This is a genomic window from Stenotrophomonas sp. C-A (assembly GCF_054030835.1).
This window is the reverse complement of the sequence record NZ_CM132916.1, coordinates 1-55796: the sequence shown is the minus strand read 5'-3', so window position 1 is coordinate 55796 and position 55796 is coordinate 1. Positions and strand designations below refer to the sequence as shown.

52 protein-coding genes (1 of these 52 running past the window's edge) are annotated in these 55796 nt (G+C 66.0%); 16 read left to right on the top strand and 36 right to left on the bottom strand.

What is annotated here, in order from left to right:
• On the top strand, window positions 1-293 hold the end of the coding sequence (locus ACW5IY_RS00260) for a YceH family protein (RefSeq protein WP_010487332.1). 361 nt of this gene lie to the left of the window's left edge; the window shows 293 of its 654 coding nt (coding positions 362-654); the start codon falls outside the window, past its left edge; its stop codon occupies window positions 291-293.
• Window positions 294-410: 117 nt separating this feature from the next.
• On the opposite strand, the gene ACW5IY_RS00255 is transcribed toward ACW5IY_RS00260, so the two are convergent.
• From ACW5IY_RS00255 to ACW5IY_RS00240, 4 genes are all read right to left on the bottom strand, one after another.
• Window positions 411-935, bottom strand: coding sequence for a GNAT family N-acetyltransferase (locus ACW5IY_RS00255; protein ID WP_049436172.1), 525 nt, complete (start codon window positions 933-935; stop codon window positions 411-413).
• A gap of 91 nt (window positions 936-1026) precedes the next feature.
• Window positions 1027-1512, bottom strand: a complete 486-nt coding sequence (locus ACW5IY_RS00250) for a DUF3592 domain-containing protein (protein WP_100049978.1) — start codon at window positions 1510-1512, stop codon at window positions 1027-1029.
• A 21-nt stretch (window positions 1513-1533) separates the two neighbouring features.
• Window positions 1534-2274: a DUF3592 domain-containing protein gene (locus tag ACW5IY_RS00245; protein WP_160314120.1), complete on the bottom strand. Its 741-nt coding sequence runs from the start codon at window positions 2272-2274 to the stop codon at window positions 1534-1536.
• A gap of 107 nt (window positions 2275-2381) precedes the next feature.
• Window positions 2382-4358, bottom strand: a complete 1977-nt coding sequence (locus ACW5IY_RS00240; RefSeq protein ID WP_019338128.1) for a UvrD-helicase domain-containing protein — start codon at window positions 4356-4358, stop codon at window positions 2382-2384.
• A gap of 101 nt (window positions 4359-4459) precedes the next feature.
• On the opposite strand from ACW5IY_RS00240, the gene ACW5IY_RS00235 reads away from it, so the two are divergent.
• Together ACW5IY_RS00235 and ACW5IY_RS00230 are read left to right on the top strand one after the other, a co-directional pair.
• Entirely contained in the window at window positions 4460-5080 is a 621-nt protein-coding gene (locus tag ACW5IY_RS00235; protein WP_010487338.1) for a thymidine kinase, read from the top strand.
• A gap of 95 nt (window positions 5081-5175) precedes the next feature.
• On the top strand, window positions 5176-5883 hold the full coding sequence (locus ACW5IY_RS00230; protein WP_049436165.1) for an SEL1-like repeat protein: 708 nt from the start codon (window positions 5176-5178) through the stop codon (window positions 5881-5883).
• Between the two features lie 42 nt (window positions 5884-5925).
• On the opposite strand, the gene ACW5IY_RS00225 is transcribed toward ACW5IY_RS00230, so the two are convergent.
• From ACW5IY_RS00225 to ACW5IY_RS00210, 4 genes are all read right to left on the bottom strand, one after another.
• Window positions 5926-7530, bottom strand: a complete 1605-nt coding sequence (locus tag ACW5IY_RS00225) for an OpgD/OpgG family glucan biosynthesis protein (RefSeq protein WP_012509627.1) — start codon at window positions 7528-7530, stop codon at window positions 5926-5928.
• 105 nt (window positions 7531-7635) lie between these two features.
• On the bottom strand, window positions 7636-8448 hold the full coding sequence (gene mutM, locus ACW5IY_RS00220; RefSeq protein ID WP_049436163.1) for a bifunctional DNA-formamidopyrimidine glycosylase/DNA-(apurinic or apyrimidinic site) lyase: 813 nt from the start codon (window positions 8446-8448) through the stop codon (window positions 7636-7638).
• Between the two features lie 19 nt (window positions 8449-8467).
• Window positions 8468-8800 (bottom strand): EF-hand domain-containing protein, encoded by a 333-nt coding sequence (locus ACW5IY_RS00215; protein ID WP_049436161.1) that lies wholly within the window; start codon window positions 8798-8800, stop codon window positions 8468-8470.
• Window positions 8797-9999 carry a DesA family fatty acid desaturase gene (locus tag ACW5IY_RS00210; RefSeq protein ID WP_049436160.1) on the bottom strand — a complete coding sequence of 401 codons (1203 nt, stop codon included), beginning with the start codon at window positions 9997-9999 and terminating at the stop codon, window positions 8797-8799. Before ACW5IY_RS00210 ends, ACW5IY_RS00215 begins: the two co-directional genes overlap by 4 nt.
• 151 nt (window positions 10000-10150) lie before the next feature.
• On the opposite strand from ACW5IY_RS00210, the gene ACW5IY_RS00205 reads away from it, so the two are divergent.
• Window positions 10151-10972: an ABC transporter ATP-binding protein gene (locus tag ACW5IY_RS00205; RefSeq protein WP_019338123.1), complete on the top strand. Its 822-nt coding sequence runs from the start codon at window positions 10151-10153 to the stop codon at window positions 10970-10972.
• Window positions 10973-11100: 128 nt separating this feature from the next.
• On the opposite strand, the gene ACW5IY_RS00200 is transcribed toward ACW5IY_RS00205, so the two are convergent.
• Both ACW5IY_RS00200 and ACW5IY_RS00195 read right to left on the bottom strand, forming a co-directional pair.
• Window positions 11101-12303, bottom strand: coding sequence for a DUF4785 domain-containing protein (locus tag ACW5IY_RS00200; RefSeq protein WP_049436159.1), 1203 nt, complete (start codon window positions 12301-12303; stop codon window positions 11101-11103).
• 11 nt (window positions 12304-12314) lie between these two features.
• The gene (locus ACW5IY_RS00195; protein ID WP_019338121.1) at window positions 12315-13193 is read right to left on the bottom strand and encodes a lipase family protein; all 879 of its coding nucleotides are present in this window, start codon (window positions 13191-13193) and stop codon (window positions 12315-12317) included.
• Window positions 13194-13455: 262 nt separating this feature from the next.
• Between ACW5IY_RS00195 and ACW5IY_RS00190 the strand changes: the two genes are divergently transcribed.
• Window positions 13456-14295 (top strand): acid phosphatase, encoded by an 840-nt coding sequence (locus tag ACW5IY_RS00190; protein WP_049436157.1) that lies wholly within the window; start codon window positions 13456-13458, stop codon window positions 14293-14295.
• 110 nt (window positions 14296-14405) lie between these two features.
• Here the strand turns inward: ACW5IY_RS00190 and ACW5IY_RS00185 are convergent, their stop codons facing one another.
• Window positions 14406-16676 carry a TonB-dependent receptor gene (locus ACW5IY_RS00185; protein ID WP_049436156.1) on the bottom strand — a complete coding sequence of 757 codons (2271 nt, stop codon included), beginning with the start codon at window positions 16674-16676 and terminating at the stop codon, window positions 14406-14408.
• A 159-nt stretch (window positions 16677-16835) separates the two neighbouring features.
• Here ACW5IY_RS00185 and ACW5IY_RS00180 point away from each other — a divergent pair, with 159 nt between their 5' ends.
• A complete protein-coding gene (locus ACW5IY_RS00180) occupies window positions 16836-17852 on the top strand; it encodes a TIGR00266 family protein (RefSeq protein WP_054170637.1) in 1017 nt (338 codons plus the stop codon).
• Window positions 17853-18029: 177 nt separating this feature from the next.
• The gene (locus ACW5IY_RS00175; protein WP_019337382.1) at window positions 18030-19022 is read left to right on the top strand and encodes a patatin-like phospholipase family protein; all 993 of its coding nucleotides are present in this window, start codon (window positions 18030-18032) and stop codon (window positions 19020-19022) included.
• A 39-nt stretch (window positions 19023-19061) separates the two neighbouring features.
• Here ACW5IY_RS00175 and ACW5IY_RS00170 read toward each other — a convergent pair whose 3' ends face one another.
• Together ACW5IY_RS00170 and ACW5IY_RS00165 are read right to left on the bottom strand one after the other, a co-directional pair.
• On the bottom strand, window positions 19062-21062 hold the full coding sequence (locus tag ACW5IY_RS00170) for a hypothetical protein (protein WP_049436153.1): 2001 nt from the start codon (window positions 21060-21062) through the stop codon (window positions 19062-19064).
• A gap of 87 nt (window positions 21063-21149) precedes the next feature.
• Complete coding sequence (locus tag ACW5IY_RS00165; RefSeq protein ID WP_004153377.1) at window positions 21150-21632, bottom strand: Lrp/AsnC family transcriptional regulator; 483 nt, start codon at window positions 21630-21632, stop codon at window positions 21150-21152.
• Between the two features lie 125 nt (window positions 21633-21757).
• Here ACW5IY_RS00165 and phhA point away from each other — a divergent pair, with 125 nt between their 5' ends.
• Window positions 21758-22651, top strand: coding sequence for a phenylalanine 4-monooxygenase (gene phhA / locus ACW5IY_RS00160; RefSeq protein WP_049436152.1), 894 nt, complete (start codon window positions 21758-21760; stop codon window positions 22649-22651).
• Window positions 22652-22755: 104 nt separating this feature from the next.
• Here the strand turns inward: phhA and ACW5IY_RS00155 are convergent, their stop codons facing one another.
• Entirely contained in the window at window positions 22756-23811 is a 1056-nt protein-coding gene (locus tag ACW5IY_RS00155) for a LacI family DNA-binding transcriptional regulator (protein ID WP_049436150.1), read from the bottom strand.
• A gap of 239 nt (window positions 23812-24050) precedes the next feature.
• Here ACW5IY_RS00155 and ACW5IY_RS00150 point away from each other — a divergent pair, with 239 nt between their 5' ends.
• The 4 genes from ACW5IY_RS00150 (at window position 24051) to ACW5IY_RS00135 (ending at window position 27042) form a co-directional block, all read left to right on the top strand.
• Window positions 24051-24641, top strand: coding sequence for a cysteine dioxygenase family protein (locus ACW5IY_RS00150; RefSeq protein WP_049436148.1), 591 nt, complete (start codon window positions 24051-24053; stop codon window positions 24639-24641).
• A gap of 116 nt (window positions 24642-24757) precedes the next feature.
• Window positions 24758-25396: a bifunctional 4-hydroxy-2-oxoglutarate aldolase/2-dehydro-3-deoxy-phosphogluconate aldolase gene (gene eda, locus ACW5IY_RS00145; RefSeq protein WP_049436146.1), complete on the top strand. Its 639-nt coding sequence runs from the start codon at window positions 24758-24760 to the stop codon at window positions 25394-25396.
• 96 nt (window positions 25397-25492) lie between these two features.
• Window positions 25493-26521, top strand: a complete 1029-nt coding sequence (gene adhP, locus ACW5IY_RS00140) for an alcohol dehydrogenase AdhP (RefSeq protein ID WP_049436145.1) — start codon at window positions 25493-25495, stop codon at window positions 26519-26521.
• A gap of 128 nt (window positions 26522-26649) precedes the next feature.
• Window positions 26650-27042, top strand: a complete 393-nt coding sequence (locus tag ACW5IY_RS00135) for a hypothetical protein (RefSeq protein ID WP_049436144.1) — start codon at window positions 26650-26652, stop codon at window positions 27040-27042.
• Window positions 27043-27117: 75 nt separating this feature from the next.
• Here ACW5IY_RS00135 and ligD read toward each other — a convergent pair whose 3' ends face one another.
• The 3 genes from ligD to ACW5IY_RS00120 all read right to left on the bottom strand — a co-directional run bounded on the left by ligD (window position 27118) and on the right by ACW5IY_RS00120 (window position 31051).
• The gene (ligD, locus tag ACW5IY_RS00130) at window positions 27118-29604 is read right to left on the bottom strand and encodes a DNA ligase D (RefSeq protein ID WP_049436143.1); all 2487 of its coding nucleotides are present in this window, start codon (window positions 29602-29604) and stop codon (window positions 27118-27120) included.
• 3 nt (window positions 29605-29607) lie between these two features.
• A complete protein-coding gene (gene ku, locus ACW5IY_RS00125; RefSeq protein ID WP_049436140.1) occupies window positions 29608-30513 on the bottom strand; it encodes a non-homologous end joining protein Ku in 906 nt (301 codons plus the stop codon).
• A gap of 139 nt (window positions 30514-30652) precedes the next feature.
• Window positions 30653-31051 (bottom strand): hypothetical protein, encoded by a 399-nt coding sequence (locus ACW5IY_RS00120; protein ID WP_049436138.1) that lies wholly within the window; start codon window positions 31049-31051, stop codon window positions 30653-30655.
• Window positions 31052-31197: 146 nt separating this feature from the next.
• Between ACW5IY_RS00120 and ACW5IY_RS00115 the strand changes: the two genes are divergently transcribed.
• Window positions 31198-31542, top strand: coding sequence for a hypothetical protein (locus tag ACW5IY_RS00115; RefSeq protein ID WP_019338572.1), 345 nt, complete (start codon window positions 31198-31200; stop codon window positions 31540-31542).
• Between the two features lie 21 nt (window positions 31543-31563).
• Here the strand turns inward: ACW5IY_RS00115 and ACW5IY_RS00110 are convergent, their stop codons facing one another.
• Window positions 31564-33654, bottom strand: a complete 2091-nt coding sequence (locus tag ACW5IY_RS00110) for a TonB-dependent receptor family protein (protein WP_049436136.1) — start codon at window positions 33652-33654, stop codon at window positions 31564-31566.
• Between the two features lie 171 nt (window positions 33655-33825).
• Here ACW5IY_RS00110 and ACW5IY_RS00105 point away from each other — a divergent pair, with 171 nt between their 5' ends.
• The 3 genes from ACW5IY_RS00105 (at window position 33826) to ACW5IY_RS00095 (ending at window position 37201) form a co-directional block, all read left to right on the top strand.
• Window positions 33826-35028 carry an amino acid aminotransferase gene (locus ACW5IY_RS00105; RefSeq protein ID WP_049436135.1) on the top strand — a complete coding sequence of 401 codons (1203 nt, stop codon included), beginning with the start codon at window positions 33826-33828 and terminating at the stop codon, window positions 35026-35028.
• Window positions 35029-35368: 340 nt separating this feature from the next.
• Entirely contained in the window at window positions 35369-36385 is a 1017-nt protein-coding gene (locus tag ACW5IY_RS00100) for a class 1 fructose-bisphosphatase (RefSeq protein ID WP_049436134.1), read from the top strand.
• Between the two features lie 108 nt (window positions 36386-36493).
• Window positions 36494-37201 (top strand): 2OG-Fe(II) oxygenase, encoded by a 708-nt coding sequence (locus ACW5IY_RS00095; RefSeq protein WP_049436132.1) that lies wholly within the window; start codon window positions 36494-36496, stop codon window positions 37199-37201.
• A gap of 85 nt (window positions 37202-37286) precedes the next feature.
• Here ACW5IY_RS00095 and ACW5IY_RS00090 read toward each other — a convergent pair whose 3' ends face one another.
• From ACW5IY_RS00090 to dnaA, 18 genes are all read right to left on the bottom strand, one after another.
• The gene (locus tag ACW5IY_RS00090; protein ID WP_049436221.1) at window positions 37287-37469 is read right to left on the bottom strand and encodes a hypothetical protein; all 183 of its coding nucleotides are present in this window, start codon (window positions 37467-37469) and stop codon (window positions 37287-37289) included.
• Window positions 37470-37534: 65 nt separating this feature from the next.
• Window positions 37535-38128, bottom strand: a complete 594-nt coding sequence (locus ACW5IY_RS00085) for a hypothetical protein (protein WP_049436220.1) — start codon at window positions 38126-38128, stop codon at window positions 37535-37537.
• A 24-nt stretch (window positions 38129-38152) separates the two neighbouring features.
• Window positions 38153-38761, bottom strand: a complete 609-nt coding sequence (locus ACW5IY_RS00080; protein ID WP_152906257.1) for a hypothetical protein — start codon at window positions 38759-38761, stop codon at window positions 38153-38155.
• A 139-nt stretch (window positions 38762-38900) separates the two neighbouring features.
• Window positions 38901-39992 carry a PA0069 family radical SAM protein gene (locus ACW5IY_RS00075; protein WP_049436131.1) on the bottom strand — a complete coding sequence of 364 codons (1092 nt, stop codon included), beginning with the start codon at window positions 39990-39992 and terminating at the stop codon, window positions 38901-38903.
• 145 nt (window positions 39993-40137) lie between these two features.
• On the bottom strand, window positions 40138-40881 hold the full coding sequence (locus ACW5IY_RS00070) for a pyridoxine 5'-phosphate synthase (protein WP_049436130.1): 744 nt from the start codon (window positions 40879-40881) through the stop codon (window positions 40138-40140).
• Between the two features lie 9 nt (window positions 40882-40890).
• Window positions 40891-41160, bottom strand: coding sequence for a hypothetical protein (locus ACW5IY_RS00065; RefSeq protein ID WP_049436128.1), 270 nt, complete (start codon window positions 41158-41160; stop codon window positions 40891-40893).
• A 40-nt stretch (window positions 41161-41200) separates the two neighbouring features.
• Entirely contained in the window at window positions 41201-42661 is a 1461-nt protein-coding gene (gene cls / locus ACW5IY_RS00060; protein ID WP_049436219.1) for a cardiolipin synthase, read from the bottom strand.
• Window positions 42662-42762: 101 nt separating this feature from the next.
• Entirely contained in the window at window positions 42763-43176 is a 414-nt protein-coding gene (locus tag ACW5IY_RS00055) for an ExbD/TolR family protein (protein WP_032129281.1), read from the bottom strand.
• 3 nt (window positions 43177-43179) lie between these two features.
• Entirely contained in the window at window positions 43180-43605 is a 426-nt protein-coding gene (locus ACW5IY_RS00050; protein WP_012509603.1) for an ExbD/TolR family protein, read from the bottom strand.
• Window positions 43606-43662: 57 nt separating this feature from the next.
• Window positions 43663-44424, bottom strand: a complete 762-nt coding sequence (gene exbB / locus ACW5IY_RS00045) for a TonB-system energizer ExbB (RefSeq protein WP_004132614.1) — start codon at window positions 44422-44424, stop codon at window positions 43663-43665.
• Window positions 44425-44518: 94 nt separating this feature from the next.
• Entirely contained in the window at window positions 44519-45187 is a 669-nt protein-coding gene (locus tag ACW5IY_RS00040; RefSeq protein WP_049399022.1) for an energy transducer TonB, read from the bottom strand.
• Window positions 45188-45330: 143 nt separating this feature from the next.
• A complete protein-coding gene (locus tag ACW5IY_RS00035) occupies window positions 45331-46518 on the bottom strand; it encodes a tetratricopeptide repeat protein (RefSeq protein ID WP_032128511.1) in 1188 nt (395 codons plus the stop codon).
• 132 nt (window positions 46519-46650) lie between these two features.
• Window positions 46651-47457 carry a M48 family metallopeptidase gene (locus tag ACW5IY_RS00030; protein ID WP_049436126.1) on the bottom strand — a complete coding sequence of 269 codons (807 nt, stop codon included), beginning with the start codon at window positions 47455-47457 and terminating at the stop codon, window positions 46651-46653.
• A gap of 71 nt (window positions 47458-47528) precedes the next feature.
• Window positions 47529-48374, bottom strand: a complete 846-nt coding sequence (locus ACW5IY_RS00025; RefSeq protein ID WP_049436123.1) for a CPBP family intramembrane glutamic endopeptidase — start codon at window positions 48372-48374, stop codon at window positions 47529-47531.
• Between the two features lie 67 nt (window positions 48375-48441).
• A complete protein-coding gene (gene gyrB, locus ACW5IY_RS00020) occupies window positions 48442-50901 on the bottom strand; it encodes a DNA topoisomerase (ATP-hydrolyzing) subunit B (RefSeq protein ID WP_049436120.1) in 2460 nt (819 codons plus the stop codon).
• 112 nt (window positions 50902-51013) lie between these two features.
• Window positions 51014-52108, bottom strand: coding sequence for a DNA replication/repair protein RecF (gene recF / locus ACW5IY_RS00015; protein ID WP_049436119.1), 1095 nt, complete (start codon window positions 52106-52108; stop codon window positions 51014-51016).
• Window positions 52109-53088: 980 nt separating this feature from the next.
• Window positions 53089-54189: a DNA polymerase III subunit beta gene (dnaN, locus tag ACW5IY_RS00010; RefSeq protein WP_005411731.1), complete on the bottom strand. Its 1101-nt coding sequence runs from the start codon at window positions 54187-54189 to the stop codon at window positions 53089-53091.
• A gap of 275 nt (window positions 54190-54464) precedes the next feature.
• Window positions 54465-55796, bottom strand: coding sequence for a chromosomal replication initiator protein DnaA (gene dnaA / locus ACW5IY_RS00005; RefSeq protein WP_005411730.1), 1332 nt, complete (start codon window positions 55794-55796; stop codon window positions 54465-54467).

Below are 55796 nucleotides of genomic sequence, written 5' to 3'. Positions count from 1 at the left end.
CGCGCAGCGAACGCCTGCACCGCTTCGCCGACACCGACGAGGCCCGCCACGCCATCGATCGCCTGCAGCAGCGCGCGCTGCTGGTGGTGCTGCCGCGCGCCAGCGGCCAGCGCGAAGACCGCTACATGCACCTGCTGTGCGGCGAAGTGGACGGCGCAGCGCTGGCGGCGAAGTACGCCAGCAGCGGCGGTGGCAGCAGCGATGCGGCCGACCCGGGCCTGGCCGAGCGCGTGGCCCAGCTGGAAGCGGCGGTGGCCGAACTGCAGGCACAGTTGGCCGAACTGCGCGGTTGAGGGGGTGGGTGCCGACCGTTGGTCGGCACTGCATCTGAATAGTGCCGACCAACGGTCAGCACCTACCATCAGCCGCTACTGTGCCGGCCAGCGGCCGGCACCTACCAACATGAGGGGTCAGACCTGCGCCGCACCGGGCGTTGCATACAACCGGCTCGGGCTGTCCACGCCCGGCAACTGGATCACCCCACGCACCTGCATGCCCAGCCCCAGCAGGATCTTCCCGGACACGACGTTGTCCAGATCGGTGATGCCATACAGATCGTGCAGGCCCAGCGCTCCGCGCGCATGCGCGAACACCGCCCGCGCCGCCTCACCGGCATAGCCCTGCCCGGCGAATTCCGACAGCACCGCATAGCCGATGTCCGGCCCCGGCAGGCCATCCCGCCGCACCAGCCCGGCGTTGCCCAGCCAGGCACCATCAGACAACCGCTCGATGGCATACATGCCGAAGCCATTCAACGCATAGCTGTGCAGCACCCGCAGCGCGATGTACTCGCGTGCCTGTTCTTCGTCGCGCACGTTGCGGTCACCGATGAAGCGCACGAAGCCTGGATCATTGAGCAATGCCAGCATCGGCGCAGCATCCCGGTCTGGTTCCAGGCGGCGCAGCCGCAGGCGTTCGCTTTCGATGGGATGCATGGGTGGGCTCCGGAAGGAATACCTCGATTTTGCAACGCCAGCGCCCGCCGTGCAGCACGCTCAGGCCAAGTGGGCCACTACGATGCCCAGCCTAGCCACATGCCCCGTCACGCTGGCCGAACAGGATCGGCCAGTAGCGCACGCACAGGCGATGGACGCATGCGGCGATCAGGCAGAACCCCATGCCCATCAGCGCCAACAGCAGCGGTGCGCCCCAGCGCAATCCCGGGTGCTGGATACGAGCCTTGGAAGGCATGCCGCCGGGATATAGCACCTGTACCTGTTCACCGACCACGTACAGTGGTGCCCCGGTAGCAAAGGACGCGGTGAACTGAATCATCTGCCCCTGTGCGGTCTGGAACCTCACCACCGGGCGATGCAGGGTGATGTCACGTGCGGGCATCCCCTCCATTTCCGACCGGGCATCCTCTGCCTGGACGGCCACCACCGTTCCGGTTACGGAAACGGCCTTGCTCGCGAAACGCTGGACGTCCACGAACAGCCAGGCGGCGGCCAGAAGGATCAGCAGGCCCACGGCAAAGAAAAACAGCAAAAAACATCTTAGGAGGGTGGGCATGGTGCTGGCCGGGTTGATCGATCAGCGTGCAGGTGCTGGCGCTGATCGAATGAAGGAGATATCGACATGGTAGTAGCGCGGATTGCCCGGCATGACATGGACATCCAGTTCACGCCCACTCACCTGTGCACGGGGATCGGCCCAGAGATACGCACTGTGGAAGACATGCCATCGAGTGGTTTCAGGATCGCGCCAGGCGCAGACGATGACGAACGGATGCCTTCCCCCCGAAAATACTCCGCGATCGCGCTTGATCGCCCGGACCTTGGCTTGCACCCGTGTCCCGTGGCGAAGGAGCTGCCTGCGCCGCCATGCCCTCGCCGCCTGCGGCAGGCGCAGAAGTCCCGCCGCCAGCAGGAATGGGCCGCTGTTCAATCCCAGTATGACGCTCAGGCTCCAGGGTGATGAGAGCGAACGCACCAGGGCCTTGTCCGGGCGGTCCGGCAGGTACAGCACATCTACATGATCGCCCGTCATGTAGGCACGATGGCGGGTACGACCTGCGATGAACCGCATCACTTGCCCGCTGCTGGTAGTGAAGTCCACCGAGTACACGAACTTCACCACTGAAGTGCGCGAACCACGGCGATCAACACGGATGGCACCCACATGGGTGATCCTGCCATCGGCAATGACCGCCCCATCGAGGAAGCGCCTGGCACCAACGTAGGCCAGAAGCGCTGAAACAAGCAGGACCAGGCCCAGCCCGAGGAAGGTATGAGTGAGAACAGCAGGGATGTCGTTGGACACGATGAAGGACACGGCGCGCACTTCGGGTGCGCTCACACTAGGCCTTAACCCGATGCAGGCTCAAGGCCAGAAGCGTCAATCGGACGGATTGGAATACCACTTTAGTAGCTTTTCGATCCTCAATCGAACAGCGCCTCAATCGCCGCCAACCCCGCGCTCGCCCGTTCCTTCTTGCGCGCCGCATCGGCCACCGGATCGGCACCATCGCGCTGGATCTCCTCGGCCGGAATCTCCTCGAAGAACCGGCTTGGCTTCAACCGCACATGCTCGCCGAACTTGCGGGTGAGCTTGCTGTAACTCATCCACAGCTGGATCTTCGCTCGGGTGATGCCCACGTACAGCAGGCGCCGCTCTTCCTGCAGGTTGCCCTCGTCCAGGCTGACCTGGTGCGGCAGCACGCCGTCCTCGCAGCCGACGATGAAGACATAGGGGAATTCCAGGCCCTTGGACGCATGCAGGGTCATCATGCGTACCTGGTTGCCGCCCTCGTCCTTGTCGCTGCGCGAGAGCAGCGCCAGCTGGCCGGCCAGGTCGGCGGCGGTGGCACCGCGCGGGCCGCCCTCGAACCACTGCGCCAGTTCCTCGATGTTGTTCGCCCGGCGCTGGTAGCTGGCCTCTTCCTTGGCCTGCTGGCGCAGCTCGCTCAGCAACCCCGATTCCTTGGCCACCTTGCGGATCATGTCGCCGGACGTCACCTGGCGCATCTGCGCCCGCAGGTCGCGCAGGATGTCGGTGAAGCGCGCCAGGCTGTTGGCCGCGCGCGGCGGCAACTGCTGCAGGGCGCCGATGGTCTCGGCCACATGCGCCATCGGCATGTCCTTTTCCTGCGCCAGCTCGGCCAGCCTGGCCAGCGTACCGGCACCCACATCGCGCTTGGGCGACTGCACCGCCCGCATGAACGCGGTGTCGTCGTCCGGGTTCACCAGCAGGCGCAGCCAGGCCAGCGTGTCCTTCACTTCCTGGCGTTCCAGGAACATGGTGCCGCCGGTCAGGTGGTAGGGAATGCGCAGCAGCTGCATCGCCTTTTCCAGCGGGCGCGACTGGAAGTTGCCACGGAACAGGATGCAGAAATCACTCCACGGCACGTTGCGCGACTGCGCCACGAAGGCGATTTCGGCGGCGACCTTTTCCGCTTCGTGTTCGCTGTTGCGGCATTCCCACACGCGGATGCGTTCGCCGTCGGCCTGGTCGCTCCACAGCTTCTTCAGGTGCTCATGCGGATTGTTGGCGATCAGCGCGTTGGCGGCGCGCAGCACGCGGTTGGAGCAGCGGTAGTTCTGCTCCAGCTTGATGATTTCCAGCGCGGGGTAGTCACGCCCCATCTGCTGCAGGTTTTCCGGGTTGGCACCACGCCAGGCGTAGATCGACTGATCGTCATCGCCCACGCAGGTGAAGTTGCCCTTCTCACCGGCCAGCTGCTTGAGCAGGCGGTACTGCGCGTCGTTGGTGTCCTGGCATTCGTCCACCAGCAGGTAGCCGATGCGCTCACGCCAGGCCAGCGCGATCTCCGGATTTTCCTCCAGGATCTGCACCGGCAAACGGATCAGGTCATCGAAGTCGACCGCGTTGAACGCCGTCAGGCGCAGCTGGTAACGCTCGTAGACACTGGCCGCTTCTTTCTCGCGGTTGCTGCGCGCGGCGGCCATCGCCTGTTCGGGCGACAGGCCGGCGTTCTTGGCGCGCGACACCAGGTTCTTCATGTCCTCGATGTCGTCGGGCTTGGCCCCATACATCAGGTCCTTGATCTGCGCAGCGGCATCGTCGGCATCGAAGATCGAGAATCCACGCTTCAGGCCCACGGCGGCGTGCTCGATCTGCAGGAACTTCAGGCCCAGGGCGTGGAAGGTGCAGATGGTCACCTCGTCGGCATCCTGCTCGCGCAGGCGCTTGGCGACGCGCTCGCGCATTTCCTTGGCCGACTTGTTGGTGAAGGTGATCGCCGCAATGCGGCGCGCGGGATAGCGCCCGCAGCCGATAAGGTGAGCGATCTTCTCGACGATCACGCGCGTCTTGCCACTGCCTGCACCGGCGAGCACCAGCAACGGGCCTTCGATGTGCAGGACGGCGGCGGCTTGGGGGGGATTGAGACCGTGCATGGGATGGGGATTGTAGCGGGGCCGGGTGACGACCACAGCGGGCCGCCGGTGGGGTTGCTGAACGGCTTCGGCGAAGCGGGGCTGCGGCGTACAATCCGTCGATGGCCAAGCTCTACTTCTACTATTCGGCGATGAACGCCGGCAAGACCACCACCCTGCTGCAGAGCGCTCACAACTACCGCGAGCGCGGCATGCGGGTGGCGATCCTGACCCCGCGCCTGGACGATCGTGCCGGCGCCGGCGTGGTCGCCTCGCGGATCGGCCTGCGCGCCGAGGGCATGGCCTTCGACCGTGACACCGACCTGCAACGCTGGGTCGAGCAGGACCTGGCCACGAACGGGCCGATGGGCTGCGTGCTGGTGGACGAGGCGCAGTTCCTGACCCGCGCCCAGGTCTGGCAGCTCAGCGAGGTGGTCGACCAGCTGCGCATTCCGGTGCTGTGCTACGGCTTGCGCACCGACTTCCGCGGCGAGCTGTTCGAAGGCAGCCAGTACCTGCTGGCCTGGGCCGACGAGATGCAGGAGATCAAGACCATCTGCCACAGCGGCAAGAAGGCAACGATGACGGTGCGCGTGGACGAGCATGGCCATGCGGTGCAGGACGGCCCGCAGGTGGAGATCGGCGGCAACGACCGCTACGTGTCGGTCAGCCGCGCCGAGTTCAAGAAGATCACCCGCGGTGAAGGGCGTATCGATCCTGCGCAGGCCCCGCTGCCGTTGTAGCAGGCGCGCCGGTGCGCCATGACCTCCAGCGGTTTACAAGCAAGCGCTGCCGCGCCTAGGCTGCGGCACTCCTGCTGCCGAACTGGAAGTCCGACATGCGTTCCGCCCTGCTGCTGCTGCCGCTGCTGCTCTTGCTGCCCCCGCTGGCCATCGCAGCCGAACGCCCGTCCGGTGAAGACGATGCGGCGGTGATCGGCGCCGGTTTCATGGACAGCCACCCGGACATGATGTACCGGCAATGGGGCATCAACGCGCTGCGTCGCAACGATGTCAACGGCGCGATGGACAACTTCCGGCTGGCCGCGCGGTACGCGGACAAGCCTGCCCAGGGCTACCTCGGCGAGATGTACTGGTACGGGGTAGAGCAGCCGCGCAATCCGGTCATGGCCTATGCCTGGATGGAGGTGGCCGCCGAACGTGGCTATCCGTTGTTCGTCGAGCTGCGCAACGAGTACTGGGCCACGCTGCCGCTGGAGCAGCATGATGCAGCGCGTGCACAGGCAAGCGCGCTGCGCGCCGAGTATGGCGACGAGGTCGCGCGCCCACGCATGGCCGAAGTGCTCAGAAAGGGGCGCCGCGAGATGACTGGCAGCCGCGTCGGCTCGATGTCCAACAACGTCGACATCGTGTACATGGACGGTGGAATCTCCCGCACCATCAAGGCCGACCGTCTGTACGACCCCAAGTACTGGGATCCGAAGCAGTACGAGCGCTGGCAGGACGAAACCTGGATGAAGATCCGCCGGGGCACGGTGGAAGTGGGTGTGCCGACCCAGTCGCACGCCACCGACAGCAAGCCTTGAAGCAACGGTACCGGCGTGTGGCCGGCACCGAGCCGCATCCATTCAGTACAGCGTGCGCTCCGGCGCACCGGCCGGCGGCGGGGTGTACTGGTACAGCCAGGTCTCGGTGAGGGTCTTGCCGCCACTGCGCAGGAACAGGCGGATGTCGATCTGCTCGGTGCTGCCTTCCGGCGGCACCAGGTCGAACATCGCGCGGTAGCCGTTGATCTCGCGCAGCGGGCGCGCCGACACGATCTCGACCCGGCCACGGCTGGCTTCCACCACCGCCTCGACCTCGCCCTTGTCGATCAGCCTGGCCAGTTCGCCGCCTTCGAAGTCCACCGCAAAGCGCCAGCTGAAGTACTCGCGCTTCTTGCCGACCACGCCGCCCAGGCCGGTGCGGCTGGCCACGCAGTGCGCCAGCGGCGGCCGTGCCGGCGGTTCGGCACCCCAGTACAGGCGATAGCCGACCAGCAGCTCCTGGCCCGGCTGCGGCTTTTCCTTCGGGTTCCAGAAAGCCACGATGTTGTCGAAGGTCTCGTCCACGGTGGGAATCTCCACCAACTGCACCGAGCCTTCGCCCCACTCGCCCTTCGGCTCCACCCACAGGCACGGGCGCTTCTCGTAGAACACGCCGTCGTCCTGGTAGTGGTCGAAGTTGCGGTCGCGCTGCAGCAGGCCGAAACCGCGCGGGTTGCGGTCCACGAACATGTTGAAACGCAGGTTGCGCGGGTTCAGCAGCGGCCGCCAGATCCACTCGCCGGCACCTGTCCACAGCGACAGGCCGTCGGTATCGTGGATCTCCGGGCGCCAGTCCCATGCCATGCGACGGTCGTTCTCACCCACCTGGTACATGCTGGTGCACGGGGCGATGCCCAACCGCTCGATCGCCTTGCGCGGGTACAGCGCACTGTCGATGTCCATCAGCAGCACGTCGCCATTGGTGATCGCGAAGCGGTAGGCGCCGGCCACGCTGGGCGAATCCAGCAGGCCGTAGACCACGATCGTCTCCGAATCGGCCGACGGCTGCTCCAGGTAGTAGGCGATGAAGTCCGGGAATTCCTCCGGCTTGCCCATGCCGGTGTCGATCGCCAGGCCACGCGCGGACTGGCCGTACTGGCCTTCCTTGCCGACGGCGCGGAAGTAGCTGGCGCCAAGGAACGCGGCGAAGTCGCGGTCGGTGTCCTTGCGGGTGTTGAGGCGAAACCCGGCGAAGCCCAGATCGGCCGGCAGCTCGCCGTCCTTGATGCCGCTCTTGCCGTAGTTGAACGCCGCGCCGTCATAGGCCAGCTCCTGCGCCTTGCCGTCGACCACGTCGAACATGCGCACCGGCGAGTGGAAGTACAGGCCCAGATGGAAGAACTTGGCCTGGAACTTGCCCGGCTGGTCGGCCCACAGCGCATGGTCCTGGCGGTAACCGATCGACTGGTACTGGTCCCAGTCCAGGCCTTCCAGGCGGCCCGGCAGCACCCGCTTGTGGCTCTTGTAGGGCGCCTGTGCCAGCGCGCGCGCCTGGCCCTTGAGGGTGGCGAAGTCGAACGGCTGCGGCTGGCCGAGGCGGCGCAGGCCCATCTGGCCGCTCTTGCTGGCCGCGCACGCGGGCAGGGACGGCAGGCCGAATGCAGCCAGGGCGAGGGAGGCATTGCGGATGAAGTCGCGTCGTTGCATGCAGGCGCGTCAGGCACAGAGGGAAGGTCGGCCATCATAGGCAGACAAACGTTAACGGGCAGCGGAGACGCCCCCTGCCCGTTCAGCTGCCGCTGGCCGCCCGGCTCAGCGCTGGCAGTGGCTGCACCAGACGCTGGCGCGCTGGCCGATGGTGGCGTGCTTCAGCGCGCGGCCACAGTTCGGGCAGGGCAGCCCGTCACGGCCATACACCAGCAGTTCCTGCTCGAAGTAGCCCGGCGCACCGTCCGGGCTTATGAAGTCACGCAGGGTGGTGCCACCACGGGTGATGGCATAGCCCAGGATCTCCTTCACCGCGTCGGCCAGCCTCTGGTAGCGCTCGCGCGAGATCTTCCCGGCCTCGCGCAGCGGGCTGATGCCGGCCTTGAACAGGCTTTCGGCGGCGTAGATGTTGCCCACGCCCACCACCACCGCCTGGTCCATCAGGAAGGTCTTCACCGGCGCACTGCGGCCCCGGCTGCGGGCAAACAGGTAGTCGCCGTCGAAGGCATCATCCAGTGGCTCCGGGCCCAGCCCCTGCAGCAGCGGGTGGACTTCGCCGGCCGGCTGCCAGAGCAGGCTGCCGAAGCGGCGCGGGTCGTTGAAGCGCAGCAGGCGGCCGTTGTCCAGGCTGATGTCGACGTGGTCGTGGGCACGCAGCGGGGTATCGCCAGGCAGCACGCGGAGGCTGCCGGACATGCCCAGGTGCAGCACCGCGCTGCCGATGGCGGTATCCAGCAGCAGGTACTTGGCGCGGCGACGGATCTCCTCGATGCGCTGCCCCGGCAGCAGCTCGGCCACTTCCGGCGGAATCGGCCAGCGCAGATCGGCGCGGCGCAGGATCACGCCGTGTACGCGGCGACCCTGCAGGTGCGGCGCCAGGCCGCGGCGGGTGGTTTCTACTTCGGGCAGTTCAGGCATGAACCGATTCTACGCCCGCTCAGCGTGGCGGCGCCGCCAGTTCACGGGCATCCAGGACGCCATCACCGTTGGCATCCTGCGTGTGGAAGCGCTGCACGATCACCTGCCGCTGCCGCTCGCGGCTGATCGCCCTGCCCTTGCCACCGGGCAGCTCCTCGGCCGTCAGCACGCCATCACCATTGCGGTCCATGCGGTCGAAGGCATACAGCATCCACTGCACGTACTCGGATTCACTCACCCGGCCGTCGCCATCGCTGTCCATCCGCTGCAGATAGCTGGCGGTATCGGTGACCTGGGCCAGCGCCGTGCCCGGCAACAGCACCGCCAGCAGAAGCCCGTACCCTGCCCTCACGCGCCCACCAGGCTGTAGCCCTTCAACCGGGAGACGTAGGCCTGCAACGCCGCGATACCGCTTTCCTCGGCCTCGCGGCACCATGCCTGCAACTGATGCAGGCGCTCGGCAGCGTCGTGGCCACGGGCTTCCAGCAACGCAGCCAATCGCCCGCGGTACTCGACCAGCGTGCGGATGCGCGGCCGTTGTTCCACCCATGCGCTGAGCTGGGCGCGGCTGTCCGGCTTCAACCAGCGGCCATCATTGACCAGGCCACGGCGCAGACGACGCGGCAACAGACGGCGCAGCTTGGCACCGGCGTGAGCGGCTTCCTCGCGCAGGGCCGGCATGAACACGTTGCGCTGGTAATCGGTCATCGCCTGGAAGCGGTGCGACAGCAGCGCCTTCAGGGTTTCGGCATCGGGCACGGCGATGTTCGGGCGCACGTCCATGGCCGGCGCCACCCGCAGCACCTTGGCCAGGCGCAGCGCCTGCAGCAGGCGGATCGCGCTCCAGCCGATGTCGAACTCCCAGCGCCGCATCGCGAAGCGCGCCGAGCTGGGGAAGGCATGGTGATTGTTGTGCAGCTCCTCGCCACCGATCCAGAACCCCCACGGCGTCAGGTTCGTGGAGGTATCGGCCGATTCGTAGTTGCGGTACCCCCACCAGTGGCCCAGGCCATTGACCACGCCGGCCGCCCAGAACGGGATCCACGCCATCTGGATCGCCCACAGAGCCACGCCGGGCAGGCCAAACAACACGGTATTGATCGCGAACAACAGCACCGGCCCCAGCGTGGCATGCGGGGTATACAGGCGGCGCTCGATCACATCATCCGGGGTGCCGCGCCCGTACTGTTCGATGTCCGCGCGCATGCCGCGCGCTTCGCGGTACAGCTCCACGCCATGCCAGAACACCTTGCCGATGCCGCGGGTGACCGGGCTGTGCGGGTCGTCCTCGGTCTCCACCTTGGCGTGGTGCTTGCGGTGGATGGCCACCCACTCGCGGGTGATCATCGAGGTGGTCAGCCACAGCCAGAAGCGGAACACATGGGCCAGCGCCGGGTGGAAGTCGACCCCGCGATGGGCCTGGCTGCGATGCAGGTACAGGGTCACCGAGAAGATGGTGATCTGGGTGAAGACCAGCAGCACCGCCAGCATGGCCCACCAGCCCAGGCCCAGCACACCACCGGTCAACAGGGACATCAGGGCATCGGGCATGGCGGCTCTCCGTATCGACGCGGGGATGGCAGACATCATGGGCGCTTGCGTTGCAAACTGCATCCCTGCGGCGGTGCTTCGCATCGCCATCCGTGGCACCGTTCACAGTTGGGGACCTGAGTTGTCGAGCCTTGATCCACGCGCCTGCACCATGACTGCGGCCCCGCCCATCGCGGAGCTGCCCCCCTTGATCGAACTGGACCGCGCCACCGTGGTGCGCGGCCAGGTGAAGGTGCTGCACGGGCTCAGCCTGCGCATTGCACAGGGCCAGCACACCGCCCTGCTCGGCCCCAACGGCTGCGGCAAGTCGACCTTCATCAAACTGATCACCCGCGAGCTGTACCCGCTGGCGCAGGGCGACGGCTCGGTGGCAGTGAAGGTACTGGGCCAGAACCGCTGGCAGGTGGACCGGCTGCGCTCGCAGCTGGGCATCGTCACCGGCGACCTCAGCAGCAACCTGGCCGACATGCCGGGGCTGACCGTGGAGCAGGCCGTGCTGTCCGGCTTCTTTGCCAGCTACGTGGTGCCCGCCTTCCGCGAGGTGACCGCCGACATGCGTGCACGCGTCGGCGAGACACTGGCGATGACCGGCGCGCTGTCCCTGCGCGAGCGTGCCTACGCCGAGCTGTCGGCCGGCGAGACCCGCCGCGTGCTGATCGCCCGCGCGCTGGTCAACCGGCCGCAGGCGCTGCTGCTGGACGAACCCTCCACCGGGCTGGACCTGGTCGCCCGCGAACAGCTGGTGGCGACCATGCGGGTGCTGGCCCAGCAGGGCATCACCCTGGTGCTGGTGACCCACCACATCGAAGAGATCATTCCCGAGATCGAGCGGGTGGTGCTGCTGCGCGATGGCCGTGTGCTGGCCGATGGCACCCGCGCCGAGCTGCTGCGCAACGAACCGCTGTCGGCGGTGTTCGGCGGCGCGATCACCGTATGCGAGCAGGAAGGCCGGCTGACCGCGTACGCGGGGTAATCGACGTGCCTCTGTAGAGCCGAGCCTATGCTCGGCTGCTCCTGGCCGCGGGGAACGGCAGCCGAGCATAGGCTCGGCTCTACAGAAACCGGTGCAGCGGGCCGGAACCCGGCCCGCTGCACGCAACCTCAGAACTTCAACGCCAGCGCGCGCGACTCGATCGGTGCCATCCGGCTCTGGTCCTGCAGCTGCAGGTCGCGCAGCTCGTACGGCGCACCAAAACCAGCGGGCAATGCGGCCTGGTCGAACGGCAGCACCAGCTGGCCTGCGCCCGGGCCATCGAACCACGCCGCCGCGTGCGCCTGTGCAACCGGCTTCAGCTGGCCATCGCGGGCAGTGGCATACAGCGTGCCACGCGCCTCGTAGCGGCCAGCGGCAGCCACCTGCAGCGGCAGCGCCACCTGGCGGCTGGCCGGGTCCGATACCGCCTGGCCATTGAAGCGCGCGGTCGGCCGTGCCACCGCGAAGGCCACCTTGCCATCGCGCAGCACGCCATCGGCCTGGGCGAACACCTGCAGTTCCCACAGCCCCTGCACGGTGCCGACGTCTGCGGGGATCCGCACCTGCGCGCGCAGCGCGCCGTCGGTGGTACGCAGCAGTCGCTGCGGCCAGCTGCGGCCATCGGGTGCGACCAGCAGGGCTTCACCGCCCAGGCTGCCGCGGCGCGAGGCCATCTGCGCGGTGGTGGCACCGTCTTCCAGCAAGCGTGCCTGCAGCTGCACGTTGCCACCGGCCAGCACCTGCGCCTGGTTGGCCTGCACTTCCAGCCGCAGCGGGCTGTTCGGCTCCAGCACCTGCACCACGTAGCGGCCCTGCGCCTGCGCGCTCTGCAGGGTGTAAGCACCGGCCGCACTGGTCGCGCCGGTGCGCAGCATGCTGCTGCCATCACCCACCGGCATGCCGGCATCCTGCAGCGCGCGCGCATCGACACTGCGCGCCACGCTGCTGCGGCCGGCCGGGTCGCGCAGCTGCAGGGTGTTGGCCGGCACTGCACGCGCGCCTTCGGCCGGGCTCAGTTGGATCACCGCGTCGGCAGCCGTCAGCGGTAGATCGACGCCACGTTGCAGCTGCGCGCCATCGACCTGCTGCCAGTAGCTGCGGCTGACCGAGGCATACGGCGTGGCCGCCTGCAGCCGTTGTGCCGGGTCCAACGCCCAGGCAAAGGACAGCGGCGCGTGTTCGCTTTCATCGGCGGGCAGCGGCGCGGCCACCAGGGCGGCAGGCACCTGGTCGCCTGCACGGGCGGCCTGCAGCGGCTGCGCGGCCTGCGCTGCGGAAAGGGACAGCACTGCCAGGACGGCGCCGGCCAGCAGGGTGGATTGAATCGTCATGGTCGTCTCCCTCACTGGGTCAGGTCGTTGCGCAGCAGGGTGCCGAGGCCGAAGCACTCGCGGCGGCTCTGGTTGTGGCTGAGCGGTTCCGCGCCCTGGGTACGCGCCTTGTCGGTGAACCAGGTGGTGCCGGCGGCCTTCTGGCTGCTGCACTCCAGGAAGCCGTCGGAGCAGGACGACAGCCAGTTCTGGGTGAACTCCAGGCCGACATTGGCGGCGTAGCCGCCGCAATAGCTGTTGCTGTCCCACACCGCCGATTCCACATCACTGCCGACCACCGCGCGGAACGGCTTGGGCAGGGCGGGACGGCCTGCGGTGCCGTACAGGTTCTGCGCGTTGTAGGTAGCCATGCTCGCCACCTGCTGCTGGCGCACCGCGTCGTTCTTGTAGCCCAGCAGCCAGCCCAGCGAGGTTTCGAAGGTGTTGCCGTTGAGCACCGCATCGGCCAGCGGCGTGCCCGCCGAGGACGGTGCCAGCGCGGTGACCTTGCGCACCGTGCGGATGATCTTCGGGTAGCGGCTGTCGTAGGTTGGGTTGGACAGGATCCAGCGCACCACGTTGCCGCCGTTGGAATGGGTAATCACCACCAGCTGGGTGATGCCGCGGCTGTCGATGAAGCTGGTCAGCTGGTTGGCCAGGCAGCCGGCGGCCTCCGGCTTCCACATGTACTGGGTGAAGTCGCAGTTGATGACCACATAGTTGCTGCTGTTCGGCAGGCCCTGGCGCACGGTGTCGATGATGGCCGGCTGCCAGTAGTCCTGGGTGGCGTTGGTCTGCGCGCCGGTGCCATGCACGAAGGCCACGCCGACCACGTCGGCGGCCTGCGCCGGCGTTGCTGCAAGCCCGAGGAGCAGGGCCAGGACGGTACTTCCTGTTGCGGTGCTGCGCATCGCTTCTCTCCCTCTGTCTGCGGATCCCCCCGACCCGGCTGGAACTGGACGGCCCTGGCGCTTGCCGTTTTGCCGATGCTCACGGTGCAGCGGCGTGAAAGTCCGTGCGCTGCGCCCGGATTCAGGAGACTGACGTCACTCCATGACGCTTTTCGTATTCTTCCGATGACCATGCCGGGTCTGGCCGTATGACCGATGGCCACTGCGGTGTCGTATTCGGGCTGCGATCATGGCGCGTTGTTTTCTCTTCCGGAGCCTGTCCATGTCGCTGATTTCCCACCCTGCCCGCCCGCTGCTCGGCCTTGCCGTCATCGCGGCCCTGGCCGGTTGTGCCGCCACCGCCGCCAAGCCGACCGCCGTCGAAGCCAACATCACCACCAAGGCGGTGGGCTATCTGGACAAGAGCGCGGTACCGGCCAGCCTCGACCTGGTGCCGGCACCGCCGGTGGCCGGTTCGGCCGCCCTCGCCCTGGACGAACAGGTCAGCCGTGAAGCCCGCGCGCTGCGTGGCAGCCCGCGCTTCGCCCAGGCCGGTGTCGATGCGGAACTCGGCTTCCCTGAAGGCGCCAACCACTTCTCCTGCGCCGCCGACATCGACGTCGATGCGGTGAAGACTCCGGCGCTGTACCGACTGCTGGAGCGCAGCCGGATCGACGCCAGCGCGGCGACCAAGGCCGCCAAGAATCACTACCAGCGCCCGCGCCCGTTCATGGTCAATGGTGAGCCGACCTGCTCGCCGAAGGACGAGGACGGCCTGCGCAAGAACGGCTCCTACCCCTCCGGCCACACCTCGATCGGCTGGGCCTGGGCCCTGATCCTGTCGGAGATCGCACCGGATCGCGCCGATGCCATCCAGGCGCGCGGCCGCAACTACGGCGAGAGCCGCCTGGTGTGCAACGTGCACTGGCAGAGCGACATCCTCGAAGGCCGCTTCATGGGCGCCGCCGCCGTGGCCCGCCTGCACGACAACGCCGCGTTCAACAAGGACCTGCTGGCCGCACGCAAGGAGATCGAAGCGGCGCGCAAGGCCGGCCTGCACTCCAGCCGCGACTGCGCCACCGAGAACGCGGTGCTGAAGGTGCGCCCGCAGAGCGCGCTGTAAGTGATGCTCCGGGGTCGAATCCCTTTCCGCAGGAAAGGGCTCTGACCCCATACAGCAGAAGGGCCGGCATTGCGCCGGCCCTTCTTCATTGCATTACCGCAGTCACCGCATCAGAACTTCGCGGTGAACTCCACGCCCCAGGTACGCGGCTCGTTGAGGAAGCCAGTCAGGTTGTTGAAGTCGATCGCACCGACCACGCGGGTCTGGTTGGTCAGGTTGCGGCCGAACACAGCCACGTCGTACTGGCCGTAATCCCAGTTGTAGCCCAGGCGCAGGCCGCCTTCCAGCGAACTACGGCCGCGGAACTCCGGCGACTCGTAGATGAAGAAGTTCACAGCGCTGCGGTAGGCCCAGTCGGTGTAGGCATACAGCTCGCTGCCATCGCTGAGCGGGAAGCCCACGCGCAGGGTCGCGTTGTGGATCCACTTCGGCGCCTGCGGCAGCGGGTTGCCGTTGACCAGCGCGTAGGTGCCACCGTTGATGACGGTGGTCGGGTCATTGATGGTGCAGCCACCGCCGCAGATCGCCACCGCCAGATCCTTGTCCTTGATCTCGGTGTCGTTGTAGCTGCTGCCGAAGGTCAGCAGGACGTTGTCGGCCAGGTAGGCCTCCAGGTCCAGCTCGACGCCCTGGCCGATGGTCTTGTCGGCGTTGAGCAGGGTGGCGGTGTTGTTGGTGCCGCCCACGGCGATCAGCTGCTGGCCGTCAACGTTGTAGCGGAACACGCTCAGGCCCAGGCGCGCGCGCCGCTCGAACAGGTCGGCCTTGATACCGGCTTCATACGAGATCACCTTCTCCGAATCGGCCTGCGACAGGCCGGGCGCGAAGGCCAGGCGGCCCTGGATCGACGGCGCGCGGAAGCCCTTGGCCACGCGGGCGTAGGCATTCACGTTGTCGGTCAGCTTGTAGACGCCGCTGACATCCCAGCTGACGTCGTTGACGTCGGTGTTGGCCACATACGGGCCACTGACCGGGGTACCGAACGGCACGGCCTGCAGCACGCTGGCGTTGAAGTCCTTCTTGTCCTGGGTGTAGCGCACACCGGCACGCAGCTTGAAGCGGTCGGTGACATCGAAGTCACCCGAGGCAAACACCGCCCATGCCTTGTTGCGCTGGTTCTGCACCACATGGCCGGTCTGCGGGTTGCCCGGCTTCAGCGAGTTGTAGTTGAAGTTGTTGATGGTCACGTCTTCGTCGAAATAGAAGACGCCGGCCTGCCAGTCGAAGCGGCCCCATTCGTTGGATTCGACGCGGAATTCCTGCGTCCACTGGCGGTGGTGCGGCAGGCCGTCGGCCGACTCGGACGAGAACGGGATGAAGCCCGGCCCATAGTTGCCAGCGCCCAGCGATGCCTCGCCGTAGCCACCGTCGATGTCACCGCGGTTGAGCGATTCAGCGGTTTCATATCCGGTGATCGAGTGCAGGGTCACCGAGCCGAGGTTCCACTGCAGGCGCGCGCTGCCGCCCCAGGTTTCCAGATCGGAGAAGTTGACGCCGTCGTTGGCCACCTTGTCGCGGTCGAAGTTCTCGACCAGGCCGTTGCCACCCTTCTGGATGATGTTGGCGCGGAACAGGCGGGCGGTACCGTTGAGCTTGCGCTTGTGCAGGTTGAACAGCGCCTCGAAGTCATCGCCTTCGTACAGGAACTGCACGCGGCCGGCGGCTTCGTCATAGCCTTCGAAACCGCTGTTGGGCGCACCGGCGCGGGTGTTGTCGACCCAGTCATCGCGGCGCTGGTAGATGGCCGAGACGCGTGCCGACCAGCGATCGGTCAGCGGCCCACCGTAGGCACCCTGCACGTTCCAGCTGTTGTAGCTGCCATAGCCCACGCGCACGTAACCGTCGGCATCCTGCGACGGGCGCGCCGAGTCGAACTTGACCACGCCGGCCGGGGTATTGCGGCCGAACAGCGTGCCCTGCGGACCGCGCAGCACTTCCACGTTGGCCAGGTCGAACAGCGGGAAGCCCTTCAGCAGCGGGCTTTCCTGCACCACGTCGTCGTACACCAGCGACACCGGCTGCGACGCATTGAGGTCGAAATCGGTATTGCCCAGGCCGCGGATGTAGAAGCGCGGGAAGGCACGGCCGTAGGACGACTCGATGTTGAGGCTGGGCACGCGCGCGGCCAGGAAGCGGATGTCATCGCCCGCCGAACCCAGCACATCGAGCTTCTCGCCCTGGATCGCGCTGATCGCGACCGGCACGTCCTTGGCGTTCTCAACGCGCCGCTGCGCGGTCACCTGCAGGGCATCGAGGGCAACCGGATCCTTGGCAGCGGGAGTTTCCTGGGCGGCTGCTACCAGCGGCAACAGGGCGGAAAGAGCGGCAACGAGGGGGCGCGCGACCGGAAGGCGGCCACGGGAAGTGCGGGTCGGGGACATGGCGGTAGGCTGTGTTTGGAGGGGTGGTAAAACGGCGCTACCAGATAATTGTTGCAATACAGCACCTGCCCCGCAAATGCCTGCCGTTCATGGCCCCGTCGCCCCGGCCCCCGCGTGCTCGCTAGACTCGGGGTTTTCCAGCCCTGCGGAGCCGCCGCGATGACCCAGTGGTACTTCCATGCCTCCGCCCAGGCCGAGCGTATCGGCCCGCTTGATGACGAGGCCGCGCGCCGTTATGCGCAGGCCAATCCGCGCGCCCTGGCCTGGTGCCAGGGCATGAGCGGGTGGACCTCGATCGCCGAGGTGCCCGAACTGCAGTCCGCGGCCCCAGGCATGCCGAACACCCCGCCGCCGGTCCCCGCCGCTGCCAGCAGCCGCGCCGACGACATCGAGTTCCGCATCGTCGGCCATGAAATGCAGTTCGTGGAAATCGAGCTCGACCCCGGTGAGAGCGCCATTGCCGAGGCTGGCGCATTGATGTTCAAGGACGCCACCGTGCAGATGGATACGGTGTTCGGCGCCGCCAACGGCGACCAGGGCGGCGGCTTCATGGGCAAGGTGATGGCCGCCGGCAAGCGCGTGCTGACCGGCGAGAGCCTGTTTGCCACCGTCTACACCCAGAGCGGCCACGGCAAGGGCAAGGTCGCCTTCGCCGCGCCCTACCCCGGCACCGTACTGGCAATGAAGCTGGACCAGCATGGCGGCCGCCTGATCTGCCAGAAGGACAGCTTCCTGGCCGGCGCGCGCGGCGTGCAGATCGGCGTGCAGTTCCAGCGCAAGATCATGACCGGCCTGTTCGGCGGCGAAGGTTTCATCATGCAGAAGCTGGAGGGCGACGGCTGGGTGTTCATCCACGCCGGCGGCTGCGTGGTGGAACGCGAACTGGCCGCGGGTGAGCGGCTGGATGTGGATACCGGCTGCGTGGTGGCCTACCACCCCACCGTGGACATGGACGTGCGCCGGGTGGCCGGCGTCAAGAGCATGCTGTTCGGCGGCGAAGGCGTGTTCCTGGCCACGCTGACCGGTCCGGGCAAGGTCTGGCTGCAGTCGCTGCCGTTCTCGCGCCTGGCCGGCCGCATGTGGATGGCCGCGCCGCAGGGCGGTGGCCAGAACCGCGGCGAAGGCTCGGTACTGGGCGGCCTGGGCCGGATGCTGGACGGCGACAACCGGTTCTGACCCACTCGTTTGGTAGCTGCCGACCTTGGTCGGCACTGGAGTCTGCGTGTGCCGACCAAGGTCGGCACCTACCGCGCCCGTTTTCCTGAATAGGGAACTTCCCCACCCTGCCCGCCCCGCCACGGCTTCGGTATGCTGGCGCCCTTTCCTGAATCCGGCGCCGCGAGCGCACTGCCGATGAGCCTGTTCCGCCCCCGCATGCTGCTGTCCGTCGCCCTGATCGGCCTGCTGGCCGGCTGCGGTGGCGACCCGGTCCGCCCCACGCCGCCGCCTGCACCGACCGTGGTGCCGCAGGCCAAGCCGGTGAAGATCGGTATCGCCCTCGGCGGTGGTGCAGCCAAGGGCTTCGCCCACATCGGCGTGATCAAGATGCTGGAGGCCAATGGCTTCGAACCGGCCGTGGTGTCCGGCACCAGTGCCGGCAGCGTGGTCGGCGCGCTGTATGCCAGCGGCATGGATGCGTTCCAGATGCAGAGCAAGGCGGTCGCGCTGGACGAAGCCAGCATCCGCGACGTGCGCCTGTTCTCCGGTGGCCTGGTGCAGGGCCAGAAGCTGCAGGACTACGTCAACGAACAAGTGGCCAACCGCCCCGCCGAACGCCTGAAGAAGCCGTTCGCCGCCGTGGCCACCCAGCTGGAAACCGGTGAGCGCGCGATCTTCGTGCGCGGCAACGTCGGCCAGGCGGTGCGCGCGTCGAGCAGCATTCCCGGCGTGTTCGAGCCGGTGAAGATCGGTGGCCGCAACTACATCGATGGCGGCGTGGTCAGCCCGGTGCCGGTCGATGCCGCGCGCCAGCTCGGCGCCGACTTCGTGATCGCCGTGGACATCTCCAGCAAGGCCAGCGGCAAGGCGCCGACCGACATGCTGGGCATCGTCAACCAGTCCATCTCGATCATGGGCCAGCGCCTGGGCGAGCAGGAACTGGCACGCGCCGACATCGTCATCCGCCCGAAGGTGCTGGACATCGGCGCCGCCGATTTCAGCCAGCGTGGCACCGCGATCCTGGAGGGCGAAAAGGCCGCAATGGCCGCGATGCCGCAGATCCGCGCGAAGATCCAGCAGCTGCAGCGCGCACGCGCCGCGGCCGCCGCACCGGCACCCGTGGCCGCGCCGAAGTGCGAGGAAGCCTCGCGCCTGGGCAAGCTGATGGGCCGCAAGGACAAGTGCTGACCTGAGCCAGCGTGTCGCTGCCAGACAGCGACGCGCGTTCTAGCGCGCAGGCCGGTAACCGCTGGCCTGCTGCCGCTCGCGCCTGCGCGCCTGACGGGCCTGCTCCTGCAGTGTCGCCGTGTGCTGCAGCTGTTCCATGCCATCGGCCGGCACATGCAGCTGGCGTCGCGCACGGGTGAGTGCCAGATAGACCGCGCGCACCGGGTTGTGCCAGATGCGTCCGCCCTGCCCCGCACGGAAGCAACCGGGTGACAGCGAGACCACGTCGAACTGCAGGTTCTTCGCGTGTTCGGCCAGGCACAGCGCCACCCGCCCTTCAGCAGGCGTGTCCTGGTCGTCGAGCGCCTGCAGCAGTGACTGCACCCGATCGGCAGACGCAAACAGTTCGACCAGCGCGCCCTGCCCTTCGTCGGCCTGCGTGGCGAGGACGTGCTCCCATGCCGGGTCCGAGGCGCTGTCGTGGCGCCGGCGCCACGCATCCAGCGGCCGCTGCAGCACGCTGCGCAGCGCGCGCAGCGATGCCGGATGCAGGTAGGGCCGCAGCCCGAGCGCGTGCAGCTGTGCCGCATCCAGGGCCAGATCGGCGACGCTGCCATGGATGCGCAGGCCCTCGCTCGGCACCTGCGCCCAGTGGCGGTAATGCAGCACAGCGGTGGCACGGTCGGCGGCACCGACGAACGGCCCACTTTCCTGGCCCAGTCCATCCAGCGCCAGGGTCTGGTTGACGAGATCCTCGACCTGGTTGCCCTGGCGCACCGACTGGTGCATTTCCAGCACCTTCGACGCGGCCCAGCGCGGCACCGTGCCGGACAGGCACTGGTGCGGATCCCCCAGGCTGACCACGCCAGGCGCATGGCCGGCCAGCAACTGCTTCCACGACGGGCTCAGGTCATGCGCCTCGTCCACCAGCAGCATGCCCATGTCCAGCGGCGGGGTGACGCCGCGCAGCGCCAGCCACTTGCCGATGTGCGCCGGGCTGAGGCTGAGCAGCGTGCCCCGCTGCAGTTCGGCGTCGAACATGCAGCGCCAGACGTGCTCGGCGGCCGCCATGTACGGCGACACGTCGAGCATCGCGGCGGGCACCGAACGGTCGAAATGCTGGAACGCCAAGCCCGGTGCCGACGACGCGCACCAACGGTTGATGGCCTCGAACGCAGTCAGCAGCACCTGCTCCGGGCTGCGCCCACCGATGCCCTGGAGGCCGATGCGGCCGGCAATCTCGCGCGGCGTGCGGGTGCTGCGCCGGTAGCTGGCAACGAAGCCCCCGGTGTGGCCGCTGCGCGCGGCATGCTGCGCCACGCGGTTGGCGAACTCGATCTGGGTCAGCAGGCGCACCGCGGTGCTGGCCGGCACGCGGCTGCGGAAGGCTTCCACCTGCCCACGCGAGGGCGCCACGTAGGTGTAGCGGCCCGGCCGCGCATCCATCAGCGCCAGCACCAGGTGGCCCTTGCCGGTGCCGGCATAGCCATCGAGGTCGATCAGTTCATCGGGGTTGGCGGCGATGGCGCGCAGCACGCGGGCCTGCTCGGAGGTGTACAGGCCATGGTGTTCGATCGCACGCGCATCGCTGGCAACGGCTTCGTCCTGGACGTCGTCCTCATCGTCGCTGGCGAACGCGGCCGGGAAGCGGATCTCGTGTTCGGCAAGGGTTTCCTGGCAGGCCTGCTGCAGGTCGAGGCCGGGGTACTCGCTGGGCGACTGGACGATGAAGTCCTGCAGGATCTCCGCCGGCGCCAGCAGCACGCCGTGGGCGGCCAATGCGATCAACCAGGCATCCAGCTCCGGCTGGCCACCGCCACCGGGGCCAGCCAGCTGAGCGGCCGCGCCTTCGTTGCCGGCAAACAGTGCGCAGGCATCATGCAGCAGGCGCTCGATCTCGGCGGCTGGATGCAGGCGCGTCCGGCACAGCTGCGCAGCCATCAGCCCAGCCTGCTCCACTGCGGTCTGCGGTGGCGTGCCATGGGCGATGTAGCGCGCCAGCGACTTGCGCTGCAGCGGCAGGAAGGTGGTGGTGGGCACCGGGTGCTGGAGTTCGGACATGCGTGGAACCGGAAAGGAACGCTGCGGCGAGCGCAGGGCGGTGATGCTCAGCTACCCGCCCGGCTGCGTCAAATCGCGGCGGCGCGCTTATTCCAGCTGTGAAAGCGGCAATGCCTGGAATCCCTTCACCGTGCGCAGCACGAAGCTGGAATTGGCATCGGCCACGCCACCGGCGTTGAGCAGCCGGTCCAGCAGGAAGTGCGAGAAGTGCTCCAGGTCGCGCACGTAGACGTGCAGCAGATAGTCCATGTCGCCGGTCAGTGCATGGCAGGCCACCACTTCATCCCAGCCCTGCACGCTGTCCACGAAGTGGCCGATGGCGGCCTGGTCGTGCTTTTCCAGCTGCACGCGCACGAAGGCCTGCAGGCCCAGCCGCAGCTGCCGTGGCTCCAGCCGCGCGCCATAGCCGACGATCACGCCCTCGCTTTCCAGCCGCTGCAGGCGGCGCAGGCAGGCCGAGGGCGAGAGGTTCACCCGTGTTGCGAGCTCGGCGTTGGTGGCGCGCCCATCCCGCTGGATTTCAGCCAGCAGACGTATATCCGTGCGATCGAACTGGACTTCTCCGGCCATTGTTGCCCCGCAACATGGTGAGTACGCAAGGATATTGCGCCAACAAGGCCAATCGGCGCAACTTTTGCAACCCTGTTGCGCGCACCCTGCCCTAGCATCGTGGGTATCCCATCCAGGAGTGCCCCATGGACCTCGCCCAGCCCCGCCGCGTCGAACACCAGCAGACCGACAAGGGCTACGTGCCGGTGTATACCACCGCGCTCGTCGAGCAGCCGTGGGACACCTACAGCGCCGACGACCACGCCACCTGGAGCACGCTGTACCAGCGCCAGCGCGAACTGCTGGTTGGCCGCGCCTGCCAGGAATTCCTGGATGCACAGGACGAGATGGGCATGAACGCGCACATGATTCCGCGCTTCGACCAACTCAACGAAGTACTGGGCGCGGCCACCGGCTGGACCCTGGTCGGCGTCGAAGGCCTGCTGCCGGAACTGGATTTCTTCGACCACCTGGCCAACCGCCGTTTCCCGGTGACCTGGTGGATCCGTCGCCCGGACCAGATCGACTACATCGCCGAACCGGACCTGTTCCACGATCTGTTCGGCCACGTGCCGCTGCTGATGAACCCAGTGTTCGCCGACTACATGGAGGCGTACGGCCGTGGCGGCGTCAAAGCCCACGCGATCGGCCCGGACGCGCTGCAGAACCTGACCCGCCTGTACTGGTACACGGTGGAGTTCGGCCTGATCGACACGCCCGAGGGCCTGCGCATCTACGGTGCCGGCATCGTGTCGTCGAAGGGCGAGTCGCTGTACTCGCTGGAATCGGCCGCGCCCAACCGCATCGGTTTCGACCTGCAGCGGATCATGCGCACGAAGTACCGCATCGACACCTTCCAGAAGACCTACTTCGTCATCGACAGCTTCGAGCAGCTGATGCAGGCGACGTCGCCGGACTTCACCCCCATCTACGCGGCGCTGGCCAACCAAGCGCATCTGCCGGCGGGCGATGTGCAGGGCGATGACCGCGTGTTCCAGGCCGGCACGGGCGAAGGCTGGGCCGACGGCGGCGACGTGTAAGCACACAACGCGCACGGCTTTGCACTGAAACGGCGCACATGGGTGCGCCGTTTTCGTTGTTGCCTGCCTGCGCCATTGCAGCGGCGCAGGCGAGGGCAGGGCAGTCAGGCGTCCACGGCCCGGCAGGAACCGCGCACCATCAATTGCGGATGCACGCTGGTTGCGGTCGGCGCATCCGGCACGTCGGCCTGCACCAGCATCGCCGCAGCCACGCGGCCGATATCGGACACATGGCGACGCACCGAGGTCAGCGGCGGCCACAGCCGCGACGCCAGCGGGCTGTCGTCGTAGCTGACGATCGACAACTGCTGCGGCACCGCGATGCCCGCACGCAATGCCACCTGGTACACGCCGGCAGCCATTTCATCGTTGCCGGCAAAGATCGCACTGGGGCGTTGTCCGCCCATCAGCAGTCGCTCTGCGGCATGCACGCCGGACTCGAAGGTGTCGCCCGCTTCCAGCACCCGCTCACCCGGCAGGGTCAGGCCCACCTGGGCCAACCGGTCGAGGAAGCCATGGGTGCGCTCGCGTGCGGTACGGCGGTCGCCCGGACCGGCAATCACCGCGATGTCGCGGTGGCCGAGCGAGAGCAGGTAGCCCGCTGCCGCGGCTGCACCGTCGCGATCGTGGGTGACCACGGCCTGTGCCTCGTCATCCGACACATGCGCGTTGATGCGGACGTAGCGGCATTCGATGCCGTCGAGCATCTCCGTCAACGCTGTCGACTCGGAGGCACGCGGGCCCAGGATCACGCCATGCAGCTTCTGCTGCTGCACGAAGCGGCGCACGCCGTGCGCGCAGTCCGGAGACTGGCTGTCGCAGGGATGCACGACCAGCTCATAACCGGTGCCGCGCAGCGCTTCCAGCGCGCCGTGCTGCAGGTCGACGATGCATTGGGCGCCCGGGTCGTCATACACCAGGCCGATCAGGAAGGAGCGGCGGAACGCGAGACCGCGTGCCAGGGGGTCGGGCACGTAACCGACCTCGCGCATCAACGCCTCGACCTTGTCGCGGGTGTCTTTGCGCACCAGCGGCGAGTTGTTGATGATTCTTGAAACCGTTTTCTTGGAAACTCCCGACAGTCGTGCGATGTCGTTGATCGTGGCAGCCTTGCCCTTCGATGCCAGCAACGCGGCATCGCTAATAATTCGCACTGACATGTATAGAACCAGGTAAGTCGGAGAATTCTAGCCTTGCGCCCGTGGGGCGCGAAGTTGCGGAATGTCGCAGAGGATCTGAATCGTGTCGTGTTCGACACGTTCTGCTGCGCGAGGTTCCATTGTGATCGCTCTACTGCCTATGCATCTGAACCGTTCTTCCGCGCGTGTTCACCTTGAATGCGGGCGCGACGCGCGCGAACGCCAACATTCCCTTAACCAGGCTCCGCTACAGTCGGGGCATGGACCTGCAGACCTCTCCGTTTCCGGCGTTCCGTGGCCGCGATCGGTTGATCGCCGCAGTCGACGCGGCGATGACCTCCGGTGATGCCGAGCGCATCACCGCCGACCTGCAGCTTGCGCTGCAGGAAGCCATCGCGGACAGCCGCATCGAGTTGCCCGAGTGCGTGCACCGTCCGGTCAGTGATCATTACGCGCGACGCCCGCTGTACCACAGCCGCGAACACGGCTACAGCGTGATTGCCATGAGCTGGGGCCCAGGGCAGGGCACGCCGCTGCACGACCACGATGCCATGTGGTGTGTGGAGGGAGTGTGGTCAGGCGAGCTGGAGATCACCCGGTATGAACTGCTGGAGTGTGCCGGCGAGCGCTGGCGCTTCCGTCGCCATGCCGTGCTGCGCGGGGGCTGCGGCAGTGCCGGCAGCCTGATTCCGCCGCACGAGTACCACACCCTGCGCAACGCCAGCGATGACGCACTGGCGATCTCGGTACACGTGTACGAGGCGCAGATGGAGCGCTCGGCGGTGTTCGATCCGCTCGGTGGTGACTGGTACCAGCGCCGCATCCAGGCATTGCAGGCCGACCCGGCCTGAACCGGGGGCAGGGCGGTGCGCCGCCAGCACCTTCGTGAGCCACGTGGCATCATGCGCCGCTGCGCTGCCGGACCCGGCGGCGATCCGCGATGCCCCGTCGGGCAAGGAGCAAGGCCATGTCCAGCGCTGATCCGCGCCTGCGCGCGCTGTTGAAGCTTGCACCGGTGATTCCGGTGTACACCCCCGAAGATGTGAATGAAGCGGTCGAAGTGGCCCAGGCGCTGTTCCGCGGCGGCCTGCCGGTGATCGAAGTGACGCTGCGCACGCCGCAGGCACTGGATGCGATCAAGGCCATGGTCGAGGCCGTGCCCGATGCGGTGATCGGCGCCGGCACCGTGCTCAACGCCGCACAGATGCAGGCGGCGAAGCAGGCCGGTGCGCGCTTTGCCGTTTCCCCGGGCGCCACGCCGGCGCTGTATGCGGCCGCGCGCGATGCCGACCTGCCATACCTGCCCGGTGCCGCCACCGCCTCGGACCTGATCCTGGGCCTGGAGCACGGCCACGACACCTTCAAGTTCTTCCCGGCGGTGCAGGCCGGTGGCGCCGCACTGCTGGCGGCCTGGTACGGCCCGTTCGCCGATGTGCGCTTCTGCCCGACCGGCGGCATCAGCGCGCAGACTGCGCCGCAGTTCCTGCACCTGCCCAACGTGCTGTGCGTGGGCGGCTCGTGGCTGACCACGCCGGCACTGCTGCAGACCCGTGACTGGGACGCCATCGAGCGCCTCGCCCGCGAGGCGTCGGTGCTGGCCAGCTGAACCCGCTGCACGAATCGTCAAAGGTTTGATCGTGATCAAAGCGCCGGCCTCGAGCCGGCGTCATTCTGTGGGCAAGCGCACTACGGAGATCCGAACATGAATTCGACCATGAAGGCCGCTGTCGTGCGTGAGTTCGGCAAGCCACTGGTGATCGAGGAAGTCCAGGTACCGCGCCCGGGGGCGGGCGAAGTACTGGTCAAGATCGAGGCCTGTGGCGTCTGCCACACCGACCTGCACGCCGCCGAGGGCGACTGGCCGGTGAAACCGAACCCGCCGTTCATCCCCGGTCACGAGGGCGTGGGGCACATCGTGGCCGTGGGAGGCGGGGTAGGGCACGTCAAGGAAGGCGACAGGGTCGGCATCCCCTGGTTGTACTCGGCGTGTGGCCATTGCGAACACTGCCTGGGCGGCTGGGAAACGCTGTGCGAGACGCAGCGCAACACCGGCTACTCGGTCAACGGCGGCTTCGCCGAGTACGCACTGGCCGATGCCAACTATGTCGGCCTGCTTCCGAAGGAAGTGGGCTTTGTCGAAATCGCGCCGGTGCTGTGCGCCGGCGTGACCGTCTACAAGGGCCTGAAGGTGACCGACACCAAGCCAGGGGACTGGGTGGTGATTTCCGGCATCGGCGGCCTGGGCCACATGGCCGTGCAGTACGCCCGCGCAATGGGCCTGAACGTGGCGGCGGTGGACGTGGACGACAACAAGCTGGCGTTGGCCCGGCAGCTCGGCGCGCAGATCACCGTCAACGCGCGCACCACCGACCCCGCTGCCTTCCTGAAGAAGGAAATCGGCGGCGCGCACGGCGCCCTGGTCACGGCGGTGTCGCCGAAGGCGTTCGAGCAGGCACTGGGCATGGTCCGCCGTGGCGGTACCGTTTCGCTCAACGGTCTGCCGCCGGGCAACTTCCCGCTGGACATCTTCGGCATGGTGCTCAACGGCATCACCGTGCGGGGCTCGATCGTCGGCACCCGGCTGGACCTGCAGGAGTCGTTGCAGTTCGCCGCCGAGGGCAAGGTCGCCGCCACAGTCAGTACCGACCGCTTGGAAAACATCAACGAGGTGTTCGCGCGCATGCACGCGGGCACCATCGAAGGCCGCGTGGTGCTCGACTTCGCCGCCTGACCGCCTGTGCATGGCCGCCGTCGCTCCGTCCCCCTCTCCCACGGACGCGGCGGCCATGCCGATCCATCGGTAGTACCGGCCGCAGGCCGGCAAACCCCAGGCACGCCGCACAGCCGTACAATGCGCGCATGCCCGGCCTGCTCAAGACCCTGTTCCTGTCCTTCGTCGCCCTGATCGGCGGCGTGCTGTCGCTTGCGCTGGTCAGCAGCGTCGCCAGCTGGCTGCCGCCGCTGGTGGGCATGTCGCCGGACAACAACAGCGTGCAGCTGGGGTGGGATCTGGCCTTCAGCGTGCTCGGTGGCATCGCCGGCATTTCCTTCGCCACCTACTACGCGCCCTGCTGGCCGCGCTCGCATGGTTTTTCGATCTGGTCGTTGATCGCACTGGGCTGCGGCTACGCGGTGTGGACCGCAGGCGCGGATTTCCCGCTCTGGTTCGTCATTTCGCTGCTGGCGTCGCTGCCGTTGCAGCTGCTGATCGGCTGGTGGTTCGGCCGCCGCGCGTCGCGCGACGCAAGGTAACGCCGCCCCTGTAGAGCCGAGCCCATGCTCGGCGGCCTGTGTCTATGTGCATGAAAGCCGAGCATGGGCTCGGCTCTACAGGTCCATGCGCGGCAACGTCTGCTTCAAGCGCTCGATGCCGTGCCACGGGTTTCCCTTCAGCCGCTTCGCCCGCGCCAGCGCCTTGGCCATCGGAAACGCGTCGGCCGCACTGACGCGTGCAAGCTCTTCCCAGCGCAGCGGCACCGCCACGCCGGCAGCATCGCGCGCGCGCAGCGACCACGAGCACACGCTGGTGGCGCCGCGGGTGTTGCGCAGCCAGTCGATGAAGATCACCCCGCCGCGCTTGGCCTTGCTCATCGTCGCCACGTAGCGATCAGGCTGCTCCAGCGCCATTGCCTGCGCGAACGCCTCGCAGAACGCCTTCGCCTCGTCCCAGCCTGCCTTGGGCTGCAGCGGCACCACCACGTGCAGGCCCTTGCCACCGGACAGGCGTACGAAGCTCATCAGGCCCACCTGCTGCAGGCGGTCACGCACATCGCGTGCACCGGCTTTCACCTGTGCCCAGCTGACGCCTTCGCCGGGGTCGAGATCGAACACCAGGCGATCCGGATGTTCGGGATCGGCCACGGTCGCGCCCCAGGGATGCAGCTCCAGAGTGTTCATCTGCACCAGCTGCAGCAGGCCGCGCGTGTCGTCGATGTAGACGTAATCCTCGCGGCCGCTCTTCTGCTGCAGGGGCACCGCATGTACCGCATCGCCCAGGCCGGGACCATGGTGCTTCTGGAAGAAACAAGCCTTGCCCACGCCGTCCGGGCAGCGCAGCAGTGACAGTGGACGTCCGGCGATTTCGGGCAGGATCCAGCGCGCCATGCGCTGGTAGTAGTCGGCCACGTCGCCCTTGCGCAGTTTCTGCTTTGGAAACACCACCCGCTCCGGATGAGTGATCTGGACCTCACCTCCGGCTTCGGCATCTGCGGTGCTCATTCCCAGGTCCTCCTTCTGCTTGTCGCTGCGCAGCCGCTTGAAACTGGCCTGGCGCAGCAGGCCTTCCTTGCCCCAGCCACGGAAGGCGACCTCGGCGACTGCCACCGGCTTCACCCAGCTTACGCTGGCAGCGCGGAACGGCACATGCACCGGCAGCTGCAGCACGGGCGTCTTCACTGCCAACGGCCGCAGTGCCTTGAGCAGCGCGCGCAGGCTTTCATCGTCGAAGCCGGTGCCAACGCGGCCGACATAGCGCAGGCCAGCCTTGTCCGGCGTGGCCAGAAGCAGCGAACCGAATCCCACCCGGGAACCCTTGGGTGCCGTGTAGCCGACAATCACGAACTCGTCGGTGTCTTCGTGCTTCACCTTCACCCAGCTGCGCGCGCGGGTATTCACGTACGGCGCATCCACCTGCTTGCTGACGATGCCTTCAAAGCCGGCCTCGCCGCTGGCATCGAATACCTGCGGCCCATGGTCGATCACGTGTTCGCTGAAGGCCAGGGTGCCGGGCGCTGGCCCGATGAGGTCCTTCAGCAGCGCCTTGCGCTCCACCAGCGGTGCACGACTGATGTCCACGCCGGCCACACCCGGAAGATCGAACACGATGTAGCGCAGTGGTTGTTTCGAACTGCCGTCGATCACGCGCTGCAACGCGGCGAAGTCACTGCGTCCTTCCTTGTCCAGCACCACCAGCTCACCGTCCAGTCGCGCATCACGCACCGGCAGCGCCCGCACGGCCTGCACGACCTCGGGAAAATCGGCCGTCCAGTCCAGGCCGTTGCGCGAGCGGAGTTTCACCTCGCCATCGTGCAGGTCGGCCATCAGCCGATAGCCATCCCATTTGATCTCATGCAGCCAGCGCTCGCCGTCCGGGGCACTGTCGCGATGATCGGTCAACTGCGGTTTGAACCCGCGGGGATAGGGCGTATCACGTGCGCCGTGCAGCTGCAGTGCGCATGCATGCCAGCGCGCATCGGCCTTGCGTGTGGTCGTCCGTGCGGCGGGGACCGAGCGCACCGCCTTCCCTGCGGAACCCTTCTTCGCCGCAGGTGCTCGTTTCGGCATCGGTGCCGTCAGCAGGTCATCCGCCTCGGCGTCGCGCGCTTCACCATCGTCGCGCTTGATCAGCAGCCATTGCACCTGGCGTCCTTTCATCGCGGTGCGCACCAGCTTCCAGCCACCGGCCAGGCGTTGCCCATGCAGCACGAAGTCGATCTTTCCTGCCGCTAGCGCCTGCAGCGGATCACCTTCGCAGGCCCAGGTTCCCTGATCAAACACCTCGACGTGGCCCGCGCCGTAGTGACCTTCGGGAATGTCTCCCTCGAAAGTGGCGTAGGACAGCGGGTGATCTTCCACTTCCACGGCCAGCCGCTTCTCACCGACGCGAAGCGAAGGACCTTTCGGCACCGCCCAGCTCTTCAGCACGCCGTCCATCTCAAGGCGGAAGTCGTAGTGGCGCGAGCTGGCATGGTGCAGCTGGATGACGAAGGTCGGCCGCCGCTTCGGATCACCGCGGACGCGCGTGTCGTCAGGCTCCGGTGTCTGCCCGGCGCCACCGCCAAGTCGGCGTTTGCGCCGGTACTGGTGCAGCGACATGGTTCAACCTACCTTGCGCCGGGTGGTTTTCTTCACGGCCTTTTTGGCGGTCTTCTTCGCAGCCTTCTTCGCCGGTGCCTTGCGCGTCGCTGTCTTCTTCGCCGGCGTGCGCGTGTTCGCGTCCAGGCTCTTCTGCAGCAGTGCCATGAAATCGACCACGTTGGTACTGGCGTCCTCGCGCGGTGCCGGCTCATCGTCCACCCGCGTGGTGCCGCCCTTGGACTTGATGCGCTTGTTCAGCACCTGCTGCAGGCGCTCGCGGAATTCATCGTGGTACTGCGACGGATCCCAGTCGCCGGCCATCGACTCGATCAACTGTTCGGCCATCGCCGTTTCCTTGCTGGTGATGCGGTAGTCGGCCAGCTTCCCGGTGGGCAGCTTGTAATCCTCGGGATCCACCAGTTCCTGCGGATAGCGCAGGATCATCAGCACCAGCGCGTCCTGCTGTGGCATCACCGCACACAGGTATTCCCGTGTGCGCACCACTACCCGTGCGATGCCCACCTTGCCGGTACTGCGCAATGTCTCGCGCAGCAGCACGTAGCCCTTTTCGGCCTTCTTGCCGGGTACCAGCAGATAGGGTTTCTCGTAGTAGCGCGGGTCGATCTGCGCCGCATCCACGAACGATTCCACCTCCACCGCTTCGTGGCTTTCCGGCGCGGCCGACCGGATATCACCTTCCTCCAGCACGACGTAGCTGCCCTTGTCGTACTCATAGGCTTTGACGATGTCCTTCCAGGGCACTTCCTCGCCGGTGTCGGCGTTGACCCGTTCGAAACGGATCGGCTTGCGATCGCGGGAGTCGAGCATGCGGAACTGCAGATCGACCTTGCGTTCGCCGGACATCAGTGACACCGGCACATTGAGCAGGCCAAACGACAGCGTGCCGGTCCAGATCGGGCGGGCCATGGGCGCACCTTTGGCGGGGCAGGGTGCCCAGCGTGGGCCGGAGGGTGTAAACCAGCCGTGTCCGTGCCGTGCACGTCAGGTAGCGCGGCCACTTGGCTGTAGAGCCGAGCCCACGCTCGGCTGCTTCAAGTGCCCGCCACTACTGCAGCAACGGCCTCACCGCCGCCGCCGGAATATGGTCCAGTGCGCGCCAGGCGTCCTCCACCACCGGCCGCGCCTGCGACCAGCTCAACCGCGACTGCCCGCGCATCTGCTCCCAGTGCTCGGCCAATTCCTCGCAGGTATCGGCGGCATCACCACGTGGCCAATCCGCGGCATGGGTGGTCAGCGCGAAGGCATACACCGGGCACAGATCACGCCAGTTGCGGTGGCTCTGGCCACGCCTCTCCTCGTAGTCGCAGAGCATGTACTGCAGGTAATCCTGTGCCACCGCCTGCGGATCTTCCTGGCGGCGCGTGCGGCGCTGCGCGGTGCGCTGGCCAAGCGGATCGAGCAGGGCGTTGAACACGGACGGTGCGGGTCGTTCAAGACGGGGCATGGCCGGCTCCTGCAGCGGGGGCGGGTGGGCAGGAATACGCGCGGTGCCGTTACCGGGGGGTGAGCGAGATGTTCATGACGCCAGGTTCGCAGCGGCTTTACCTGCAGGGCGGTGTAGTGGGAGCCCCCGAGTGCAGGTACCAGACCATGAGCCGAGAGACCTCACGAGACCCGCTGCGGGAAAACCACCCGCCCCTTCCCGGCGAGCAGCGCGGCAAGCGCGATGCCGACAACGCCGACTACCGCGGCACCGGTGCGCCGTTCTTCGACGCCGAGCACGGTGACGACCATCTGCCGGTGAGACATGTGGCTGAACAGGCCGCCCAGGACCGCAAGGATGGCGGTGACCGCCATCGCGGTGGCCAGGAGAGCCCGCTCAAGCGCCGCGAGCGCAAGCAGCGCGCCAGCGACAACCAGGACGAGGCGCTGGAGGAGACCTTCCCGGCCAGCGACCCGACCTCGCCATTCGTCCCGGCCAAGGCCCCCGATTGACGGTAGCGCAGCGGTCCCGCACTAGCGCCACGACCACTGCACACCCACGCTGGCCCGCCGTCCCGGCCCGGGCTCGTAGTAGCGGCCATTGCCATCGTTGACGATCACCGAGCCGATGTAGGCCTGGTCCAGCACGTTCTCCAGCCGCGCGAAAGCACGCAGTTCACCGCCGGGCAGGGTCCAGCGGCGTCCGCCCTCCACGTGCAACAGGGCAAAGCCCGGCGCCCGTTCGGTGGCCACGTCGTTGACCACGGTATCGCTGCTGGCCGTGGCCTCCAGCGCCCACTGCCAATCGGCAGGGCTCCACTGCAGGCGTGCGAATGCCTGTTGGCGAGGCACGCCCGGCAGGCGGCTGCCTGCGGCGACCGTGTTGTTCGAGGTCAGGTAGGGCGAGCGCACCTGAGCCTGCAGCCAGGTCCAGGCCAGCTGCAGTTCCAGCTGCTCGGCCAGTGGCTGGCGGTATTGCAGTTCCACGCCCTGGCGGCGGGTGCGCCCGATGTTGCGATAGGTGCTGCGCCCTCCGGTGTTGCTGGCAACGGCCAGCTCATCGTCGGTATCTGCGCGGAACAGGCTGATATCGAGCTGGGTTCCGCCTTGCGCATGCCACTTGCTGCCAATCTCCAGATTGCGGCTGCGGGCGGCCGCCAGATCCAGTGCCAATCCCGCCTGGCCGTCAGCGCGATAACCCAGTTCGTTGAAGGTGGGGGTCTCGAAACCACGCCCCACGGCCGCGTGCAGCCGCCACTGCGGGCTGGCCTCGAAGCTGACGCCTGCCACTGGCGTGGTGGCCTGGTAGCGCCGGTGGCCGCTGTCATCCGGGTTGCGGCCGATGATGTAGCGGTCGTCGGATTCGAAGCGCACGGCGCTGTGACGCAGGCCAGCCAGCAATGACCAGCGTGTACTCCACTGCCACCACGCCTGCGCGAACTGATCGACGTTCTGCACGGTGTCGATCTGGTCTCTGCGCAGCCGCCCGCGTACGCCCAGCGTGCTGCCGATGAAGTTCTCGTAGCCGGTGCGATGCTGGCGCTGGCGGTCGGCGCTGAGCCCGGCCACCAGGTCCAGCGGTCGCCCGGCCAGATCGCCGTGCCACCCCCAGCGCGCGTCCAGTCCGCCGTAGCCGCCCTCCAGATCGATCACCCCGCCGGCATGCAGCGGATTGGCCTGCGCAGTCGGCGGAATCGGCAGGTACTGGCGTACCGCGCGCTGCCCGGCATAGCCCATCAACTGCCAGCGCTGCACTCCCGTTTCACGGGTCCAGCGCAGACCAGCCTGCTGCTGGCGCACCGATTTGCGGGTGTTGTACTGGTGCGCAACTGCCGTGGCCTGGCGCGGATCAGCCGCCACCTGGGCACGGGTCAGGCCCAGCGGATCCTGTGCATCGGGGGCATCGAGCGCATTGAGCAACAGCTCCAGCCGCCCACCGCCCAGCGCACCACCGATGCGTGCGTTGAGCGATTCACGGCGCGCACGGCTATGGTCCCGCCAGCCATCGGTGCGGAAGTGATTGGCGGCGATGTTGTAGTCCAGCACTTGGCCGGCACCTTTCAGCTGCGCACCGACACTGAGCGTGTTGTCGGCGCCGGCATTCACGCGCGACCGCCACGGGTCGCCGGCCTGGCCCTGCGCGCTCCAGACCTGCAGCACGCCGCCGGAGGAATTGCCGTACAGCGCCGAGAACGGCCCGCGCAGCACCTCGATGCGTTCGGCGCCCAACAGGCTGGCATGCGACAGCTGGCCCTGGCCATCGGGCATGGTCGCGGGCACCCCGTCGATCAACACCCGCACCCCGCGCACCCCGAAGGTCGAGCGCGCGCCGAAGCCACGGATCGACAGCTGTGTGTCCTGGGCGAAGTTCTGCCGGTCGCGCGCCAGCAGCCCTGGTACCCCGGCCAGCGCCTCGGACAGCTGCGCGCCGGTGCCAGCGCGGCTGGCATCGATCCAGACCGTGTCCTGGCTGGCCGGCAGCGCGAACGGGTCGATGCCCGGCACGCGTGCAGCCTGTACCTGCACGGCGGGCAGGGCGGTGGGCGCGGGTTCGGCCAGGGCCGCCCAGGGCGACAGCAGCAGGGCAGACAGCGGCAGGCAATGGCGTCGTGCAGCAGGATTCATGATTCAGGTTGATGGATCGGGCGGCAACGCACGCCATGGTACGGGGCCGCGGATGACGATGGCGGCGGCCAGCCCCGGCAGGCTTTGTTACGATGGGCTGTTTCCGGCCGAAAAGCCGCGAACCGCGTGGCGCAATTCCTCCCCCTTTCCGTCTACCGAACGAGTACCGCCGTGTCCTTCTTTGCAAACGTGGAACTGGTCCCAGGCGACCCGATCCTGGGCCTGACCGAGGCGTACAACGCCGACAGCCGCCCGACCAAGGTCAACCTGGGTGTGGGCATCTACTACGACGAGAGCGGCCGCATTCCGCTGCTGCGCGCCGTCAAGCAGATAGAGCAGCAGCTCGCCGCTGAAGCCAAACCGCGCGGCTATCTGCCGATCGATGGCCTGCCGGCGTACACGCAGGCCACGCGTGAGCTGGTGTTCGGCAAGGACTCGCCGCTGCTGGCCGCCGGCCGTGTCACCACCGCACAGACCGTCGGTGGCAGCGGTGCGCTGCGCGTCGGCGCCGACGTGCTGAAGAAGCTGCTGCCACACGCCACCGTTGCGCTGAGCAACCCGAGCTGGGAAAACCACCGCGCCGTGTTCAGCGCGGCCGGTTTCGAGGTGCTGGACTACACCTACTTCGACCCGACCACCCATGGGGTTGATTTCGACGGCATGCTGGCCGACCTGGGCAAGCTGGAAGCCGGCACCGTGGTGCTGCTGCATGCCTGCTGCCACAACCCCACCGGTGCCGACCTCACGGTCACCCAGTGGAAGCAGGTCGCCCAGCTGCTGAAGGACCGCCAGCTGTTCCCCTTCATCGACATGGCCTACCAGGGCTTCGACAAGGGCATCGAACAGGACGGCGCCGCCGTGCGCATCATCGCCGAAGCCGGCATCGACAGCTTCATCGTCGCCAACTCGTACTCCAAGTCGTTCTCGCTGTATGGCGAACGCGTGGGTGCGCTGTCGATGGTGGCGCCGACCGCCGCTGACGCCAAGGCCGTGCAGTCGCAGGTCAAGCGCGTGATCCGCACCATCTACTCCAGCCCGTCCACTCACGGTGCTGCGCTGGTGGCCGGCGTACTGACCAACCCGGAACTGCGCGCGATGTGGGAGCAGGAGCTGACCGAGATGCGCGAGCGCATCCACGCCCTGCGCCACGGCCTGGTCGAGAAGCTGGCCGCTGCCGGTGCCCCGCAGTTCGGTTTCATCAACGAGCAGGCCGGCATGTTCTCCTACTCCGGCCTGAGCCGTGAGCAGGTCGAACGCCTGCGCGACGAGTTCGGCATCTACGCCGTCGGCACCGGCCGCATCTGCGTGGCCGCGCTGAACCAGAACAACCTGGAATACGTCGCCAAGGCCGTGGCCACCGTCGCCAAGGGCTGAAACAACGCTCCAGTGATTTGAAGACAAAGGCGCCGAAAGGCGCCTTTGTTTTTTGCTCCTGCTTTGCCTTTGCCACACCCTCCGCGCTCGCGGCGAACCCTGAAGCGCAGGGCGAGGCACACCGTGGCCAGGACACGCCGTAAACCCATCCATGGGGGCTCGGTCGGCGCATCCATGCGCCTCACGGTCCTGGCCACGGTGTGCCTCGCCCTGCGCCTCCATGAAGGAAGGCGCCGACAGCGCAACGCATCTGGAAACGATTACGCCTTCCCGCGCTCACGCACGGCCCCGCCATACGGGCGACAATAGGCGTTTTCCCGCTGCCGAGACCTGCCCGACCATGTCCCGTACTTCGTTGACCCGCTTCCTGATCCAGGAACAGCACGCCGGCCGCATCAATGCCGACCTGCGCCAGCTGATCGCCGTGGTCGCCCGCGCCTGCACCAGCATCTCCATCGCCGTCAGCAAGGGCGCCCTCGGTGGCGTGCTCGGCGACGCCGGTACCGGCAACGTGCAGGGCGAAGCGCAGAAGAAGCTGGATGTGATCAGCAACGAGATCCTGCTTGAAGCCAACGCTTGGGGTGGCCACCTCGCCGCGTGCGCCTCCGAAGAAATGGACCACAGCCAGCCGGTGCCGGACATCTACCCGCGCGGCGATTTCCTGCTGCTGTTCGATCCCCTCGATGGCAGCTCCAACATCGACGTCAACGTCTCCGTCGGCACCATCTTCTCCGTGCTGCGCTGCCCGACCAACGTCGAACTGCCGGGCGACGACGCCTTCCTGCAGCCGGGCAGCAAGCAGATCGCCGCCGGCTACTGCATCTACGGGCCCAGCACCCAGCTGGTGCTGACCGTCGGCCACGGTACCCACGCCTTCACCCTCGATCGCGAGAAGGGCGAGTTCGTGCTGACCACCGAGAACATGCAGATTCCGGCGGCCACCCAGGAATTCGCCATCAACATGTCCAACCAGCGTCACTGGGAAGCGCCGATGCAGGCCTACGTGGGCGACCTGCTGGCGGGCAAGGAAGGCGCGCGCGGCAAGAACTTCAACATGCGCTGGATCGCCAGCATGGTGGCCGACGTGCATCGCATCCTGACCCGCGGCGGCATCTTCATCTATCCGTGGGACAAGAAGGACCCGTCCAAGGCCGGCAAGCTGCGCCTGATGTACGAAGCCAACCCGATGGGCCTGCTGGTCGAACAGGCCGGCGGCGCCGCCTGGACCGGCCGCGAGCGCATCCTCGACATCCAGCCCGACCAGCTGCACCAGCGCGTACCGGTGTTCCTGGGCTCGCGCGAGGAAGTGGCTGAAGCCGTGCGCTACCACAACGCGCACGACGACGCACAGGGCTGAGGGCCTATCGCCTGACAGCGGTCATGGCAGTTCGATGACATGACCGTGGGGTGACACCGAGGGCGGCAAACGGCACCATCAAGCCGTTGCCGCCTAAGGAATGCACGCATGCACGAGCAGGGCCCGGTCGATTTCATCGAAGTCATCCACAACGCCGTCCCCAGCGAGGTCTGCGCGGCCATCGTTGAACGCCTGCGCGCCACGCGTGGCCTGCAGCCCGGTGCCGTGGGCAGTGGCGTGTTCCCGGAACTCAAGCACAGCAAGGATCTGCGCATCAGTGGCCTGGACGGCTGGCAGGATGTCGACCAGCAGCTGCAGATCGCGGTGTTCAACGGCCTGCTGACTTATCTACGCCGTTATCCACAGGCGTTGATTGCGCCGCTGATGTTGCAGATCCAGGACAGCAACGGCCAACCGCGACGCCTGTCTGCCGAGGACTTCCCTGACATGCCGCAGCAGCAGCTGGCCGATCTGGCCCGCACCTGCCTGCGCCCGGGTGCGATCAACCTGCAGTGGTATGCGGCGGGCGAGGGCGGATACCCGTACTGGCACTGCGAGCTGTACCCGAAGGATGCGCAGGCCGAGACCCTGCACCGGCACGTGCTGTGGACGCTGTACCTCAACGACGACTTTGACGAAGGCGAGACCGAGTTCCTGTTCCAAGGGCGCAAGATCGCGCCTCGTACCGGCAGCCTGCTGATTGCGCCGACGGCGTTCACTCATACCCATCGTGGCAATCGCCCGGAGGGTGGGGACAAGTTCATCGCGACGAGTTGGATCCTGTTCCAGAGTGCGCAGAAGTTGTTTGGGGGATAACGCCGAGCCTGCCCGACGATATCGCCTGCTCGGTAGAGTCGAGCTTGCTCGACTGAACCTGGAGCGAAGTCGAACAAGCTCGACGCTACCGTGGGCGGCGGCGATAGAGAATCCCGCCTGCCGCGGCACCGAACACCGCTACACCGAAACCAACGAGCTCTTCTTCTCCCAGCGCGTCGCCTGACATCAGCTTACCGGCCGTCAGCAGTAGAACGTTCAACGGAAGCATCCACAGGAACGCAATGCCCAGCCAGTAGATGATCTTCATGTCATGTGCTCACGGGTCCGGATACATCGACTTGAAGTTGCTGTGTACAGATTGATGCCGCTTGGTCATCTCGTGGGCCCAAAGGTTCGCCAGAGATTTCCGTCGCCGCCTTGCCAGGCACTGAGCTTCTCGACGGGGATTTCCTTGAATTGACAGGTGAACTGGAGATAGAAGGAACGGTCTTCCTTTCGATAACTGTTCCAACCGACAGCCGTCACTTTGACTTCCATCCGACCATCGCGCTCGTGCGGCTGATCTAGTTCGACGTTCACGGAATCGGCCAACCAATAGTCTCCCTTGTGCGCAAAGCCCGCACCGCCACTGGCCAAGCGCGCATCCACTACCTCCGGCATTCCTTCGGACGAAGGCGAGTATCGCTTCAGGCTGCCGGTGATCTTGGTGAACTGCTGGGAATCGATCACGCCCGGCGACTCCGAGAAGAGCCGCAGCAGAAGCAGTGTGTCCGTGCCCTTGCTCACCCACTGACCGGTATTTGCCGTCCAGAGATGTTGCTCGAACTCGTCCAGGTCGGCTGGCATATCAGTGGCAATCGACGCCTGCGGAACGACGATGCATTCGTGGATGGCGCGGGCCTGAACCTGCAGGGTCGCAAGGGAGAAAAGGAGAGCGATGGCCGGAAGAAAACGCAGGCGTTTCATCATGCAGACACCGTTGATTCGACTTCAATCACGTGGGCGATTGGCAGGATGTGCCTGATCGAAAGGGGATGCGTCGGGATCAAATGCTCCCGTCCATGCATTGAGGTCGTGCATCTGCAGGGGCGAGGCTTTCAGGCGCTCTGATAGCTCGGTCGGTGCGTCACATTCACCGCGCCATTGCAGTGGGCTTGCAGAGCGAAACGTTGCATCGACCTGGACCTCGATGCCGGAGTCTCCTGCGGAAACCACGGTAATCTGCCCTGCGACCGGCACTGCGTAGCAGCCCGTCTTTCCGGCAAACGCGCTGGACCCACTGCTATGGAACATCCGTACTCGATCATTTGGGACAGAGAACCGGTCGCCTGCTTTCGCATCAGCGGGGAGCTGGATCGTGAGCTTGCTGAAGGTGGAACGGTCGGTCCTCCACGACGAGCGGAATCGTCTCAGCCCGATCACTTGGCTGTCCCCGGCAACGATCTGGTGACAAGCGAAGAGCCGCTGGCGCGGCTCGACCGTAAGGCAGGTGGGGTCGCGCATGGCAGCGTCTTCAACCACAAACGCACGGGCAGCCTCTGCATCGGTACCACAGAAAAGCAGAAACGCACCACAGCTGAAGGCATGTGAGCGCTTCATGTGCGAACCGATTCGTCGTCAAGCGAACGGCATCGCACTGTCACGGATCCTGGGTCATCCATCTGCATCCCTCCCTGGCTCGCCGGCCATCCGTCCAAGCGCAGATTGTTGCCGGTAAGCCGGGCAGCGGTCCAGCTTTCTAGAACAGACTTCCCTGCGGCGAATCCTTCTTCTGCGGCAGCGGCTTCACGAACCGGCTGCAGTCCAGCTTCGGCCAATGGCTGTTCTGCGCATTGAAACCCAGCCGCTTGCGGGCCAGCTTGAAGCGGTTGTTCAACAGATCGGCATACACGCCCTGGCCGCGCATGCGCGTACCGAACTGGCTGTCGTAGTCCTTGCCGCCGCGCAGCTGCTGGATGGTGCTCATCACATGCGCGGCACGATCGGGATGATGGGTGTCCAGCCAGTCGCGGAACAACGGCGCCACTTCAAGCGGCAGGCGCAGCAGCACGTAACCAGCGGTACTGGCGCCAGCGTCGTGCGCAGCCTCCAGCACGGCCTCCAGCTCGCTGTCGTTGATCCATGGGATCACCGGCGCCACCATCACACCGACCGGAATGCCCGCTTCATGCAGACGCTTCATCGCGCGCAGCCGTGCATGCGGCGCCGATGCGCGCGGTTCCAGCTTTGCGGAAAGATGCGGGTCCAGCGAGGTCACCGAGAAGTGCACGCTGACCAGGTTCTCCGCCGCCAGCGGTGCAAGCAGATCAATATCGCGCTCGACCAGTGCGTTCTTGGTGATCAACGAGAACGGATGCTTGGTTTCCAGCATCACTTCGATCAGCTGGCGGGTCAGCTTGAACTTGCGCTCGATCGGCTGGTACGCATCGGTGTTGATGCCCAGCGCGATCGGCTGCGGCACGTAACCCGGCTTCGACAGCTCCTTGCGCAGCAGTTGCGGTGCATTGGTCTTGGCGAACAGCTTGGTCTCGAAGTCCAGGCCTGGTGACAGGTTCAGATAGGCGTGCGAGGGGCGCGCGAAGCAGTAGGAACATCCATGCTCGCAGCCGCGGTAGGGATTTACCGACTGGCTGAAGCCGACGTCCGGCGAGATGTTGCGGGTGATGATGCTACGCGCGGTCTCGGCACGCACCTCGGTGCGCAGGCGCGGGGCAAGGAACTCCTCGCTCTCGTCCACCGCCCAGCCGTCGTCCACCGCCTCGCTGACGGTGCTTTCAAAGCGCCCGGCATGGTGGGACGTGGAACCTCGGCCCTTGATCGCAATACCCATTGCGGCAGCGTACGTCGCGGCCGTCTCAATGGCTGCGACGGCCGTCTGAAGGGTTCAGGGCAAGTCTGAGCCGAGCGTGGGCTCGGCTCTACAGTGGATACGGGTACTTTGTAGAGCCGAGCCTATGCTCGGCTGCATCCATCGGTCAGAGCAGCGCCAGGTAGCCGCGCACCGTAGCGTCCAGCCCGTCATACAGCGCCTCGCCGATCAGCGCGTGGCCGATCGACACCTCCAGCACGTCCGGCACGTGGGCCAGGAAATCGCGCAGGTTGTCCTGCGACAGGTCATGGCCGGCATTCACGCCCAGGCCAACGGCCTGCGCGCGGCGGGCGGCAGTGGCGAACAGCGCCAGCATCGCGTCGGCATCGCCAGCCGCGTGCGCCTCTGCGTAAGGGCCGGTATACAGCTCGATACGGTCCGCTCCCACCTCGGCTGCCTGCTCCAACAATGGGTTGCCCGCGTCGACAAACAGGCTGACCCGGCAACCCATTGCCTTCAGCGCAGCCACCAGCGGACGCAGGCGCTCGGCATCGCGTTCGAAGTCGAAACCGTGGTCGGAGGTGATCTGGCCATCACCATCGGGGACCAGGGTGGCCTGCGCCGGACGGGTCTGTTCGCACAGGGGCAGCAGCCCCGGATAGCCCTCGCGCGGCGGCGCGAACGGGTTGCCTTCGATGTTGAACTCCACGCCACGTGCGCGGGTCAGCGTGGACAGGGCCAGCACGTCCTCGGCGGTGATATGGCGGCGGTCCGGTCGCGGGTGCACGGTGATGCCATGCGCGCCGGCATCCAGGCAGGCCTGGGCGGCACGCACCACGTCCGGTTCGGCACCGCCGCGCGAATTGCGCAGGACGGCGATCTTGTTGACGTTGACGCTGAGCTGGGTCATGGAACGGAACTACTTGGAAAGAGGGGATGGATCGTGATCGTTGTGGTCGTCACCAGGGCGGGCCTGGGCCTGCTCGCGCAGGCGGCGCAGTTCGTCGGCATCGACCAGTGTGGACGGATCGCGCTGCAGATCGCCGAAGCGGGCCACGTAGCGGCCTCGTACCCAGGCCAGCAGGAAGGCGAGGGCGGCCAGCAGGCACAGGGTCATCAGCCCGGCGCTGGGGGTCTTCAGCGCGAAGGCGAAACAGCCCAGCGCCAGCAGCAGGTACAACCAGTACATAGTGGGGCTCCCCGGGTGATCGCCGCAGTGTAGCGCTGCGTCAGAGCAGCGGCGAGGCCAGCCGGGCGAAGGCCTCGGGCAGGCGGTGCAGCCACAACGAGCGGCCGGCCTGGTCGCGCACCCGCGTGGAACGGTCGAATTCGCCCTGCAGCAATTCGGCCAGGGCAGCCACCCGGTCACGGTCACTGATCATCATCGACAGCTCGAAGTTCAGCCGGAAGCTGCGGTGGTCGAAGTTGGCACTGCCAACGATGCAGACGTCGTCATCGGCGATGAAGGCCTTGGTATGCAGCATGCGTGGGCCGTACTCATAGATCTTCACGCCGGCATGCAGCAGCTCGTCGAAGTAGGAACGGGCGGCCTGGGTGACGAACCAGGAATCGCTCATCTTCGGCACCAGCAGGCGGACGTCCAGCCCGCCCAGCGCGGCCGAGGTCAGTGCCATCCGCGCCGCTTCGCCCGGCACGAAGTAGGGCGTGACCAGCCAGACACGCTCGTGCGCTTCCTGGATCGCCGCCACATGCAGGCGATGGATGGTTTCCCAGCCGGAATCCGGGCCGGAGACCAGCACCTGGGCGTTGATCGCACCATCGCCGCGCAGCGGCATGTCCGCCGGCCACAGACGGGCGATGTCCATGCGCGAGGGATCCTGCCCACTGGCGTAGAGCCAGTCCTCGGCAAACACCAGCTGCAGGCTGCGCACCACGTGACCGCGGATGCGCATGTGCAGGTCGCGGTAGGCATCCGCCCTGCGGCTCTCATCCTCGTCGTCGGTGATGTTGATGCCACCGGTGAAGGCGAGGCGGCCATCGACGATCACCAGCTTGCGGTGGGTACGCAGGTTCAACCACGGGCGCTTGAACGGCTTCAGCAGCTGCCGTGGGTGGAACCAGATCGCTTCGCCACCGGCGTCGAGCAGCGGCTGCAGGAAGCGGCGGGGCAGGGCCGACGAACCCACCGCGTCGAGCAGCAGGCGCACCTGCACACCCGCGCGGGCGCGTTCGACCAGGGCATTGCGCAGCGCGGTGCCGGCGTGGTCCGGGTTGAAGATGTAGTACTCCAGATGGACGTGGTCGCGGGCCTGCGCGATGGCGTCCAGCAGGGCCGCGTAGGTTGCCGCGCCATCCACCAGCCAGGTGACTTCGGTGGCGCTGCTCGGCGCGAGCCCGGTGGTGGCCTGGGCGATCTTGGCCAGCTCGATGCAGTCGGCATCGGGCGGGCAGACGTCGCTGTAGTGCTCCATGCCCGACCGCGCGCGTCCACGGCGCAGGCGCTGCCGCTTCACCTTCTGCGGGCCCAGCAGGTAATAGATGAAGAGACCCAGGTAGGGCAGCAGCGCCAGTGACAGGATCCAGCTCAGTGTGGCCACCGGCTCGCGCTTCTGCAGCATGATCCAGCCCGCCAGCGCGAACAGGTACAGCAGGTAGGCTACCGCCAGGATCGTGCCGAGGTGGGCGATGCCGTCGAGCCAGTGGCGCAGGGAGTCGAAGAGGGCGAGCATCCGCCGATCATAACGGTCCAGGCCGTCAGGCATAAAAAAGACGCCCCTGTTTCCAGGGGCGTCTGCAGTCGCGTCATGACTGTTGTATTGCGGTGTAGCAGTTACTGCTGCACAAAACCGATCTTCTTCATCTGAGCGTTCTTCGCGGCGGCCAGAACCTTGGCCATCACGTCGTACTCGGAATCCGGGCTGGCGTCGATGCGCAGTTCCGGCTGGTTGGTCGGGTCCTTCTGGACCTCGTTCTCCATCCGCTGCTGCAGCTCGCTCGCATTGATCGGGCTGTTGTTCCACGAGACCTGGTTGCTGGCGTCGATCTTGAGTTCGATCGGCGGCGGCGGTTCGACCAGCTGCGGCGGTGGGTTGAGCACGCGCTGCGGCAGGTCCACGGCGATCGGGTACGTCATGATCGGCGCGGTCACGATGAAGATGATCAGCAGAACCAGCATCACGTCCACGAGGGGCGTGACGTTGATGTCTGCCATGGGGCCTTTGCCACCACCACTACTGAATGCCATGGCTTACTGCCCCTTCTCTTTGGTCGCGACGAAGCCGACGTCCAGCATGCCCTGTTCCTGCGCGATCTTGGTCATCTCGTTGATGACACGCATCTTGGTGGTGCGGTCACCACGCAGGTTCAACGGCGGCTGCGGGGTCTGCTGGGCGGCGGTCGCCAAGCGCGACTCGAGAGTCTGCTTGTTGATTTCTTCGTCGTTCCAGTAGATCGAGCCATCTTCCTTGACTGCCAGGGTGATGGGGCCCTTGCGGTCGTTGGTGTCGTCCGGCTTCTGGACCAGGTTGGCCTCCGGCAGATCCACCTTGACCTTGTGGGACATCAGGGGCGCCGTGATGATGAAGATGATCAGCAGCACCAGCATCACGTCCACGAGGGGCGTAACGTTGATGTCGGCCATGGGGCCGCCGCTGTTACCACTACTGAAAGCCATAACGGGCTCCGTCTAGATCGTGTTGACTACGTTCTCGCTGGGTACAGCGCGTCGCAATTAGCGGACGCGCGAACCGGTGGCGAAGAAGTCGTGCAGGTCGTGCGCGAAGGTATCGAACTTGCTGATGGTCGCGCTGTTGATCTTGCTGAAGAAGTTGAAGGCGAACACGGCCGGGATCGCGACGAACAGACCGATCGCGGTCATGATCAGCGCTTCACCCACCGGGCCTGCAACGGCGTCGATCGAAGCGGAGCCGGTGGCACCGATCTTGATCAGCGCGCCGTAGATGCCCCACACGGTACCCAGCAGACCGACGAACGGAGCGGTCGCGCCGACGGTGGCCAGCAGGGTCATGCCCGACTGCAGCTTGTTGCTTTCGCGGGTCACGGCCTGACGCAGGGCGCGGTCGACGAACTCCGAACGGCTCAGGTTCTCACCCACGCCGCCGGTGGCGCCGCCTTCAGCGCGCTGGTGGTGGGCAGCAGCCTGGGCAGCGTCCAGGGCGATCTTGGAGAACGGCTCGGAAGCCGGCTGTTCTTCCATCGCACGGATGGCGTCCTGCGCGTTCGGGGTATCCCAGAACAGGCTGACGACGCGATCAGCGGCGCTCTTCAGGCGGGTGGCGCGGAAGATGTTGATGACGGTCCAGTACCAGGACATGGCCGACATGACGACCAGGGTCAGCAGCACGACCCAGGAAACCGCGAAATCACCCGGCTTGGTGGTCATTTCGTGGATCAGGTGCTCGAAGCCCATCTGCGACAGGGCGTTGGACGGATTGCCCCCGGCAGCAGCGGCGATGAAAATTTCCTGCAGCATGACGCTTACCTTTGTTGTGTGTGGTGATAAAGGGTGTAGCTAAGCTAAACAATCGAACTGGGAGCGGGGGTGGCCAGGCGGCCACCCGGTCGCATCAGTTCAGCGCAAAGTTGACCGGGACGCGAACGCGACCTGCCGCCTTCTTACCGCCAGATTCAGCGGCGTTGAAGCGCCACTTGCGAGCTGCTTCCATCGCAGCACGGTCCAGGTCGCGGTTACGGCTGGACTTTTCCACCGTGACATTGGTGACGTTGCCGCTGGCATCGACATCAATGATCAGGATCACTTCGCCCTGGATACCAGCGCGGAAGGCTGCCGGCGGGTAGCGCGGCGGATTCATGGCCTTCGACGAGATGTCCACGCTGGCCTCGATCGAGGTCGGCGGAGCCGGCGGCGACGGAGGCGACGGCGGGGTGACGATATCGCTCGGGCGCGGTTCCGGCACATCCACGACCGGCGCCTGCGGCGGCGGCGGGACCGGCGACGGCTTCGGCGGCGACAGATTCTTCACCGGCGGCGGCGGAGTATCGGTCGGCGGCGGCGGCGGCGGCGGCGGGGGCGGCGGCGGCGGGGCGTCGACGATGGTCACCATGACGTTGCGCTCCTTCTCAGCCACGGCCTTGGGAGCCACGGCGGGGATCAGGAGCATCATGAACGCGGCCAGATGCAGGGCAATTACAAACGCGATGCCGACGATGCGAGGCCAGCTCAGCCCCTTGTCATCGGGTTGTTCGTACCGGTGAACGACTAGTTGTTCCGTCATGCGCCAAGAGCTCAATAGTGGGGCCGGGATGCCGGGGGCGGAATCCCTGATCAGCGGTGCATGACACCGCAGGAACCTCCAAGCTTATACCAATCCTGAGCGCCTGCGCATCAACTGTGCAGGCATTCAGGCGTTATTCCTACTTACTTCAGGTTGATGATTTTTTTGGCATCAGCCTGGTTCTTCACACCCTTCGCCAGCGCCTGCTGGGCGGCCTGCTTGGCCTCCGGGATGCGACCTTCGGCATGCAGGACGCGTGCCAGGTTCAGGTAGGTCTCACCGTCCTTGGACAGCGGGGCAGCCTTCTGCCACGCATCGATCGCCTGCGGCACCTGGTCGGAGTAGTAGTAGGACTGGGCCAGCGCCAGGTAGACCTGGTAATCCGGCTTAAGGATGCCCTTCTGCAACCCTTCGTTGATGACCGCGATGACGTCCTTTTCCTTGTGTTCGGTGTTGGCATAGATCGAGTACAGCTGCTTGTACTCGCGCTCTTCGGTGAGCTGGCCGCTGCTGCGCAGCTTGTCCATCACCGCGGCAGCCTTCTCCATCTGATCGGCCTGCATGTACATGCTGGCCAGGTTCAGCTGGGCCTTCTTGTCGTTCGGGTTCTTGGCGGCCAGTGCCTCGGCTTCCTTCACCGCTTCACCGGACTGGCCGGCTTCGGAGAGGGCCGCCATCAGCAGCTGGTTCCAGTTGTCCTTCGGTTCGGTGGCGCCGGCGATGGCCTGCTTCAGCACCGGGATCGCTTCCTGGTAGCGCTCCAGCTGGTACAGCGCCTGTCCCTTGGCGATCAGTTCTTCCGGCTTGGTCGACTTGCTCTCGGCGAAGTACTTGTCCAGGGTCGCCAGGCCTTCGGCGGTCTGGTCTTCCTGCAGCTGCAGCTGGCCCAGCATCAGCATCGACTGGAAGTGGCCGTTGTTGTCCAGGCCGTTGAACTGCAGGACCTGCTTCAGGTAGGCAACGGCAGCCGGGGTGTCGTCGGTCTGGTAGGCGGCCTGCGAGGCCAGCTGCGCGGCCAGCGACTTGTCGTACTCGTTCGCGGCGCTGTCAGCCAGGATCGCGTCGGCCTGCGTGCGCGTCTCCGGGAACTTTTCCTTGTTGTAGCTGTCGATCATCTTCTGCAGCTTGCTGCCCAGCTTGGCCGAAGCCTTGACGGTCGGCTCCTCGCGGGTCGCGTTCGGGTACAGCGCTTCGGCCTTGGCCTGCTTGCCGCCGCGGTTGCCACGCTCGGAGGAACGCGAGGACTGCGCGAAGGCATCGGTGACCACGGCGCCGGTCAGGGCGGTCGCGACGAGGACGGAAAGCACAGCTTTGTGGTTACGGAAAATCATCGTTCACCTCGATCGAACCGCCGGTTAGCGGCAAAGTCGGACTGTCAGAAAAATCTGAGCCGCCAAACGTATCAGAAACAGATGGCGTGAGAAATCGTTTTATGTGCTGCAATACAGCATAGAAATGCGCACTCATCCGCACTTTGGCCGCAGCCCGGCCGCCTGCGCCTGCTGATAGACCGGTGTCAGAGCCGGTGCATCGCGTCGCAGTTCCTGGATCCGGTTGGCTGGGTCAGGGTGGGTGGACAGCCATTGTGGGCTGCGACCGCCACTGGCGGCCATCATGTTCTGCCACAGGTCGACCGCCTGTGCCGGATTGAAACCGGCCTGGGCCATCAGTCGCTGGCCGATCACGTCGGCCTCGCTTTCCTGGGTGCGTGAACCGGGCAGCAGGAAGGCGGTCTGCGCGCCCATGCCACCGAGCTGGTTGACGGTGCTGGCAGCGCCTTCGCCGTACGCCGCGCCGGCCAGCGCACCGAGCACGGCCAGCCCGGTCTGCGCGCCTATCTGCCGGGTGATGCGCTCCTCGTGGTGGCGGGCGATGACGTGGCCGATTTCATGGCCGATTACGGCAGCCAGCTGATCCTGGTTCTTGGCGACGGTGAAGATGCCGGTGTTCACGCCGACCTTGCCGCCGGGCAGGGCGAAGGCGTTGGGCTCCTTGTCGACGAACACCGCCGTCTCCCACCGTACGCCACGGTATTGAGGCGGCAACTGCGCGACCAGGGCATTGACCACGCACTGCACGTAACCGTTCTGGCGGCCGTCGGTGCTGATCTTTTCCTTCTGCTTGGTTTCGGCGAACGCCTGTGCGCCGAGCTGATCCAGCTGCGCCTGCGACACCCCGCCCACCATCTGCCGGCGGCCGGTAGGGGAGGTCGTGGTCGCGCAGGCGCTGACCAGGGTGGTGATGACAAGGGCCAGCAGCAGTTGTTTCATGGATCCACCCCCGTGTTCATATGCGCAGTGTGTAGCGTAGCGGCTTAATCTTTCGTCAAGCGGACACGGCGTTACGTTGCCCCGAAGAACACAAGTGCGGCAAGCGCCACGCCGTTGTTCAGCGCGTGCGCGGCGATCGCGGCCCAGAGCGTACCGGTGCGCTGGTACAACCAGCAGAACGCAGCACCCATGCCGCCATAGACCAGCCACAGCTGCGCGATCTCGGCCGGGCCGTTGGCGCTGGTGCCAGGGATTTCATGGATGAGGGCGAAAGCAAGGCTGCTCAGTACCACGCCCAGCCACGGGCGCCCGGCCTTCCACAGGCGGCCAAACAGCACGCGGCGGAACAGCAGCTCCTCGTAGGCCGGTGCCAGCACCACCGCGAACAGCACCAGGAACAAGGGGAAGCGTGCGATCGCGCTCTGCATCAGCGCCAGGTTGGTGGGGACCGGCTCGATGCCGAACTGCTTGGCCAGGAAGGCGATGCCATTGCTGCCGAGCACGATCAGGGTCGCCACCAGCAGGGTCCAGCCCCAGGTTGAGGGACGGCGCAGCGCCTGGCGCGACGCGTGGCGCTCGGCGGCGTTGGCCGGCCGTCGCCAGAAGTACAGCAGCAACGCGGCACCGCCGGTGGCAAACAGCGCCATGAGAATCTGTGCAAGCGCGCCGGGCTGGCCCAGTGACGCCGCTAACGAACTGGCGTCGGGTGCACCAGCGCCGGCCTGCGCGTTCGCGTAACCGACCATCACGCCACGGTACAGGCCCCACAGCAGGCCGCTGATCAGGCTCAGGCCGAACAGGGTGACAGCCGCGATACCCAGGTCGATGAAGAACCCCGCCAACGGCGAAACGGCACGCGGCGCGGCAGAAGCCGGCGGAACCGGGGGCGGAGCGGAAACCGGGGCGGATGCGGACATCAGGTACCTGTGTTCAAGAGTCGAAGGCCGGCGCGCCTCCCCGCGCACCGGCCGTGTCCCGATTGTGTCAGATATCCAGGTTTGCGACCTTCAGCGCGTTGTCTTCGATGAAGTCGCGACGCGGTTCGACGACATCGCCCATCAGCGTGCTGAAGATCTGGTCAGCAGCGACAGCGTCTTCGATGCGCACCTGCAGCAGTCGACGGGTTTCCGGATTCACCGTGGTGTCCCACAGCTGCTCCGGATTCATTTCACCCAGGCCCTTGAATCGCTGGATCTGGCGGCCGCGCTTGGCCTCCTCGAGCAGCCAGTTCTGTGCCTTGGCAAAGCTGTCGACTTCGATCGACTTGGCACCGCGGGAAATGGTCGCGCCTTCGCGGACCAGACCGTGCAGCAGCTTCGATGCCTGGTGGATCGCGCGCAGCTCGCCGCTTTCGAAGGCCGACATCGGCAGCACCTGGATGTGCTGTTCGCCCATGTGGCGACGGGTCACCAGCACAGCGGCCGGGCGCTCGTCGTTGGCTTCCTGCAGTTCCAGCGTGAAGCGCGGGCTGCCCAGGCTGCCCTGGTTGAGGCGCTTGGCCAGTGCGTCCAGTCCTTCACCTTCGCCGGCAGCGCGCAGGCTTTCCAGGTCCATCGGTACGAAGTCGACCAGCGCTTCAAGCAGGTTGCGGTCGTAGCGATGTGCGTTGCGCTCGATCGAATCCAGCGCGGCCGCGTAGGTCAGCAGCAGCTTCTCCAGCGCAAGGCCCTCGATGCCGGGCTCGCCGGTGGCCGGCACCAGTGCAGCGTTTTCCACTGCGCTGCTGGCCAGGTAGCTGTCCAGCGCCGGATCATCCTTCAGGTACAGCTCCTGCTTGCCCTGCTTGATCTTGTACAGCGGCGGCAGGCCGATGTAGACGTAACCGCGCTCGATCAGCTCCGGCATCTGACGGTAGAAGAACGTCAGCAGCAGGGTGCGGATGTGGGCACCGTCGACGTCGGCGTCGGTCATGATGATGATCTTGTGGTAACGCAGCTTGTCCGGGTTGTACTCGTCACGGCCGATGCCGGTGCCCAGCGCGGTGATCAGCGTACCGACCTGGTCGGAGGACAGCATGCGGTCGAAACGCGCGCGTTCCACGTTGAGGATCTTGCCGCGCAGCGGCAGCACCGCCTGGTTCTTGCGGTTGCGGCCCTGCTTGGCCGAGCCACCTGCCGAGTCACCCTCGACGATGAACAGTTCGGACAGTGCCGGATCCTTTTCCTGGCAGTCGGCCAGCTTGCCCGGCAGGCCGGCGATATCCAGCGCGCCCTTGCGGCGGGTCAGGTCGCGGGCCTTGCGCGCCGCTTCACGTGCACGGGCGGCATCGACGATCTTGCCGGCGATCGCCTTGGCTTCGTTCGGGTTTTCCTGCAGGAACTCTTCCAGGCGCGCACCGAAGGCATTTTCCACCGCCGGACGCACGTCGGAGCTGACCAGCTTTTCCTTGGTCTGGCTGGAGAAGCTCGGGTCCGGCACCTTCACCGACAGCACCGCGATCATGCCTTCGCGCATGTCGTCGCCGGTCAGGTTGATCTTGGCCTGCTTGGCGATGCCGTTCTGCTCGATGTAGTTGTTGAGCACACGGGTCAACGCACCGCGGAAACCGGCCAGGTGAGTGCCGCCGTCCTTCTGCGGAATGTTGTTGGTGAAGCAGTACATCGTCTCCTGATAGGAGTCGGTCCACTGCAGCGCCACGTCCACGACGATGCCGTTGTGCTCGCCGGTGACCGAGATGACGTTCGGGTGCAGCGGGGTCTTCAGCTGGGCCAGATGCTCCACGAAGCTGCGGATGCCGCCTTCGTAGTGGAAATCATCGCGACGGCCATCACCACGCTCGTCGGCAAGGACGATCTTGACGCCGGAGTTCAGGAACGACAGCTCGCGCAGGCGGCGGGCCAGGATGTCGTAGTGGAATTCCACGTTGTCGTGGAAGGCGACGGTGGACGGCCAGAAACGCACGGTGGTGCCACGCTTGGTGGTGGCTTCCAGCTTGGCCAGCGCGGTCACGGCTGCGCCGTTGCTGAATTCCTGCTGGTAGTGGGAACCGTTCTGGAACACGTCCACCAGCAGCTTCTGCGACAACGCGTTGACCACGCTGACGCCGACGCCGTGCAGGCCGCCCGAAACCTTGTAGCTGTTGTCGTCGAACTTGCCGCCCGCGTGCAGGACGGTCATGACCACTTCGGCCGCAGACACTTCGCGGCCGAGCTTGGCGCTCATCTGCTCGTGCTTGCCGGTCGGAATGCCGCGGCCGTTGTCGGACACCGAGACCGAGCCGTCGGCGTGGATCGTCACCGCAACGTGGTCGGCGTGGCCGGCCAGCGCTTCGTCGATCGAGTTGTCGACGACCTCGAACACCATGTGGTGCAGACCGGTACCGTCATGCACGTCGCCGATGTACATGCCTGGACGCTTGCGGACAGCCTCCAGGCCTTCCAGGGCGGTAATGCTGTTGGCGTCGTAATTGCCGTTGTTTGCCGGGGTGTTCTGTTCGTCGCTCATTGCGCTTGCCGTAGGCTCCGCAGGTCGGCCACCGCTTGGGGCGATGCGCCGAGAATAAAAGGATTCCAACCCGAATTATACCAGCCGGGGTCGAACGGCCCTGGTGTGTCCACTATGGCACAGCCACGATCTGTGCATGTTCCACGTGGAACCGGGCGATGTGGGTCAATTCCTGCAGCGCCGCCGGGGTTTCGGTGGCGGTGATGAATATCTGTGCCGGTCCAGTGAGCAGGCGCTCCAGTACCCGCGCCTGGTGGGTGCGATCCAGCTCCGAGGCTAGATCATCCAGCGCGATCACCGGCCATTCGCCGCGCTGTTCCGCATAGTCCTCGGCCTGTGCCAGCAGGCACGCCAATGCCGTCAGCTTGGCCTGGCCGCGGGACAGTGCATCACGCCCCGGAATGCTGTGGAAATCCACACTCCAGTCCGCCCGGTGCGGGCCGACCGAGGTATACCCGGCCTGCCGGTCGCGTTCCCGGGCCAGAAGCAGGGCATCGGCCAAGGGAAGCTCATGCCGCCGCCATCCAGGACTCAAGTCCAGTCCCTGGATGCCCAGTTGCGGCGCCAGGCTGGCGGCCAAGTCCACCGTGCGCTGCTGCAGACGCTCCAGGTAGTGCTGGCGGCGGCTGGTCAGCGGTTCTCCGGCCTCGGCCAGCTCGTGATCCCAGGTATCAAGCATCCGCGACGGCCCGCCCTGCTTGAGCAGAGCATTGCGCTGCTTCAGCGCCCGGGAGTAGCGGCGCCACAAGGACAGAAAATCCGGTTCCACGTGGAACAAGCCCCAATCGAGGAAGCGGCGGCGGGGTTCGCCACCACCACTGACCAGTGCATGGCTCCCGGGCTCGAACGTCACCACGGCCAGTGCTGCGCAGAGATTACCCAGCTGCGCGACATCTTCGCCGTCCAATCGCCCCTTCCAGTCCTGGCCACTGTGGCGCAACCCGGCCTTTCTGCGGTGGGGCGGGTGATTGGCACGCTGTTCGTCCCATTCAACGAAGATTTCCAGCGCTTCCTGGCCCTGGCTTACCAGACCATCGCGCACTCGACCACGGAAGCTGCGCCCATAGGCCATCAGGTGCAGGGCTTCGAGCACGCTGGTCTTGCCGGCACCGTTGTCGCCGGTCAGCAGGTTCAATCCCGGCTGGGGCGACAGGTCCACCGCACTGAAGCGACGCAGTTGATGCAAGGCGAGGCGGCGGATCTGCATGGGGCGCGAAAGACCATCCGCACGGGGCGGTAGAGGGGCAGGGAATCCATCAGCTTACTGCATCGGTCAAGCCGGGCGCAGGGGCAGGCCGGTCGAGCCGAAGGTGCAGCTTCTGCACCCATCGATGGACGCGTTCCACGTGGAATGCGGGTGACGCTCCCGCGCGTACCGGGCTGGAACGGCCCGAAATTTCTTCAAATCTGCGCGGGGTTCCAGGGTTCAGGCCCTCAGATTTCGCCGATTTCACGAGCACTGAAGGGCCATTGCGGGACACCTCGCGGGTGGTTCCGACGGATAACCCCGCCGATTCCTTCAAATCTGCGATCCGATGCCCTGGAGGGTTCCACAGATTTCAAGAAATTCAGGACGCTCGTTCCACGCTGTCCACAGGAGGTATGTATGACTTATACACAAGCTATGGGCAATCTGTGGATAAAAAAGCCCTTTTGATACGCGGTGAAAACTATCCACAGGTTCCCCCCCAGCCCGAGGGCCCTCTATACAGGGGGTTTCAGGCTCATAAATCTATTTAAAAACAAATAGATAGTGCATTTTTCCACGAAATCTGGCTCTACCATCACCACCATGCTTTAGATTTATACCCAGATTTAGAAGCTAGGATTGCCCAAAATTGCCTCCGCGCCGGCCTGTGGACAGTGCCGTTCGCAGAAGCGGAGGACCTCCTCCCGTGGAAGATGATCTGCTGCTTCCAGCATTGAAGATCAGGACAGCGAAGTGCGACATGCGAAGCGCTCGCTGCCAGATCCCCAATCGCATGGAGCCCGACGAGCACTGCAAGGCGAATTCCCAGCGTCCTGGATCCCGAGTTGCTTAGAGCAAGCGAGATCGGATTGGTCTGGGGCCGAGCAGGGCACGTCCGGGATTTCTCCGATCCGTTTCGACAATGCTCCACGTGGAACATAAAAAAACGCCCGGGAGGTCCCGGGCGCTTCTGGGTTCCACGTGAAACAGCGTTTCCGTCAGAGACGCAGCGGCATCACCACGTGGCGCGACTTCTCGCTGCTGGATTCACGCACCAGCGCCGAGGAGTTGGAGTCGCGCAGCTGGATGATCACTTCCTCGTCGCGCAGGGCAGACAGGGCATCCAGCAGGTAGTTCACGTTGAAGCCGATGGCCAGATCGCTGACCGTTGTGTCGGCTTCGATCTCTTCCTGGGCTTCTTCCTGTTCCGGATTGTGCGCGCTGATCTTCAGGTTGCCCGGCGAGACTTCCACGCGAATGCCGCGGTACTTCTCGTTGGACAGGATCGCGGCGCGCTGCAGCGAGGCACGCAGTGCTTCACGATCAACCTTCACTTCGCGGTCGGCACCGATCGGGATCACCGCTTCGTAATCCGGGAAGCGGCCGTCGATCAGCTTCGAGGTGAAGGTGACATCGTCGCGCTTGACGCGGACGTGGCTGCGGCCGACTTCCAGCTCGATCTCGCGATCGCCGCTTTCCAGCAGGCGCTGCAGCTCGGTCACGCCCTTGCGCGGCACGATGATCTGGCGCTTCGAACCGCTGGGCTTGGCCAGGTCTGTTTCGCAAAGGGCCAGGCGGTGGCCGTCGGTGGCAACGGTGCGCAGCGCATCGCCACGTAGGTCGAACAGCAGACCGTTGAGGTAGTAACGCACGTCCTGCTGGGCCATCGCGAAAGCGGTGCGCTCGATCAGTTCCTTCAGGGTTGCTTCGCCGATGGCCACGCGCTCGGTGGCTTCCACTTCGTCCACCGACGGGAAGTCGTTGGAGGGCAGGGTCGCCAGCGTGAAGCGGCTGCGACCAGCCTGCACGGTGATCTTGTCACCGGTCTGCGAGACGGTGATCCGGCTGCCATCGGGCAGGGCGCGGATGATCTCGAACAGCTTGCGGGCGGGAATGGTGGTTTCGCCGTCCTGAGCATCTTCAACCGCGATCCGCGACACCATCTCCACTTCCAGGTCGGTACCGGTCAGCGACAGCTGGCCGTTCTGCACCTGGACCAGGAAATTGGCCAGAACCGGAAGGGTCTGGCGGCGTTCGACCACGTTGACGACCTGTGCCAACGGCTTGAGAAAGGCTTCGCGCTGCAGTGTGAAACGCATGTGGTTCCGTGCCCCTATGCTTTAAAAAATGTGGAATAAATCAAAAGCTTGGTGGTGCTGGTAGAGACAGAATCGCTGGAAAACAACGCTAAGTCTTTGTAAATAAAAGAATTTCAGACATCGAAACCCTCTGTATTACCGACCCCCAGGGGGTGGGGAAAGCTGTGGATAAATCCGGCGGGATTTCAAACGCCATTTTTATCCACAACGTGTCCCGCGCTTGCTACCGGATTCTGCACCGTTTTGTGCGATGACGCCTCATCGGCATCCGTGCATCATTCGCTCAGCTTCCGGATCAGCTTGTCCCAGTCCTCGCGGAGCTTGCCGTCGGTTTCCATCAGGGTCCGGATCTGGCGGCAGGCATGCAGCACCGTGGTGTGATCGCGACCGGCAAAGGCATCGCCGATCTCGGGCAGGCTGTGCTCGGTCAGTTCCTTGGTCAGGGCCATGGCGACCTGGCGCGGACGTGCCAGCGAACGGGTCCGACGCTTCGACAGCAGATCCTTGATCTGCAGGCCGTAGTAGTCGGCAACGGTTTTCTGGATGTTGGGAATGCTGATCGCCTGCTGCTGGGCGCGCAGCAGGTCGCGCAGGGTTTCCTGGGCGAATTCGGTGGTGATCGCGCGGCCGGTGAAATTGGCGCGGGCGGTCAGGGTATTCAGCGCACCTTCGAGGTCGCGCACGTTGGAGCGCATCTTCTTGGCGATCAGGAACGCAACATCATCGGGAATCTCGGCACCGCGTTCGCGTGCCTTGGCCAGCACGATCGCGGCGCGGGTCTCGAAGTCCGGCGGTTCGATCGCGACCGACAGGCCCCAGGCAAGCCGCGACTTCAGGCGCGCTTCCAGGCCTTCGACCTCGCGCGGATAGCGGTCGCAGGTCAGGATGATCTGCTGCTTGCCATCGAACAACGCGTTGAAGGTGTGGAAGAACTCTTCCTGGGTGCGGTCCTTGCCCGCGAAGAACTGGATGTCATCGATCAGCAGCGCGTCCACCTGCTGGAACTGGCGCTTGAACTGATCCATGGTCTTTTCCTGCAGGGCCCGGATCATCGCGCTGAAGAACTGTTCCGAACGCAGGTACAGCACCTTCGCGCCCGGATTGGCCTGGCGCATGGCGTTGCCGGCGGCGAACATCAGGTGGGTCTTGCCCAGGCCGGTGCCTCCGTACAGCAGCAGTGGGTTGTGCGCGCGGTCGCCCGGCTTCTGCGCTGCCTGGAAGGCGGCGGCCAGGCCCAGCTGGTTGCTGCGGCCTTCGACGAAGTTGGCGAACGTGTAGTGATTGTCCAGGTTGCCGGCGAACGGTACCTGCGGTTCACTGGACACATGCGCCGAGGGCGTGGAAACCGGCGCGTTCTGCGCCTCCACGGGACGCGGGCGCGAGCCGATTTCAAGAAAAACGTCGCTGAAACCGGCGAAATGCGCCAGCAGTTCGCGGATTCGGGCCAGGTACAGCTCGCGGACCTGGTCGACGATGAAGGCATTCGGTGCATACAGCACCAGGCTGTCCACGCGCAGATCGGCCTGCAGTGGCTTCAACCAGGTATGAACGTCTTCCGGCGGGAACTCCGCTTCGAGGCGCTCGAGACTACGGGACCAAGCATCCAT

Bases quoted from the DNA above. Each gene is read 5' to 3' on its own strand.
- ACW5IY_RS00255 (WP_049436172.1), bottom strand. From the start codon at position 935: ATGCATCCCATCGAAAGCGAACGCCTGCGGCTGCGCCGCCTGGAACCA.
- ACW5IY_RS00250 (WP_100049978.1), bottom strand. From the start codon at position 1,512: ATGCCCACCCTCCTAAGATGTTTTTTGCTGTTTTTCTTTGCCGTGGGC.
- ACW5IY_RS00240 (WP_019338128.1), bottom strand. From the start codon at position 4,358: ATGCACGGTCTCAATCCCCCCCAAGCCGCCGCCGTCCTGCACATCGAA.
- ACW5IY_RS00235 (WP_010487338.1), top strand. From the start codon at position 4,460: ATGGCCAAGCTCTACTTCTACTATTCGGCGATGAACGCCGGCAAGACC.
- ACW5IY_RS00230 (WP_049436165.1), top strand. From the start codon at position 5,176: ATGCGTTCCGCCCTGCTGCTGCTGCCGCTGCTGCTCTTGCTGCCCCCG.
- ACW5IY_RS00225 (WP_012509627.1), bottom strand. From the start codon at position 7,530: ATGCAACGACGCGACTTCATCCGCAATGCCTCCCTCGCCCTGGCTGCA.
- mutM (WP_049436163.1), bottom strand. From the start codon at position 8,448: ATGCCTGAACTGCCCGAAGTAGAAACCACCCGCCGCGGCCTGGCGCCG.
- ACW5IY_RS00210 (WP_049436160.1), bottom strand. From the start codon at position 9,999: ATGCCCGATGCCCTGATGTCCCTGTTGACCGGTGGTGTGCTGGGCCTG.
- ACW5IY_RS00205 (WP_019338123.1), top strand. From the start codon at position 10,151: ATGACTGCGGCCCCGCCCATCGCGGAGCTGCCCCCCTTGATCGAACTG.
- ACW5IY_RS00200 (WP_049436159.1), bottom strand. From the start codon at position 12,303: ATGACGATTCAATCCACCCTGCTGGCCGGCGCCGTCCTGGCAGTGCTG.
- ACW5IY_RS00195 (WP_019338121.1), bottom strand. From the start codon at position 13,193: ATGCGCAGCACCGCAACAGGAAGTACCGTCCTGGCCCTGCTCCTCGGG.
- ACW5IY_RS00190 (WP_049436157.1), top strand. From the start codon at position 13,456: ATGTCGCTGATTTCCCACCCTGCCCGCCCGCTGCTCGGCCTTGCCGTC.
- ACW5IY_RS00185 (WP_049436156.1), bottom strand. From the start codon at position 16,676: ATGTCCCCGACCCGCACTTCCCGTGGCCGCCTTCCGGTCGCGCGCCCC.
- ACW5IY_RS00180 (WP_054170637.1), top strand. From the start codon at position 16,836: ATGACCCAGTGGTACTTCCATGCCTCCGCCCAGGCCGAGCGTATCGGC.
- ACW5IY_RS00175 (WP_019337382.1), top strand. From the start codon at position 18,030: ATGAGCCTGTTCCGCCCCCGCATGCTGCTGTCCGTCGCCCTGATCGGC.
- ACW5IY_RS00170 (WP_049436153.1), bottom strand. From the start codon at position 21,062: ATGTCCGAACTCCAGCACCCGGTGCCCACCACCACCTTCCTGCCGCTG.
- ACW5IY_RS00165 (WP_004153377.1), bottom strand. From the start codon at position 21,632: ATGGCCGGAGAAGTCCAGTTCGATCGCACGGATATACGTCTGCTGGCT.
- phhA (WP_049436152.1), top strand. From the start codon at position 21,758: ATGGACCTCGCCCAGCCCCGCCGCGTCGAACACCAGCAGACCGACAAG.
- ACW5IY_RS00155 (WP_049436150.1), bottom strand. From the start codon at position 23,811: ATGTCAGTGCGAATTATTAGCGATGCCGCGTTGCTGGCATCGAAGGGC.
- ACW5IY_RS00150 (WP_049436148.1), top strand. From the start codon at position 24,051: ATGGACCTGCAGACCTCTCCGTTTCCGGCGTTCCGTGGCCGCGATCGG.
- eda (WP_049436146.1), top strand. From the start codon at position 24,758: ATGTCCAGCGCTGATCCGCGCCTGCGCGCGCTGTTGAAGCTTGCACCG.
- adhP (WP_049436145.1), top strand. From the start codon at position 25,493: ATGAATTCGACCATGAAGGCCGCTGTCGTGCGTGAGTTCGGCAAGCCA.
- ACW5IY_RS00135 (WP_049436144.1), top strand. From the start codon at position 26,650: ATGCCCGGCCTGCTCAAGACCCTGTTCCTGTCCTTCGTCGCCCTGATC.
- ligD (WP_049436143.1), bottom strand. From the start codon at position 29,604: ATGTCGCTGCACCAGTACCGGCGCAAACGCCGACTTGGCGGTGGCGCC.
- ku (WP_049436140.1), bottom strand. From the start codon at position 30,513: ATGGCCCGCCCGATCTGGACCGGCACGCTGTCGTTTGGCCTGCTCAAT.
- ACW5IY_RS00120 (WP_049436138.1), bottom strand. From the start codon at position 31,051: ATGCCCCGTCTTGAACGACCCGCACCGTCCGTGTTCAACGCCCTGCTC.
- ACW5IY_RS00115 (WP_019338572.1), top strand. From the start codon at position 31,198: ATGAGCCGAGAGACCTCACGAGACCCGCTGCGGGAAAACCACCCGCCC.
- ACW5IY_RS00110 (WP_049436136.1), bottom strand. From the start codon at position 33,654: ATGAATCCTGCTGCACGACGCCATTGCCTGCCGCTGTCTGCCCTGCTG.
- ACW5IY_RS00100 (WP_049436134.1), top strand. From the start codon at position 35,369: ATGTCCCGTACTTCGTTGACCCGCTTCCTGATCCAGGAACAGCACGCC.
- ACW5IY_RS00095 (WP_049436132.1), top strand. From the start codon at position 36,494: ATGCACGAGCAGGGCCCGGTCGATTTCATCGAAGTCATCCACAACGCC.
- ACW5IY_RS00090 (WP_049436221.1), bottom strand. From the start codon at position 37,469: ATGAAGATCATCTACTGGCTGGGCATTGCGTTCCTGTGGATGCTTCCG.
- ACW5IY_RS00085 (WP_049436220.1), bottom strand. From the start codon at position 38,128: ATGAAACGCCTGCGTTTTCTTCCGGCCATCGCTCTCCTTTTCTCCCTT.
- ACW5IY_RS00080 (WP_152906257.1), bottom strand. From the start codon at position 38,761: ATGAAGCGCTCACATGCCTTCAGCTGTGGTGCGTTTCTGCTTTTCTGT.
- ACW5IY_RS00075 (WP_049436131.1), bottom strand. From the start codon at position 39,992: ATGGGTATTGCGATCAAGGGCCGAGGTTCCACGTCCCACCATGCCGGG.
- ACW5IY_RS00070 (WP_049436130.1), bottom strand. From the start codon at position 40,881: ATGACCCAGCTCAGCGTCAACGTCAACAAGATCGCCGTCCTGCGCAAT.
- ACW5IY_RS00065 (WP_049436128.1), bottom strand. From the start codon at position 41,160: ATGTACTGGTTGTACCTGCTGCTGGCGCTGGGCTGTTTCGCCTTCGCG.
- cls (WP_049436219.1), bottom strand. From the start codon at position 42,661: ATGCTCGCCCTCTTCGACTCCCTGCGCCACTGGCTCGACGGCATCGCC.
- ACW5IY_RS00055 (WP_032129281.1), bottom strand. From the start codon at position 43,176: ATGGCATTCAGTAGTGGTGGTGGCAAAGGCCCCATGGCAGACATCAAC.
- ACW5IY_RS00050 (WP_012509603.1), bottom strand. From the start codon at position 43,605: ATGGCTTTCAGTAGTGGTAACAGCGGCGGCCCCATGGCCGACATCAAC.
- exbB (WP_004132614.1), bottom strand. From the start codon at position 44,424: ATGCTGCAGGAAATTTTCATCGCCGCTGCTGCCGGGGGCAATCCGTCC.
- ACW5IY_RS00040 (WP_049399022.1), bottom strand. From the start codon at position 45,187: ATGACGGAACAACTAGTCGTTCACCGGTACGAACAACCCGATGACAAG.
- ACW5IY_RS00035 (WP_032128511.1), bottom strand. From the start codon at position 46,518: ATGATTTTCCGTAACCACAAAGCTGTGCTTTCCGTCCTCGTCGCGACC.
- ACW5IY_RS00030 (WP_049436126.1), bottom strand. From the start codon at position 47,457: ATGAAACAACTGCTGCTGGCCCTTGTCATCACCACCCTGGTCAGCGCC.
- ACW5IY_RS00025 (WP_049436123.1), bottom strand. From the start codon at position 48,374: ATGTCCGCATCCGCCCCGGTTTCCGCTCCGCCCCCGGTTCCGCCGGCT.
- gyrB (WP_049436120.1), bottom strand. From the start codon at position 50,901: ATGAGCGACGAACAGAACACCCCGGCAAACAACGGCAATTACGACGCC.
- recF (WP_049436119.1), bottom strand. From the start codon at position 52,108: ATGCAGATCCGCCGCCTCGCCTTGCATCAACTGCGTCGCTTCAGTGCG.
- dnaN (WP_005411731.1), bottom strand. From the start codon at position 54,189: ATGCGTTTCACACTGCAGCGCGAAGCCTTTCTCAAGCCGTTGGCACAG.
- dnaA (WP_005411730.1), bottom strand. From the start codon at position 55,796: ATGGATGCTTGGTCCCGTAGTCTCGAGCGCCTCGAAGCGGAGTTCCCG.